At 43.4% G+C, this 57,671-nt stretch carries 46 protein-coding genes, 3 pseudogenes and 1 riboswitch (1 of these 50 running past the window's edge); of the genes and pseudogenes, 20 read left to right on the plus strand and 29 right to left on the minus strand.

The genetic code is table 11. The annotated features are described in order from the left end of the window. The 3 genes from G4V62_RS07235 to G4V62_RS07245 form a co-directional block, all read left to right on the plus strand. Positions 1-284 (plus strand): zinc ribbon domain-containing protein (locus tag G4V62_RS07235; protein WP_165200728.1); only part of this gene is annotated, 284 nt, incomplete at its 5' end. Between the two features lie 156 nt (positions 285-440). Beyond that, positions 441-1,364, plus strand: coding sequence for a manganese-dependent inorganic pyrophosphatase (locus G4V62_RS07240; protein WP_165200730.1), 924 nt, complete (start codon positions 441-443; stop codon positions 1,362-1,364). A gap of 120 nt (positions 1,365-1,484) precedes the next feature. Next, on the plus strand, positions 1,485-2,480 hold the full coding sequence (locus tag G4V62_RS07245; RefSeq protein ID WP_165200732.1) for a hydroxyacid dehydrogenase: 996 nt from the start codon (positions 1,485-1,487) through the stop codon (positions 2,478-2,480). Between the two features lie 85 nt (positions 2,481-2,565). Here G4V62_RS07245 and G4V62_RS07250 read toward each other — a convergent pair whose 3' ends face one another. Next, the gene (locus tag G4V62_RS07250; protein WP_165200734.1) at positions 2,566-5,205 is read right to left on the minus strand and encodes a glycosyl hydrolase family 28-related protein; all 2,640 of its coding nucleotides are present in this window, start codon (positions 5,203-5,205) and stop codon (positions 2,566-2,568) included. Positions 5,206-5,366: 161 nt separating this feature from the next. Next, the gene (locus tag G4V62_RS07255) at positions 5,367-6,437 is read right to left on the minus strand and encodes a LacI family DNA-binding transcriptional regulator (protein WP_165200736.1); all 1,071 of its coding nucleotides are present in this window, start codon (positions 6,435-6,437) and stop codon (positions 5,367-5,369) included. Positions 6,438-6,695: 258 nt separating this feature from the next. Here G4V62_RS07255 and G4V62_RS07260 point away from each other — a divergent pair, with 258 nt between their 5' ends. The 4 genes from G4V62_RS07260 to G4V62_RS07275 all read left to right on the plus strand — a co-directional run bounded on the left by G4V62_RS07260 (position 6,696) and on the right by G4V62_RS07275 (position 12,377). Further along, entirely contained in the window at positions 6,696-7,979 is a 1,284-nt protein-coding gene (locus G4V62_RS07260; protein ID WP_165200738.1) for an ABC transporter substrate-binding protein, read from the plus strand. Between the two features lie 66 nt (positions 7,980-8,045). Beyond that, complete coding sequence (locus G4V62_RS07265; protein ID WP_165200740.1) at positions 8,046-8,930, plus strand: carbohydrate ABC transporter permease; 885 nt, start codon at positions 8,046-8,048, stop codon at positions 8,928-8,930. Further along, positions 8,927-9,745 carry a carbohydrate ABC transporter permease gene (locus tag G4V62_RS07270; protein WP_165200742.1) on the plus strand — a complete coding sequence of 273 codons (819 nt, stop codon included), beginning with the start codon at positions 8,927-8,929 and terminating at the stop codon, positions 9,743-9,745. Before G4V62_RS07265 ends, G4V62_RS07270 begins: the two co-directional genes overlap by 4 nt. Before the next feature lie 28 nt (positions 9,746-9,773). Beyond that, on the plus strand, positions 9,774-12,377 hold the full coding sequence (locus tag G4V62_RS07275; protein WP_165200744.1) for a glycoside hydrolase family 2 protein: 2,604 nt from the start codon (positions 9,774-9,776) through the stop codon (positions 12,375-12,377). 122 nt (positions 12,378-12,499) lie between these two features. Here G4V62_RS07275 and G4V62_RS07280 read toward each other — a convergent pair whose 3' ends face one another. After that, complete coding sequence (locus tag G4V62_RS07280; RefSeq protein ID WP_165200746.1) at positions 12,500-13,051, minus strand: helix-turn-helix domain-containing protein; 552 nt, start codon at positions 13,049-13,051, stop codon at positions 12,500-12,502. An 83-nt stretch (positions 13,052-13,134) separates the two neighbouring features. On the opposite strand from G4V62_RS07280, the gene G4V62_RS07285 reads away from it, so the two are divergent. Continuing rightward, positions 13,135-13,866 (plus strand): AzlC family ABC transporter permease, encoded by a 732-nt coding sequence (locus tag G4V62_RS07285; RefSeq protein ID WP_165200748.1) that lies wholly within the window; start codon positions 13,135-13,137, stop codon positions 13,864-13,866. 34 nt (positions 13,867-13,900) lie between these two features. Continuing rightward, positions 13,901-14,188: a branched-chain amino acid transport AzlD family protein gene (locus G4V62_RS07290; protein WP_312855450.1), complete on the plus strand. Its 288-nt coding sequence runs from the start codon at positions 13,901-13,903 to the stop codon at positions 14,186-14,188. 37 nt (positions 14,189-14,225) lie between these two features. On the opposite strand, the gene G4V62_RS07295 is transcribed toward G4V62_RS07290, so the two are convergent. After that, positions 14,226-15,689 carry a SulP family inorganic anion transporter gene (locus G4V62_RS07295; RefSeq protein ID WP_165200750.1) on the minus strand — a complete coding sequence of 488 codons (1,464 nt, stop codon included), beginning with the start codon at positions 15,687-15,689 and terminating at the stop codon, positions 14,226-14,228. A 217-nt stretch (positions 15,690-15,906) separates the two neighbouring features. On the opposite strand from G4V62_RS07295, the gene G4V62_RS07300 reads away from it, so the two are divergent. The 6 genes from G4V62_RS07300 (at position 15,907) to G4V62_RS07325 (ending at position 24,292) form a co-directional block, all read left to right on the plus strand. Then, complete coding sequence (locus G4V62_RS07300; RefSeq protein WP_165200752.1) at positions 15,907-16,449, plus strand: recombinase family protein; 543 nt, start codon at positions 15,907-15,909, stop codon at positions 16,447-16,449. A 92-nt stretch (positions 16,450-16,541) separates the two neighbouring features. After that, complete coding sequence (locus tag G4V62_RS07305; RefSeq protein WP_165200754.1) at positions 16,542-17,915, plus strand: erythromycin esterase family protein; 1,374 nt, start codon at positions 16,542-16,544, stop codon at positions 17,913-17,915. 1,235 nt (positions 17,916-19,150) lie between these two features. Beyond that, entirely contained in the window at positions 19,151-20,158 is a 1,008-nt protein-coding gene (locus G4V62_RS07310; protein ID WP_165200756.1) for an ABC transporter substrate-binding protein, read from the plus strand. A 32-nt stretch (positions 20,159-20,190) separates the two neighbouring features. After that, positions 20,191-21,744: a sugar ABC transporter ATP-binding protein gene (locus tag G4V62_RS07315; protein WP_312855451.1), complete on the plus strand. Its 1,554-nt coding sequence runs from the start codon at positions 20,191-20,193 to the stop codon at positions 21,742-21,744. Then, a complete protein-coding gene (locus G4V62_RS07320; RefSeq protein ID WP_165200758.1) occupies positions 21,741-22,769 on the plus strand; it encodes an ABC transporter permease in 1,029 nt (342 codons plus the stop codon). The genes G4V62_RS07315 and G4V62_RS07320 overlap by 4 nt, the downstream gene beginning before the upstream one ends. Before the next feature lie 197 nt (positions 22,770-22,966). After that, the gene (locus G4V62_RS07325; protein WP_165200760.1) at positions 22,967-24,292 is read left to right on the plus strand and encodes an MATE family efflux transporter; all 1,326 of its coding nucleotides are present in this window, start codon (positions 22,967-22,969) and stop codon (positions 24,290-24,292) included. A gap of 18 nt (positions 24,293-24,310) precedes the next feature. Here the strand turns inward: G4V62_RS07325 and G4V62_RS07330 are convergent, their stop codons facing one another. The 9 genes and pseudogenes from G4V62_RS07330 to G4V62_RS07370 all read right to left on the minus strand — a co-directional run bounded on the left by G4V62_RS07330 (position 24,311) and on the right by G4V62_RS07370 (position 34,371). Beyond that, positions 24,311-25,189 carry an alpha/beta fold hydrolase gene (locus tag G4V62_RS07330; RefSeq protein ID WP_165200762.1) on the minus strand — a complete coding sequence of 293 codons (879 nt, stop codon included), beginning with the start codon at positions 25,187-25,189 and terminating at the stop codon, positions 24,311-24,313. A 17-nt stretch (positions 25,190-25,206) separates the two neighbouring features. Further along, positions 25,207-26,528, minus strand: a pseudogene (locus G4V62_RS07335) (TrkH family potassium uptake protein). Between the two features lie 136 nt (positions 26,529-26,664). Further along, a riboswitch (cyclic di-AMP (ydaO/yuaA leader) is annotated at positions 26,665-26,816 on the minus strand. Positions 26,817-26,906: 90 nt separating this feature from the next. Beyond that, a complete protein-coding gene (locus G4V62_RS07340) occupies positions 26,907-27,530 on the minus strand; it encodes a DNA-3-methyladenine glycosylase (RefSeq protein ID WP_165200766.1) in 624 nt (207 codons plus the stop codon). A gap of 17 nt (positions 27,531-27,547) precedes the next feature. Beyond that, a complete protein-coding gene (locus G4V62_RS07345; protein ID WP_165200768.1) occupies positions 27,548-28,456 on the minus strand; it encodes a 5'-3' exonuclease in 909 nt (302 codons plus the stop codon). 68 nt (positions 28,457-28,524) lie between these two features. After that, positions 28,525-29,694: an MFS transporter gene (locus tag G4V62_RS07350; protein WP_165200770.1), complete on the minus strand. Its 1,170-nt coding sequence runs from the start codon at positions 29,692-29,694 to the stop codon at positions 28,525-28,527. A 317-nt stretch (positions 29,695-30,011) separates the two neighbouring features. Continuing rightward, the gene (locus G4V62_RS07355) at positions 30,012-31,220 is read right to left on the minus strand and encodes a quaternary amine ABC transporter ATP-binding protein (protein ID WP_165200772.1); all 1,209 of its coding nucleotides are present in this window, start codon (positions 31,218-31,220) and stop codon (positions 30,012-30,014) included. After that, positions 31,217-32,077, minus strand: coding sequence for an ABC transporter permease (locus G4V62_RS07360; protein WP_165200774.1), 861 nt, complete (start codon positions 32,075-32,077; stop codon positions 31,217-31,219). Before G4V62_RS07360 ends, G4V62_RS07355 begins: the two co-directional genes overlap by 4 nt. Positions 32,078-32,175: 98 nt before the next feature. Then, positions 32,176-33,177, minus strand: a complete 1,002-nt coding sequence (locus G4V62_RS07365) for an ABC transporter substrate-binding protein (RefSeq protein ID WP_165200776.1) — start codon at positions 33,175-33,177, stop codon at positions 32,176-32,178. A gap of 432 nt (positions 33,178-33,609) precedes the next feature. Next, a complete protein-coding gene (locus tag G4V62_RS07370; RefSeq protein WP_165200778.1) occupies positions 33,610-34,371 on the minus strand; it encodes an aminoglycoside adenylyltransferase domain-containing protein in 762 nt (253 codons plus the stop codon). 45 nt (positions 34,372-34,416) lie between these two features. On the opposite strand from G4V62_RS07370, the gene G4V62_RS07375 reads away from it, so the two are divergent. The 4 genes and pseudogenes from G4V62_RS07375 to G4V62_RS07390 form a co-directional block, all read left to right on the plus strand. After that, positions 34,417-34,887, plus strand: a complete 471-nt coding sequence (locus G4V62_RS07375; RefSeq protein ID WP_246218312.1) for a DinB family protein — start codon at positions 34,417-34,419, stop codon at positions 34,885-34,887. Between the two features lie 248 nt (positions 34,888-35,135). Next, positions 35,136-36,155 (plus strand): LLM class flavin-dependent oxidoreductase, encoded by a 1,020-nt coding sequence (locus tag G4V62_RS07380; RefSeq protein WP_165200780.1) that lies wholly within the window; start codon positions 35,136-35,138, stop codon positions 36,153-36,155. Between the two features lie 350 nt (positions 36,156-36,505). Further along, complete coding sequence (locus G4V62_RS07385; RefSeq protein ID WP_165200782.1) at positions 36,506-37,507, plus strand: acrylyl-CoA reductase family protein; 1,002 nt, start codon at positions 36,506-36,508, stop codon at positions 37,505-37,507. 161 nt (positions 37,508-37,668) lie between these two features. Then, positions 37,669-37,800: pseudogene (locus G4V62_RS07390) on the plus strand (zinc ribbon domain-containing protein); the annotation flags it as partial. A gap of 83 nt (positions 37,801-37,883) precedes the next feature. Here the strand turns inward: G4V62_RS07390 and G4V62_RS07395 are convergent. The 6 genes from G4V62_RS07395 to G4V62_RS07420 form a co-directional block, all read right to left on the minus strand. Then, positions 37,884-38,753 carry a metal ABC transporter permease gene (locus tag G4V62_RS07395; protein WP_165200784.1) on the minus strand — a complete coding sequence of 290 codons (870 nt, stop codon included), beginning with the start codon at positions 38,751-38,753 and terminating at the stop codon, positions 37,884-37,886. Continuing rightward, positions 38,750-39,655, minus strand: coding sequence for a metal ABC transporter permease (locus G4V62_RS07400; protein WP_165200786.1), 906 nt, complete (start codon positions 39,653-39,655; stop codon positions 38,750-38,752). The genes G4V62_RS07395 and G4V62_RS07400 overlap by 4 nt, the downstream gene beginning before the upstream one ends. Beyond that, the gene (locus tag G4V62_RS07405) at positions 39,633-40,388 is read right to left on the minus strand and encodes a metal ABC transporter ATP-binding protein (RefSeq protein ID WP_165200788.1); all 756 of its coding nucleotides are present in this window, start codon (positions 40,386-40,388) and stop codon (positions 39,633-39,635) included. The genes G4V62_RS07400 and G4V62_RS07405 overlap by 23 nt, the downstream gene beginning before the upstream one ends. A gap of 1 nt (position 40,389) precedes the next feature. Next, complete coding sequence (locus tag G4V62_RS07410; RefSeq protein WP_165200790.1) at positions 40,390-41,340, minus strand: metal ABC transporter solute-binding protein, Zn/Mn family; 951 nt, start codon at positions 41,338-41,340, stop codon at positions 40,390-40,392. 504 nt (positions 41,341-41,844) lie between these two features. Further along, on the minus strand, positions 41,845-42,150 hold the full coding sequence (locus tag G4V62_RS07415) for a hypothetical protein (protein ID WP_165200792.1): 306 nt from the start codon (positions 42,148-42,150) through the stop codon (positions 41,845-41,847). A gap of 317 nt (positions 42,151-42,467) precedes the next feature. Then, positions 42,468-42,704, minus strand: a complete 237-nt coding sequence (locus G4V62_RS07420) for a hypothetical protein (protein ID WP_165200794.1) — start codon at positions 42,702-42,704, stop codon at positions 42,468-42,470. Positions 42,705-42,986: 282 nt separating this feature from the next. Here G4V62_RS07420 and G4V62_RS07425 point away from each other — a divergent pair, with 282 nt between their 5' ends. Beyond that, on the plus strand, positions 42,987-43,742 hold the full coding sequence (locus G4V62_RS07425; protein WP_376768294.1) for an NAD-dependent deacylase: 756 nt from the start codon (positions 42,987-42,989) through the stop codon (positions 43,740-43,742). Here the strand turns inward: G4V62_RS07425 and G4V62_RS07430 are convergent. The 10 genes and pseudogenes from G4V62_RS07430 to G4V62_RS07480 form a co-directional block, all read right to left on the minus strand. Then, the gene (locus G4V62_RS07430; protein ID WP_165200796.1) at positions 43,727-44,230 is read right to left on the minus strand and encodes a sigma-70 family RNA polymerase sigma factor; all 504 of its coding nucleotides are present in this window, start codon (positions 44,228-44,230) and stop codon (positions 43,727-43,729) included. The genes G4V62_RS07425 and G4V62_RS07430 overlap by 16 nt on opposite strands. A gap of 384 nt (positions 44,231-44,614) precedes the next feature. Then, entirely contained in the window at positions 44,615-45,697 is a 1,083-nt protein-coding gene (locus tag G4V62_RS07435) for an acyl-CoA dehydrogenase family protein (RefSeq protein ID WP_165200798.1), read from the minus strand. A gap of 134 nt (positions 45,698-45,831) precedes the next feature. After that, positions 45,832-48,269 (minus strand): annotated as a pseudogene (locus G4V62_RS07440) (glycoside hydrolase family 38 N-terminal domain-containing protein). 45 nt (positions 48,270-48,314) lie between these two features. After that, on the minus strand, positions 48,315-50,435 hold the full coding sequence (locus tag G4V62_RS07450; protein WP_376768295.1) for a DUF5054 domain-containing protein: 2,121 nt from the start codon (positions 50,433-50,435) through the stop codon (positions 48,315-48,317). A 183-nt stretch (positions 50,436-50,618) separates the two neighbouring features. After that, positions 50,619-51,671 (minus strand): 2,3-butanediol dehydrogenase, encoded by a 1,053-nt coding sequence (locus tag G4V62_RS07455; protein ID WP_165200806.1) that lies wholly within the window; start codon positions 51,669-51,671, stop codon positions 50,619-50,621. 310 nt (positions 51,672-51,981) lie between these two features. Next, positions 51,982-52,713: an ABC transporter ATP-binding protein gene (locus G4V62_RS07460; RefSeq protein ID WP_165200808.1), complete on the minus strand. Its 732-nt coding sequence runs from the start codon at positions 52,711-52,713 to the stop codon at positions 51,982-51,984. Continuing rightward, the gene (locus G4V62_RS07465) at positions 52,710-53,819 is read right to left on the minus strand and encodes a hypothetical protein (RefSeq protein WP_165200810.1); all 1,110 of its coding nucleotides are present in this window, start codon (positions 53,817-53,819) and stop codon (positions 52,710-52,712) included. The genes G4V62_RS07460 and G4V62_RS07465 overlap by 4 nt, the downstream gene beginning before the upstream one ends. Next, on the minus strand, positions 53,816-55,018 hold the full coding sequence (locus tag G4V62_RS07470; protein WP_165200812.1) for an ABC transporter permease: 1,203 nt from the start codon (positions 55,016-55,018) through the stop codon (positions 53,816-53,818). Before G4V62_RS07470 ends, G4V62_RS07465 begins: the two co-directional genes overlap by 4 nt. Positions 55,019-55,036: 18 nt before the next feature. Next, complete coding sequence (locus tag G4V62_RS07475; protein WP_165200814.1) at positions 55,037-56,725, minus strand: DUF6583 family protein; 1,689 nt, start codon at positions 56,723-56,725, stop codon at positions 55,037-55,039. Positions 56,726-56,940: 215 nt separating this feature from the next. Beyond that, on the minus strand, positions 56,941-57,671 hold the 3' portion of the coding sequence (locus G4V62_RS07480; protein WP_165200816.1) for a helix-turn-helix domain-containing protein. The gene runs 94 nt beyond the window's last position; the window shows 731 of its 825 coding nt (coding positions 95-825); its start codon lies off the right edge, out of view; the stop codon is at positions 56,941-56,943.

Raw genomic sequence — 57,671 nt, forward strand, 5'->3', positions numbered from 1 at the left:
TAGCTAAAGCCATCAGTGAAGCATCATGGTCACAATTCAGAGCAATGTTAGAGTATAAATGCAAATGGTATGGCAAACAATTAGTTGTTGTTGGAAAAATATTTGCAAGTTCTCAACTGTGTTCTTGTTGTGGCTATAAAAACAAAGACGTTAAGAATCTCAACCTTCGTGAGTGGAATTGCCCCTCTTGTGGTACGCATCACAATCGAGATATGAACGCAGGACAAAATCTTAAAAACGAAGCGATAAGGCTTCTAACCGTAGGAACTACGGGGATAGCTTAATCAATAACTGGCGGTTACGCTGGTGTTCTTAGGAATCTCCCACTTCAAACAGCTCGTAAAAGAGTGTTAAGTGGGGGTGGTTCAATGGTACACTTTTGACAGCACAGCTAATCTAAAAGATTGGTTTTTAGTTTACATATGAAGGAGCGATTATCAATGAAAACGTTAGTATTTGGACACAAAAATCCTGATACCGATACGATTACATCTGCGATTGTGTATGCATCATTAAAACAGGCACTTGGTATGAATGCTGAAGCGGTTCGGCTTGGTGAGATCAATGGTGAAACAGAATACGCCTTAAATTTTTTTGCCGTAGAGCCGCCGCGCCTTGTGGAAACTGTCGCGAACGAAACAGATCAAGTCATTCTCGTCGATCATAATGAACCCCAGCAAAGTGCGGTTGATTTAGACAATGTAACCGTAACGGAAGTAATCGACCACCATCGTATTGCTGGTTTTGAAACTGCCGGGCCTTTATATTATCGTGCTGAGCCCGTCGGCTGTACAGCGACTATTTTGTTAAAGTTGTTTAAAGAGCATGGCATTGAAGTATCGCAAACCAATGCAGGGTTAATGCTGTCGGCGATTATTTCAGATTCTTTGTTATTCAAGTCACCAACGTGTACAGAAGAAGACAAGGCAGCAGCAGCTGAATTAGCAGACATTGCTGGTGTATCTACAGAAGAATATGGGCTGGCCATGTTAAAGGCGGGCGCTTCAACAAAAGGCAAAACAGCACAAGAATTGATTTCTTTAGATGCGAAAGAGTTTTCTATGGGACTGAAAAATGTAGAGATTGCTCAAGTCAATACTGTAGATGTGCAAGAAGTATTGGAGCGCAAAGAAGAAATTGTCAAAGCGATTGACGAAACGATCGAAGGGAAGCAGCTTGATTTATTTATGCTTATTATCACTGATATTTTAACGAGTGATTCAACGGGGCTCGTGCTTGGAAATGCTCAAGAAGAGGCGGCAGCTGCCTTTAATCAGACGATTTCAGATCAGCTGATTGCTATGCCAGGCGTCGTTTCTCGAAAGAAGCAAGTCGTTCCGGTATTGACCGACGCGCTATCTTAATTTATATCAAATGTATTTTGAGTGTGGACGAAGTCAGTTTTGATTTTGTCTCCACTCATTTATTCATTTTTGAAAGGGTTTTCAAAAACAAGTTAATCATTGAAGCTAGGAGGAAGTCTGATGAAGGGTTTATATGTGATGAACCAAACGTCTTTTCCGAACGTGTATCCACAAGCAGTAAGAGATAAGATTGAAGCAAAGGTGAAAATGATTGCACCACCTTTAAGCGCAGAAGGTTTGCTCAACCGTCCAGAACTTCTCCGAGAAGTCGATGTTCTTTTTTCTGGATGGGGGGCACCGGTACTCGATCGGACCTTGCTCGATGCAGCGCCACAACTAAAGGCCTTTTTTTACGCGGCGGGTTCTGTGAAGCGAATCGTCACAGATGCTGTTTGGGATAGAGGGCTGATCATGAGCTCGGCGTATGCCGCGAATGCTGTCCCGGTGGCTGAATATGCCCTATCGCAAATTCTTTTTTCATTAAAACGAGGCTGGCGCTTTGCGACAATGATCAAAGAAGAGCAGCGTTTTCCGAAAAAGTCGTCTATAGAGATTCCTGGGGCTTATGGGAGCACGGTCGGTATTATTTCACTCAGTACGATCGGTCGCAACGTATGTCGGTTGCTAGAGCCGTTTGACGTCAATATCGTTGTTTATGATCCAACAGTTTCAAAGGATGACGCGTTAGCTTTAGGTGTGGAATTGGTGTCGTTGGCGGAAGTATTTAAACGAGCCGATGTCGTATCCTGTCATGCGCCACTGCTCGAAGCAACGATCGGTTTACTGCAAAGAGAACATTTTTCATCTATGAAGCCTAACGCGACGTTTATTAATACGTCCCGCGGAAAAATTGTGCGGCAGGAGGACATGCTCGAAGTGCTCCATGAACGTCATGATTTAACAGCCGTCTTAGATGTGACCGATCCCGAGCCGCCTGAGCCAGGAGCAGCGATTTTTTCCATGCCAAATGTCATCATCACCCCGCACATCGCCGGAAGTGAAGCGCGTGAATGCGGACGAATGGGTGAGTATATGCTCGATGAACTCAAGAGATTTCAGAATAATGAACCACTTTACTGGCAAGTTACGAAAGAGTCATTTGCGAAGATGGCTTAAAAGCATTTGTGAACCGGTGTACTTCGATTATAGTAAAAGCCGGCTGCTGAGAAACACAACAGCCGGTTTTCACTCCTCTCATTCATTATCTACGAATGTTCATCCAGACGTCAGGATCGCCTTTTAGATTGTTCACACCTAGTCCGCCAATCCCTACATTTGCGTATATGGCACTATCGTCAATATGAGTACCTAATGTAATCTGGTCTGGTGCATGGTGAAAATAAGAGCTATCCATGAGCATTGTCCCTCCATTGTGAACGAAGACACCGGTAAGGTCTTTATATTGCTGAAAAGCGACATAACCACTTCCGTTGATTTCTGTCCCTTCTGTTCCGGCCCAAGTGAGAGTGTTGAAAAATGAAGCGTTTCCGCTAAATTCTTGTGGTGTATAGATATATCGTTTGCCGTTCCCTCCAATAGCAACGAGCTGTGTATTGACAAATTTCATGTCTGTCCCTGAACCATTGAGCTGGAGAGCCTTCTCAGCATTATCCGTTCCCCAGCCATAGCTTTTGATTGAGCTGGACGTCCCGTTGATGATAAGACCATATCCGACGCCGAACGTAAAGTTGTTGAACAGATGAACGTTTGAACTATCATTAATTTCAAGTCCTGTTGCAAAGGTAGAAGGGTTTGTTAGCCACCAGTCGCTTGGAGGGTGATTAGACTCAGTATGACCATCTTGCCAATCTCCAACGGTGTTCATCACATTTTCAATATATCCGTCAGTGTTAGTATCTGAAATTTCAATAAATTTATTCAATCCAAGTCCGCGAACGTAACTAATATAATAATCTCCATCTGTCAATTTTATGCCCGTGTACGAATTTGGTAAAGTTACATCGATGACATAAGCGCCTTCACCGCCACTGGCTATTGTAGGTGGATAACTCTTTATATCATCATAATATTGATTCGGATAAAACACGGATAATCCTCGTACCCCAGCATCATTGCTTAAAGAGATGAAAGGGGATCCTGTTGGATTGTTTTCATTTTCCGAAGCAACCAATATTGATCCTTTGTTTACGCCATAGTGATGGGGACCGTCCCAAGTTCCCCTTAGTTCGACATTGCTTCCTACCGTTAAATGCGCGTCAATTTTATAGCGTCCTGCTGGTACGTAGACAGTACCTCCTCCTGCCGCAGCTGCTTGATTCAGTGCACTTTGGAATGAAGCTGTATCGTCTGTTACGCCGTCTCCGAGCGCACCATAATCTTTGACATTATATAAGTTTGGCTGAGGAGGTTTACGCATTTCTTCTCGTTCAGGTCCGACATTTGTCATGTCAGGGAAGACAACATGTGTTGTTGTATCAATTCTCATATCTCCATTTGAACTTAGGTTAGTGATGGCAGGGGTGTTTCCTGCGAATGTGTTCCCTAAGACAGATGCCGATCGGACAGCATTGCTGAAATACATATCTGGTTTATTGGTCTGAAAAGTGTTACCTGTTGCAACGACACTGCCTTCTGTTGCGCGAAGTGCGTGTTTTGTTGCTGCCCAATCGGTAAACGTATTTTGACTGAAGGTAAACAATCCGTCTGACTCCAACAATACCGGCTGCCCATCTGGCGAACTAAATGTACTTGAGTTAAACGAGACGGTCGATTGAAAATCAGATGTCCCAAGGACGGAAATGCCATCTGTACCATTTGTATTGAGCGTACTACCACTAATGGCAATGCCGTTATCATTCACTTTGTTGAATTGCACGCCTATTTTTCCATTTTCCGTGTGCAGTCCCCAGATTTGTCCATTGAAACTCCCTTCGCTGCTGTTTGTAAAGTTCATTCCTACTTCGTAACCATCCAAGTATATATCATAGATGTACTCCCAATCAGAACGGTAAAGAGTAGCACCTGTCGCGTGTGTTCGGGTATAAGAGCGTATAGAAGTTTCATTAGGAGGTGTTCCTAATGAACTATTTGCCCAATAGGATGGCTTCATAGAAATCGTTTGCAGCCTGCCAATATCATAGATTTCATCAATGGACAGTCCTTGTTTTAAAAAAGTGCCATAGACGTTCTTAATAAAATGTGCTGCACTGCCATTGTCTACTTTGATTCCTTGATAAGCATTGATAAATGTAATATTGAACAAGTTAGGGCCGTAGTATCCGTCTGTTGAAGCATTGGCGATGGTCCAAGGATAGGGGCGAATGTTTTGAATGTTATTTTGTTCCGGGTACCAGATCGTTACATTTCTTAATGTCGCTTCATGCTTAGTCGAGATAAAAGGTGTGCCGTTTGCATCGTCTCTGCCATCGTAAGCCATCAATATCGTACCTTGGCCTAAACCTCCGCTGTCGGGATTATTCCATTCACCCCGCAGAGTAACGCCTTCGGGAATCGTTAAGTTTCCAGTAAATTTGTATTTTCCTGCCGGTGCAAACACGACGCCACCACCTGATGCCCCCATCGTATCTAATGCTTGTTGAAACGCGATCGTATCATCATTGTCATCATTTGCGATCGCTTGAAAATCAGTTACATCTAAACTGGCGATGGGAATGTCGGCTGAATCGAGTGTGGTATTCATCACTTGTGGAGAGGGAATGATCGATGAAGATGCATTGCTAAAATCCAGTTTGAAATTTTTGGCGCTCGTTACGTCTTTCACTACGTTTGCTGAGCTAACATCTGCGGAAAGCATACTTTGTGTCGCTAAAACAAAACAGAGGATGAGCATAGCGTAAACAATCGATATACGCTTAGACAAACAAACACTCCTTTAGTTTAAATTTTATCAGAAAAAACTGATAATATATTTATCATACTGCTCACATGTAATTTGTCAACAAGATAATATAACTTTATGTAATTTTTTTATTAAACATGTTGAAAAGTAATTCATCATAAAAAAAGAGTAAGCAGGCATCATTATTCTTCCTGTTTACTCTTTGCAAGTTGTAAAGTGCTGGCTGGCTTGACTGACTTGCGCTCGATAATTTCGGTTGTGATCATCGTGTGCTCAGGCCGTAATTCGGGGGTTTCAATTCTGCGTAAAAACATTTCCACGGCTCGGATTCCCATTAAGTCTTTACTAGCATCAATGGACGTGAGAGGCGGATGTACCCACTTACACTTTTGTAAATTATCAAAGCCAACGATGGAAATATCATCAGGACAGTGAATGGCTAACTTATCTAGCAACTGCATGACATGAATTGCAATTGGGTCATTCCCGCACACAAGCGCTGTAGGGCGATCGTGCTTTAATAGCGCGTTTTCAAGTTGCAACGGGCAATAAGGAAGCGACTGTTCATCTTGGGCGCCATCGATGTAATGAAAGCCCTCTGCACGATGATTTGCAGAAGAATTAAAGTCTTGAATGGCGATGTTAAAGCCATGAAACCTTTGCGAAAAACTGTGTGCGTAAGTGATGTCACCGACAAAGCCTAATTTTCGATGATTCATGTTGAGTAAGTATTGTGTTGCTTCGTAGCTTCCTGAAAGATTTTCGGCATAGACATGATCGATCTTGAGTTGATTATGATACGTATCAACAAGCACGATCGGAATGCCAGTAGCTTGGACAGCCAGCACATAGCTTAATGGGACGCGACCTAAAATCAGTGCCCCGTCGACTCTGCGATCGGAGACACAACTTGGCATTCCCTCAGATGTGGATTGCGAGGTGTCGATGCCAGAAAGGATCATACTGTATTGTTTTTCACTAAGTTTTTCTTCAATTCCGCTTATGATTTTTCCCCAGTATTCAAAGTCGTTCAGATCTTCTCTTGGTAAAACAACAACGACATTTCCCGTTTTAGATGAGGGGACTGATTTTAAAGAAGAATTGGTACGGTAACCTAAGCGCGCTGCAGTTAACCTAATTAATTCCTTTGTATCTTCACTTACCCCCGTCTGGTTTGCTAAAGCTTTGGAGACAAGTGATTTGGATAATCCGAGTTCATTCGCAATGGTTTGCATTGTAACCTTCTTTTTCATCATGCATGCTCCCTAAAGTTTATTCAACAAATAAAAGTATACCTGTTCATTTAAGTAATTTCAATGAATATATAAACAAAAATACACAAAGAAAACCTTTAATAACAGTTTTAAAGATATATATTCAGTGGTTTATTCTTACCTTTGTTTACTTTTTTTTAGAAACAAATATAATTAAAACATTGACAGATGATCTAGTTTCTATATACTGAAAATATATTGTAAGCGTTTTAAAAAAAGGGGGAAATCCGAGTGGTGATGAGCAAGTTGAAAGGATATTTACTGATGACTGTCTTCGTTTTGTTGCTGGCGGCGTGCTCAGCAAATGAAGGGGGAAGTGAAGGTGCGGCAAGTGAAGGGTCAGATTCAGAAGTTGAAGAGCAGGTTGAACTGAGGATACTAAATTTTCGGGTGGAAGATAAGGCTTATTTTGATGAAGTCAATGCAGCTTTTGAAGAGGAACATCCAAACATTACTCTGAAGTATGATGCGGTTCCAACAGCAGATTTTCCACAATTAAAGACGGCGCGGATGACAACAGGTGATGTTGATCTGATTGCAAGTTCAAATGAATCCGAAATTCTTAATCCAGAGGTGAGAGATCAACTGGCTGATTTAAGCGGAAACGAATTTCTGGATCGGTTTAATGGCGATGCGTTAGAGGCTGGTCAGTTTGATGGCAAACAATTTTTCATCCCGATCAGCGCGACATCCAATGTAACGTTCTACAATAAGAAAATTTTTGCAGAGCACGGGTTAAATGTGCCGGAGACATGGGATGAATTTCTTGAATTAAACGAGGCCCTTGTAGAAAAAGGCGTCGATCCTATCATGTTTGGCGGAAAGGATCAATGGCCAGTGAATATGATCATTGCTCAGTTGGAAGCAAGTCTTATACGTCCATCTGGAGAAAACGCTGATTATTATGAAAAAATGGAGACAGAAGAAGTTAAATATACGGATGATCAATGGGTGGAACTGTTTACAAAGCTGAAGACATTAAGTCAATATTTTCAAAAGAACTATACTGGGTTGGACTATGGTCAAGCACCTGGTCTATTTGCTCAAGGAAGAGCAGCGATGATGATTGATGGGTCTTGGAGTTTAGCACAAATTGAAGATGCAAACCCTGATTTTGAGACGGGAGCATTCTTATTGCCGGGCAGCAATGACCCTACTGACAATCAAACAGCTACAACAAAATATGGATTTGGGTGGATGGTCAACAAAAATTCACCGAACATCGAAGCAGCGATTAAGTATTTGGATTTTTTAACAATGAAAGAAAACTATCAAAAGTATAACGATATGGTCCGTATGCTGCCGACAATTGAAGGCGTCTCCAGTGACTCGCCAATCATTAAGGAAGTCACTGCGACACTTGAGAATCAAATGCCCAACTTTGAGAGTTTGCTAACACCAGGAGCGGATTATAAATTTCAACAGTTTGCCATGCAGATGTTTCTTGACGAATTGACACCCGAAGAAGTTACAGAACGAGTTCAAGAGACGTATATTGATTCCAAGCCAGAATGGAAATAATTTACGAAAAATAATGTCAGTCCTCTCTTAGAGTCTGCTTTGAGTTTTCAGTAAAGGAGATTTGGCATGGTATTTAACAGTCGTTTGTCTCGTCTTTTACCTATCCTCGTTCTTTTGCCGGCAATGGTGCTCTATGTTTTGTTTTTGTTGTTTCCTGCCTTTGGGAATATCTTTTTCTCATTTACCGATTTTACGGGAGATATTCGAAGACCTTTAAACTTTGTTGGTTTAAGAAATTATGAAAGGGCATTCGGTTCAGATTTTGATAATCTGAGCCGAATCATTCAAAATACAATAGTATTTGCCCTCTTAGTGACGATTATTCAAAATATCGTCGCAGTATTTTTAGCGGTATTGGTCAATATGAAACTCGTTATGCGCAACGTATACCGCTCGATTATTTTTATGCCTAATATTCTTGGCGTAATTGTTGTTGGGATTGTGTGGGTATTAATTTTTGACCCCTATTCCGGACCTGTATATAGAGTGTTGGAATCGATAGGCATCGAATCAGCATTGTTAGGTGATCCAAATGCAGCCTTATATTTGGTTGTTTTTGTAACCATTTGGGCAAATGTAGGCTATGGGATGATTATTTACTTGGCAGGTTTGCAAAGTATACCGACAGAATTGTATGAAGCTGGGCGTATTGACGGTGCATCGAGCTGGGGAGCATTTCGGTATATTACTTTACCTTTATTACGTCCTGCAATCACAATTAACATATTGATTTCTATTATTGGGACTTTAGGAATGTATGATATTATTCTCGTTCTGACAAATGGCGGTCCTGGGATTGCAACGACAACGATCGGTCTTTATATTTTGCAAAGCTTGTCTCAATACTCACAGGGCTATACTGCGGCACTGTCCATTATTCACTTTGCGATCGTCCTTGTCGTCGTTCTAATTACTCAACATTATTTGCGGCGTAAGGAGGCAGAACTGTGAGGGACATTGGAAAGCGAACGGCAGCAAACTTCATTCTCATTTTAGTTAGTTTACTCATGTTTGTTCCTTTGCTGCTCATACTGAATGTCGCGTTGAAGACGAGCGAGGAGTTTCTCAATCAGCCAATTGGCCTTGTCGAAGCTTTTCAGTGGCGTAATTTTACAGACGCTTGGGTGCAAGCTGAGATGAACATTTATTTTATTAATAGCTTCATTTATACATTTTTTGGCGCATTAGGCACGGCTGTCATCTCCACACTAGCCGCTTTTCCAATCGCAAGACAGCATTTTAAAGGTGCGAATTTTGTGTATTTATTATTTTTGGCTGCTTTGTTTTTGCCGGGGGGACTCGTGCCGTTGTTATTTATCATGAATGTACTCAATTTTATGGATACCTATCATGGGTTTATCTTGCTCAAAATAGCTATGGGGCTTCCGGTTTCTATATTTATTTTAACGGGTTTTGTAAAGGGTCTGCCCAAAGAATTAGATGAAGCAGCCACGATGGATGGCTGTGGCTATCTTAAATACATTATGTTGATTGTATTTCCGCTTATTAAGCCGGCATTTTTTACGGTTACGATGCTGGCCGCTATTGGAATTTGGAATGATTTCATTAATCCGTATCTCTTTATCACTGAAAAGGAGATGCGCCCGTTGACGGCCGGGTTGTATATGTTTTTTGGACAATATAGTACGAACTGGCCTGTGCTTGCAGCCGGCATTATTGTCGTTGCTGGTCCGCTGATTCTCATCTACTTATTTCTCCAAAGATATATTATCAGTGGAATTACGAGTGGGGCTGTGAAGGGTTAAAGTGAAGTGTTTGGATGGGGGTTTAACAATGGAAATCAGTTTAAAGGAATATGATTGGCGATTCATGGGGTTTTATCCGTGGGTACCGATTTTAAGCAATAGTTTGGAAACAGGATTAGCATTAAAAGGTGTGACGGACTGGGTACCTGCGACCGTACCTGGCGGTGTCCATTATGATTTATACCGTGCAGGGATCATTAGCCATCCTCACATTGACGTCAATAGTTTGACCTGCGAATGGGTTGAAAATCGCTGGTGGCTCTATGAAACACAACTTCCTTGCCCGGAAATTCAAGAAGAAACGGTTGAGCTCGTTTGCAAAGGATTGGATTACCGCGCGAGAATATATATCAACGATGAATTGTTAGGCATTCATGAAGGGATGTTTCATCCTGCGGTGTTTGATATTACTGCAATGGTGAGATCCGCTGATTCATTGAAGGTGCATATCTTATTTGAACATGCACCTGATGAAATGGGGCAGATCGGAAAAACGTCGCTGACACATACACAGAAGAGCCGTTTTAACTATAAATGGGATTTTTCTGCTCGTTTAGTGAATATCGGGATTTGGGACGACATTACGCTAATAATAAACAAAGGCGCTCGCATTGATGAGCTTTCTGTGACAAGCGATGTCCAACAAGAACAAGGGGTCATTCGGGTTTCAGCTGTTTTAAAAGATCTGATCATAGGAGCAAATCCATTTTCTACGATGAAGTGGGTCGTTAAGGTGACTGATCCGGAGGGACATCTCGTCAAGACAGAAGAGCAAAGCATCGTGTCTGATCAGTTAAGATCTGATTTTGAAATATATATAGACGAACCGCTTTTATGGTTTCCGAACGGGCATGGTAGCCAGCCGCTATATTTAGTTGAACTGCAGCTGATTGACCAAAACGGGTTCATCTATGACGAACAAACACGGTCGATCGGGATACGGAGCCTTGACTTTGTGAGCAATGTAGATAGTCCTGAAGATGCTTTACCTTATACTGTTGTGATCAATGGGAAGAAGGTTTACATCAAAGGGGTGAATATGACACCGTTAGATTTACTTTACGGAAATGTGACCAATGAGCAATATGAATGGTTGATCTATTTAATGAAAAAAGCCAATATGAACATGGTACGGGTTTGGGGCGGCGGCATTATTGAAAAAACCGTCTTTTACGACCTGTGCGATCGTCACGGAATAATGATTTGGCAAGAATTTATTCAATCGAGCTCGGGTGTCGACTCGGTTCCAGCTAAGAGCTCTGGGTTTTTGAGAGCATTAGAAGAGTCAGCGGTAGCTGCTGTAAAAGAACGACGTAACCATGTTGCACTCACGGTGTGGAGTGGGGGAAATGAATTAACCGATGAGGAGGGTCGTCCGGCTTCCTGCGAGGATGACAATATTGCTTTACTTAAGCGTTTGGTTGAACAGCATGATCCTTCTCGTTTATTCCTCCCAACGTCGGCTTCAGGGCCTGTCGAATTTGTAACGCTGGAAAAAGGTGTTTCGCATGATGTACACGGAAATTGGAAGTACCTGGGTAGTCGAGAACACTACGAGTTATATGGAAATGTTGATCATTTGTTTCACAGCGAGTTTGGTGTCGATGGGATGAGTGCGTTCAAAAGTATAAAGAAATACTTATCGGCAGGTCGACTCACTCCTCGATCAATGAATGACGATCTCGTATGGCGGCATCACGGAGAGTGGTGGGATACGTTTGAACGCGACGAGAACTTGTTTGGAAAAATGTCTGCAATGAATACTTTTATTCAGGCGAGTCAATGGATTCAAGCGGAAGGCTTGCGCTATATTGTGGAAGCTAATCGCAGGCGGCAATTTAACAATAGCGGGAGTATCATTTGGCAGTTAAACGAGCCATTTCCAAATGTATCCAGCACATCGCTCATCGACTATTACGGTGAGACGAAGATGAGTTACTACTGGGTAAGAAAAGCATTTGCGCCATTGCACGTCTCAATGGACTACCAAAAGCTTGACTATAAGATCGGCGAACCTTTTAGCGGTAAGGTGTATGTTCATAGTGATTGTTGGAATGATGACGTACAGGTGAAGGCTGAGGTGCTTGACAGCTTTGGTAAGGGATATGCTGAACATACTTTTACAGGGAAAATGGAGACGGAGCAGTCTATATGCATGGGGGAGTTCGCTTTTTCAGTTGCCGATTATCCGAACGACCTTTTTTTCATCCGAATCAAAGCAACAACACCTAGTGGTACAATTGGAGAGAATGTATACGTCTTTTCGACGAAGGAGCAGCAGATATACAGCTCAGCTCTCCAGCTTCAAGAAGGGAAGCTGGAGGTGACGTCGTTAACAGAATGGGAAGTTGCGCCGACACATCTTGCATCGGGCAGTGATCACATGTTTGAGCGCATATATTTGGTGCAAAATACTGGTAAAGAGGTTTTGCTTCACATTTATCCAGAAGAAACGACAAATGACTTTTGGATAGAAGCGGATTGGGGCTTTGAGTCACTGTTTCCAGGTGAAGGACGTCAGGTGAGCATTTTGTGTAGACGTAAAAGTGGAGGAGGCTTTCTTGCTGAGGATAGGGCGAACAAAGAAGTTGAACAGCCTTCTATCCACTTCACTTACTTAAATCAAGATTAGCAAATGTTTTTGATTACTTTCTTTAAAATGAAATAAAAAGTCAGATGACTCGGCAGAAAAACAGGATTCGAAGCAAACGAAGACGATTTGCTCACAATCCTGTTTTTCATTTTGTCGGCCCTTCAATCTTGATAATATAGCAACACAAAAAAGCGGACGAGTTCGTTAGACGTATTCATATATCTATGCCTCGTATTGGCCGGAAAGCGGATCATATCATTATCGGTAAAAGTCATTTGTTCACCTTGGAGCTCTAATGTGAGCTGGCCCTGTTGAACTAAGAGGTGTTCTTCACCTAAATGTTTTTCAGACTGATGCTCGTAGCCGGGATAAAGCTTCACAGCGTACATTTCAAACTTTTTTTCTGGGTGGTAGGGAAAGACCGAGTAGACGAAGTACCCGTCGTCGTCATCTACAATAGGCTTAAGTTGATCGATATTTATTTTTTCGATGATCGGACCGTCTGCTTCTTTTAAGAAAGTAGAAAAGGAGACTTGCAGCCCATTAGCAATTTTCCAAAGGGTTGTGACAGTTGGGTTGGATTTCCCGTGTTCAATTTGGGCTAACATCGCTTTGCTTACGCCTGTAAGCTCGGCGACTTTATCTAAGCTTAATCCCCGTTTCTTCCGGATATGTGCAAGATTATGCGCGATAACCTCTTGAATAAACTCCATATTCAATCTCCTTGACATGATGTTTTGTTTAATATAACATACGTTTATATAATATAACGAACGAACGGTGGGTGAGGACATGTATGAACGAGTTAGCAAAAAGTATAGATTATGATGGACACGAAGATGCTCCGTCGTTCTTACAAGGGGTTAAAGATTGTGTCCCGACTTTAATCGGATATATTAGTCTAGGAATCGCGACTGGGATTGTCGGGGTAGCATCGGGTGTCAGTGTTTTAGAAATTGGTTTGTTTTCAGCGCTCGTTTACGCAGGTGCAGCTCAATTCATTATTTTTGCATTACTCGTTTCACAAAGCCCCGTGTCAGCAATTATTTTTACGACGTTTATCGTCAACTCAAGAAATTTCTTATTAAGCATGACGTTAGCACCATATTTTACAAAATATTCTTTTTGGAAAAATATTGGTATTGGCGCGTTAGTGACAGACGAATCTTTCGGAGTTGCGATCACAAAAATCACTAAGAATGAAAAGATGAGCGCACAGTGGATGAACGGCTTAAATGTAACGGCTTATTTTTTTTGGATTTTATCAAGTGTTGCTGGTGCTTTACTTGGAAACTGGATTGCTAATCCAGAAGTTCTAGGACTTGACTTTGCTTTAACGGCCATGTTTTTAGCCTTGGTGGCTGCCCAATTGGAACACATTCAGAAAACAAAGCTGAAGCTTTATTTATCACTCATTTTGTATGAAGTCATTGCGATGCTCTTTTTTAGTCTGTTTATGCCTTCATATCTGGCGGTTATTTTATCGACAGTCATTGTGGCGACGATTGGAGTGGTGAAAGACCGATGAATGTAGATTATACAACCCTTATCATCCTTTTTGGGTGTGCCATTGTCACATTGATTCCAAGGATACTGCCTTTTATTTTTGTCAAAAAAGTGACCCTTCCGAGCTCGTCATGAAATGGTTAACATTTATCCCTATTTGTATTTTTACTGCCCTTGTCGTTGATAGTATCATTATTCAAGACGCATCTCAATTTGCAATTGACTGGCTCGTTGTCATCGCGATTGTGCCAACGCTTGCCATCGCTTTATGGACAAAGAGTTTGGCCATTACAGTTGTGGTCGGTGTTTTTTGTATGGCGACAACGCGGTTTATATTTCTCTAATGATATAAAAAAGCAAGGCGGTTAAGCCTTGCTTTTTTCATTGTCCAACCGCCTTTTTTTCTGTTTGATGGTGTCTTCCTAATCGGTCAACCAGCCGTTGGCTATCATCATTTAAACCAGTCAAAGTAACATCAGTGCCTCGACCGTTTAACTTTTCAACGATTTTATCGATGGAAGCGACAGCCGAGTCGTCCCATATATGGGTTTCGGTAAAGTTGAGCTCGACGTAGCGTGGCGTTTCAAGTTTTAAAACCGCTTCTTCAAAGCTTTCAACGGAGGCAAAAAACAGTTGCCCCTTTACTGTGTAACGCGCCGAGTCTTTGGAAACCATCGTTTCTTTAATCTTCACTTTTGATATTTTGGCAACGAAGAAGATGGCACTTAAGATAATTCCGGCGAAGACACCTTTAGATAGATCATGTGTTGCAACGACGGTCGCTACCGTGACGACCATGACAATCGTATCTGTGAGGGGAACCTTTGGGAGCATGCGTAGAGACGACCAGTCGAACGTGCCGATACATACCATAACCATTACACCGGCTAAGGCAGCCATCGGTATTTGGACAACCCACGGTCCGAGCGCGATGATGAGAAACATTAAGAATACGCCGGCAACAAAGGCTGACAATCTGCCACGGCCTCCGGATTTTACATTGATAACCGACTGACCGATCATGGCACACCCGGCCATCCCCCCAAAGCAGCCACTAACAATATTACTAATTCCTTGACCGCGGCTTTCTTTATTCTTATTACTCGTCGTATCTGTCATGTCATCGACAATTGAAGCTGTCAACAATGACTCAAGAAGACCAACGATGGCAAGGGCAATGGCGGTTGGCAAAATAATCGCCAATGTTTCAAAGTTAAATGGGACGTCTGGCAAGAAAAAGCTCGGCAAGCTTTGCGTAATTGTCCCTAAATCACCGACTGTACGGAGGTCAAAAGAAGTCGATATCGCCAGAACGGTCATTGCAATAATCGCAACAAGCGGCGCTGGTACAACTTTTGTGATCAGTGGAAATAAATAGATAATCGCTAACGTAACACCGACGACGACGTACGTCATCGTGGAAATGCCAAAGATATGCGGCACTTGTGCTATAAAGATGAGAATAGCTAAGGCATTAACAAATCCGATCATGACTGAGCGAGGGATAAATTTCATAAAGCGGGCAATTTTAAAGACGCCTAACAAGTATTGAATGACACCCGTCAAAATCGTCGCCGCGAGCATATATTGAATGCCATGTTCGCGAACGAGCGAAGCGAGGACAAGCGCCATCGCCCCCGTAGCCGCAGAGATCATCGCAGGGCGCCCGCCGGTAAAGGAAATCACAACGGCGATACAAAATGATGCATATAGACCCATCATCGGATCAACACCAGCGATAATTGAAAAAGCGATTGCTTCAGGGATCAAAGCTAAGGCGACAACGATGCCAGACAGAATGTCGCCTTTGACGTTACCAAACCATTCATTTTTTAGTTGATTCATTAGAACATACACCTCATTTTAAAAACTAATGGCTGGAAAAAGCAGCGATTGCCAGTTCTTCCAACCACTTCTTTCTTGCAAAGAAGTAAAGGACCGTTTAGAACAGTCTTCACTTTACCAAAGGTTACGGGATAAGTCTATCTTTTTTTGTTTCAAAACCACCCTTTTCGGAACTTTGATTTCTGGTACACTAGCTAAAGTAGGAGTGTGAAACGATATGAAAGTAGGATACATTCGGAACCTCGAAGGGGAAGAGGAGCAGTACAGACGTTTGCTTGAATTTGGCTGTGAGCACATTTGGCACGATAAGCAAGGATTTCTTGAAGAGCAAGTAGAGCTGGAAAAGTTATTGGAGCGTTTGACCGCAGGTGATGTCCTCGTCATAACGAAGCTTTACGTACTTGCGGAGTCAACACGTCAGCTTATCCAAATTGCGGCGGAATGTATGAAAAAAGAGGTGATGCTCGTATCATTAGACGATCAGATTGATACGAGGAAAACCGATGATTTTTATATTTTTTTACAGAAGCTTGATGAATTTAAACATGATGTGTTAAGTGCGAAGACAAAAGAAGGGATGAAAGGCGCAAAGACACGCGGTCAGCAAGGCGGTCGCCCGCGAAAGCCTGACGAAAAAGTAAAGCAAGCGATGGCGATGTATGATTCACGGCAGTTTAACCTGCAGGAGATTACACTTGCCACGGGCATTAGTAAAACGACACTGTATCGTTACTTAGAGGATCGCCGTCGCGACCAATAAACGACATTTAAACACAATTTAAACAATTTCACCCCTCTTTTTAAAATGTATCCGATAAGATGAGAGGAAGTTAAATGGAGGGAGAGTCATTAGTGAAGCGACGAGTAAAGCATTTAATTACTGGGTTTGCAGTCATCAGTCTTCTCGTTTCGGGGACACCAGCTTACGCAAACGATGTGACTGCTGAGCGGAGTGATCGTTGGTCTATGGGGATGGAAGAGTATGGTCACGCCATTTCAAGTGTGCATGTGAGTGAACATGATACGTTTGAGGATTTAGCTTTTCTAAAGCCTGTATTGGAAGGAAAGCGTATTGTGATGCTCGGTGAAACATCTCATGGTGCAAAAGAATTTAACGGCATCAAAGGTCGAATCGTGCGCTATTTACATGAAGAATTAGGCTACAATGTGCTCGCCTTTGAGTCGCCGCTTGGTCAGGCTACAGCTGCTCAAGCAAGTGCGCCAGATGCTTCAGCGAAGGACACGCTCTCAGAAGGTATTTTTCCTGTGTGGCATGCTGAAGAAACGCTGAAGCTATTTCACTATATGGATGAGACAGAAGAAACGGAAAAGCCTTTAATGTTGACAGGCATTGACGTTCAGGCAGACGCCGCCTTTGGTCCATGGTTAAGCGGTTGGGTAAAAACGCTCGATGGAGATATGGCAGACACCATTCAGTCTACGGAAGAAGAGTTCGTCAAACTGTACCATCAACAACAGGATGAAAGTTTAGCTGTCCAAGAAGCAGCCGCCTTGATTCGCAAGTATGAAGCGATCCAAACGTTTATAGAAACACATCAGAAGGATTTGGAAGCTGCTTTTTCTGCACCTGTTGCCGCAAGTGTTGAAAGAGTGCTTCACAACAGACTGTCGTTTTTAAACGATGGAGTGTCCGCACAAGTCCATATGAATCAGCTGTTCAACGGAGCAAGTACAGAACCAGCAGAAAGCTGGGACGAAGATGCATCGTATCGTCGTGATCTCGGCATGGCAGATAATTTAGCCTGGCTGGCAAATGACGTGTATCCTGACGAAAAGATCATCGTTTGGGGTCATAATTATCATACCCGTAAGCAAAACTCTACGATGCATGAGGCCATTCAGGTTGTCCCGAATAAAAGCGGATATATCCCTACGTTAGGAGAGCTCGTACCAGAAAAGCTAAAGGGACAAACCTATAGTATCGGTCTGTTTGCACATCATGGCACGACGCTAGCGAACACAGGCGAAGAAATGGAAATGGCTGAACAATATAACCCATACAGTATTGAAGAAATCATGACACCTAACGGCAAGCAGTCAACGTTTGTGGATGTGACGAAGGCTACTGACCCAAGTAATACGTGGATGGTCATGCCGGTCAACGGATCGTATTGGGGCATGTTCCAGGAAACCTTTTTACCATACGAACAATATGACGGCCTCCTTATGATTGATCGAGTAACGCCTGCGACAATTGTAAAATAGAGCAACTGTTAAAGCCTATGTACAAATAAGTGCATAGGCTTTAGCTTGTTGACAAACTTTCAATTTTATCTCCTAAAAGGATATTTAAAGTCGGAAACAATTAAAGAAATTTTTCTTTCTAGAGCATATGACGACAGCATTAATACTATTTATTTGTCCACGCTCTGTTATAATTTCTTATAAAAATAACGCGCAAAAGCAATCATTTGCAGCAGAATCATTATACAATAACCGCGAAGACGCGCACCTTAAGTCGAATGCCGGTAAGGTTATGAAGGCAGGTATTCACATCGATAAAATCAAGAACCGCAGGAACGACGGGGATCGCTTGGTCAATAAGAGAAACCACAGATTTTGGTATATGCCACTGAATATCAAGTATGCTCTATTCCAACGAATCTCGTGACTTCAGTCATGAGAAGTTCAAAGCTTTTTAATATCTCATTTCTTAATAAGGAAGGAATTATTGTGAAATCATTACTCATCAAAAACTTTTAATCGCATTGTCGGTTTCTACAGTTGGAACAATTGTTTTAGCCATCTTTTATCCTCTTCAAGGAATCGCGGATAGGTATCTTGACAAATTTATAGTCATTGGAATATATGTTTTCCCAATTAATTTCACTTATGGCTTGCTCACTTCTTTCATTTCGTCATGGATATCCAAAAGCAATCTCTTCATCTCTTTATTGCTCCACTTATTATTTGGAGTTTGTTTCATGGTTGGTTTAATTATGTATGATAATTCTTTTGTTTTTGCGTCACCTTTTACCTTTCTCTTTCTTTTATTTGCTCTTACATTTTGGTTAGGCGATCTTATTTTCAAAAAAATTGGTATCAGCTAATGATCCCTTCTAGTACAGCTTTTTTGAGAACCCGTCAAAAGACGCGGCTCCGGAGAACCAAGATGAACCATCCACTATGGCGAGGTATTTAATACGAAGGGTTGCTAATGATTGTTCAAATCACACCTTTTGATTGTAAAGTAATCGGTGAACATCATGAGTCTATGTACGAATACATACATAGGCTTTTTTATGATGGCTTAAACGATCACGAAACGCACTAATGTATTGCATAGTGGCTTATTTTTTTAATCATATTCATCACATTTGCCCATATGCTATCAGTGGATGTTCTAATGTCTTTCACCTAGGTATTTCGATGCTGGTCATCCGGTTCACTGGCAACATCGATATTCAGGAACAGCGTAATCAATAGAAAAGGGGGATTTGATGAAGAAGGCGGGCTTCGTCGTCATGTGGGTAGCTTTCTTGATGGTGGTCGGACTAGCTGCATGTGGCGGTGGTCAATCACAAACGCAACCGCCGGCCAATGAGCCAACTGAAGGGGGAAATCAAACCCAAGGAGATTCAGAGACTGAGAAACATAAAGTAGGCATTTTAGCTCCTGCAGTGACGCATGGATGGGTCGCTGCTGTGGCATACCATGCTGATGAGCGTGCGCAAGAACTGTCTGATGAAATAGATTACCAAATCCAAACGAGCAGCAATGCGGAGGAGATGACTTCGCAGCTCGATGATCTAATGACATGGGGCGCTGAAGCGATTGTCGCTTTTCCACAATGGGAAGGCATGGAGATACCGATTCAGCGGGCCATTGACGAAGGGATTGAAGTCGTCAACTTTGATATTGCAATCGATGTAGACGGTGTTTACCGTGTTGCTGGAGACAACAAAGATATGGGCATTCAAGGCGCTCATTATATTGTAGACAAAATTGGCACGTCCGGAGAAGTTGTCGTGCTTGAGAATCCTTCCGCAGGGTCTGTGTCGGAGCTAAGAATCGAAGGATTTGAAGAAACAGTTGCCGAGATTGCTCCTGAGCTTAACGTACACAAGTATGCTTCTGAATTCACACGTGAAGCAGGTTTAAAAGATTTTGCCGATATTCTCACGAGTCGAGAGCAGATTGATGCTGTATTTTCAATAGATGATGAAACGTCAATAGGGGTTCTACAAGCGATTAAAGAAGCAGGGAGAGAAAATATCCAAGTCGTGACGGGCGGTGGGGGAATGCAGGAATATTTTAACATGATGCCAGAAAACGATGATATTTGGATTCAATCGGCATTGTATAGCCCGGCGATGGTGAAGGATGCGATCGATGTCGCTGTGCAAGTGTTAAACGGAGAGGACGTTGAAAAGCAGACAATTATCCCTACAACGGTCGTCGATCGCGAAAATTATGAAGACTTTCTCGATGATCAGTCCCCTTATTAAAATGCTTGTCTGATAAGAGGGGGATCGTCGTTTTGATCCCCTTTCATTACGTCATTTATGGAAGTGATTCGATGATCGTTGAAATGAAAAATATGAAGAAAGCGTTTGGGCAAAATATCGTCTTAGATGATGTTTCAATAACGGTGCAAGCGGGGCAAATTGTTGCCTTGCTCGGTGAAAATGGGGCAGGCAAATCAACATTAATGAATATTCTCGGTGGAGTTCATACCGCTGATGAAGGAACCATCAAGTTGGACGGCAAAGAGGTGCGTTTTGCCACACCGGCTGAGTCACAGGAGGCAGGCATCGCTTTTATTCATCAAGAGTTAAACTTAATCAATGACCTTCCAATTTATGAAAATATGTTTTTAGGCAGGGAGCTAAAAACGAAACATGGCTTTTTAGCGTTAGAAGAAATGATTAAAGAAACGGAAGATATGTTTAGACGTATGCAGGTTGATTTAGATCCAAGAATGATGGTGCGCGATTTGGATCAATCGTATAAGCAAATCATCGAAATTTGTCGTGCGATGTTGAGCGAGGCAGCGGTCATTATTATGGATGAACCGACGACGTCTTTGACGGATCAAGAAATCGAGCGCGTATTTCAGATGATGGACTTGTTAAAAGCACATGAGGTCGGGATGATCTTTATTTCTCATAAACTCAAGGAAGTCATGGAAATCTGTGATCATTATGTTGTGCTTCGAGATGGACAACTCGTCGCGAAAGGGCAAGTTTCGGATGTGACTAGTGTGGATTTGGCGCATGCGATGGTCGGTTACGATGTGAGAACGGAGCGGCTCACTAGAAATCAAGCCATTGGTGATGAGGTTTTACGTTTAGAAGGTTTGACTGCTGACCGTGTGTTTCGTGACGTTCATTTTTCGCTCAATGCGGGGGAAATTGTTGGCGTCACAGGGTTGTTAGGCGACGGTCGCAGCGAGCTTTTTCAAGCCGTCTTCGGTGCTTATCCCGTGACATCGGGAAAAGTGTATATCAATGGAAAAGAACGTACCATTAAGAGCACTCGCCAAGCAATGGATGAGGGCATCGCCTATTTACCACGAAATCGTAAGGAAAACGCCATTTTAAAAGATATGAATATTCTTGAAAATGCATCCATACCTACATGGACGCGTTTTTCAACTTACGGCGTGATTCATCAGAAAGCACATGTTAAAACATTTTCTAGCCTGCGTACGTCATTACGAATAAAAATGAATGCTCTCACGGATAGAATCACGAGTCTCTCCGGCGGCAATCAGCAAAAAGTCATGCTTGCGAAATGGCTAGCCACAAATCCGCAGCTGCTTATATTAGATAATCCTACACAAGGGGTCGATGTCGGGGGAAAGGAAGATATTTACGACATCATTCTCAAACTAGCCGAGGAGCAAATGGCGATCATCGTTCTTTCGAGCGAAGCGCAAGAAATCATCCGCCTATGCGATCGAGCTGTCGTCATGTATCAAGGCACTATCCAAGGAGAAGTCAGCAGGGAAGAGATGAATGAGCAAAACATGATGCATTTAGCAACGGGAGGCGCTTTTCACATCCAAAAAGAGGAGGAAACGGACGCATGACTCACATTCATCCCATCAAATGGTTTAAACGAAAATGGACGAATGAGCCTTTATTTAGCACGTTTGTTGCGTTAGTGATCATGGTCATCCTCCAAACGTTTGTGCTCGGATTTAATTATGATTCGTTTGGGGAATGGTTTCATGCTTGGACCAATAACTGGATTAATATATTGCGCAATAATGCAGGAATTGGGATCATTGCTTTAGGAATGACTTTTATCATTATGACAGAAGGTATTGACCTAGCTGTCGGGTCAACACTCGTAGCTGTCGGTGCTTTTACGATGATGCTAATCGATACTGGAACGAAAGGTTTATTAGGGGCCATCGGCCTATCGGGGATGCCTGCTTTTGTATTGGCCATTGTTTTAGCATTGCTATTCGGTGCTTTTTTAGGTGCGGTGAATGGTGGGACGGTCACGAAAGGAATGGTGCCGCCATTTATTGCGACATTAGGTGCGATGATGGTGTATCGTAGTGTGACACAGCATTTTATGCAAGGATATAATCCATCGGTGCCCATTGAATTTACGCAAATCGCTAATTTTACATTTGGCGATTATATGGTCATGCCAATTTTATACTGGCTGGTCGTCGCGTTTATATTATACTATGTGTCCAAACGAACGATCTTTGGCAGACAGATCATTGCTGTGGGCTCTAACCAACGCGCCGCTCGTTTATCAGGTATCAATGTAAACAGAGTGAAAGTGTACGTTTACTCTTTGATGGGGCTTCTCGTCGCGATCGCGGCGATTATTCAAGTATCAAGAATTGGTTCAATGGATTTCTCTAACGCAGGTCGAGGGATGGAAATGGACGCCATTGCTGCGGCGGTTGTCGGTGGAACGAGCATGAGCGGTGGACGAGGGTTTATTTTAGGTACGGTGTACGGGATGCTGATCATTGCTGTCATGAATAATTTATTAAACTTGTTTGGTGTCCCACCTTTTTTAAGAGAGGCTTTCAAAGGGTTTATTGTCGTTGCTGCTGTGTTGCTGCAAAAGAAGCAACAGGATTATTAGAAAAAATTGTGAACATAGAGTATGAACGGTAAAGGATCTTTAAACGAACACGACCTCTGTTTAAAGTCCTTTTTACTTTTCTATAGCAAGTATATTATATAATGAAAAGAAAATTCAGACTATAAATATTATATTTTTCATCTTACAATAAAGCTCCTTGAAGGAAAATAAGGTCACATTTTTTAAGGAGTGTACGTATGGAGAAATCCTCCACGAAAAGAACACTGTTCATATTGGCATGGCCGATTTTAATCGAGCTGTTGATGCTTCGCCTCATGGGAGTCTTCGACACGCTTATGCTTAGTCAATTTTCGGATCAGGCCGCAGCAGCTGTCGGTTTTTCCAACCAAGTGTTAATGACAGCTGGGGTCTTTTTATCAGTCATTTCCATGGGGACCATCATTGTCGTTTCACAGTATCTAGGCGCCAATGATGTAAAAGGTGCCCATGAAGTCGCGCGTGTTGCTTTAACGAGCAATATGCTTGTCGGACTCGTTGTAGGTGTTGGACTCGTTGTGTTCACTCCGTCAATTGTAGATTGGCTTCACCTTCCCGAAGAGCTTCAAAAAGAAGGTGTTCAGTATATTGCAATCGTCGGTGGAGGATTTTTTCTACAAGGGTTAATGGTTACGTTTTCGGCGTTATTTAAGTCTCATGGACTCACGAAAATGACGATGTATATGATGCTCGGTGTCAATGTTTTAAACTTAATCGGCAACGCCATTGTTCTTTTTGGTCTCTTCGGTGTTCCCGTCTTTGGGGTTGCTGGTGTTGCGTGGGTCACAGTTGTTAGCCGCGGCGTTGGTGTGCTCGTGTTTATTGTTCTTCTTTATCATAAGCTACACTTGAAAAGACCGCTGTTTACATTACAATTACGTTCAAAATATATGAAATCACTCTTTAGAATTGGAGCGCCTTCGTCTGTGGATGCAGTAGCATGGAATGGACATATGCTCGTTATTACTGTATTGATGGCGATGCTCGGGACGGTTGCACTAACGTCAAATGTGTATGCCAACAATTTAAAAATGCTGATTACGATGTTTGCCGGAGCGATTGGTCAAGGAACGCTGCTATTGATTGCGAGGGATGTAGGCGCCGCTCAATTGGAGGTAGCGTTCCGTCGCACGAAGGTGATTTTAAACATCGCTCTGGTGCTTGTGTTCACGACTGCTGTATTGATGGCACTGTTTTCTCGGCCCTTACTTACGGTTTTCTCGAGCAATCTTGAAATCATTCGTACAGGAAGTCAGCTGTTAATGGTAGCAATTATTCTGGAGCTCGGCCGTTCCTTTAACCTCGTTTATAATAATGCGCTTAAGGCGGCGAAAGATGTAGATTATCCGATGGTCGTGAATATTCTTGGCATGTGGTGCATCAGCGTTCCTTTTGCCTTTATTTTCGGGATGCAATGGGGCTTGGGTGTCGTCGGCATCTGGCTTGCCTTCACAGTAGATGAATGGATACGCGGCTTACTATTGCGGCGCCGCTGGATGACAAAGCATGCACCGGCAAATAAATAAGCTGTGTGTCGAGATCTTTTACGTGTTCCGCTTACGGATCGGATACTGTTGTAGAAATGCCAATGCATATTGATCTGTTTGCTCAGACCCTTTCCCGAGCCAAAGCAGATGGCCCCACGTATGAACAGGCTGACAAGTGGCTTTAGGGATGTGTTCGCCTGCGTATGTCGAGTGTGCAGGGCTGACCGCACCATCATGAGGACTGTACAAAAGGAGTGTTGGGCACTGCACACGCTTCAAATCTTTAGTCGTCACTTCCTTCGTTTGTTTGAGGTCAATCATAAACCCGTGAAAAGACCTTTGCCGGTCAATCATTTCCTTCATCTTAAATAAGTCATCGGGCAGCGTTTGTCTTTTTACCTCCACCCTTGATAAGGTTGTAAAAGAGGTGGCCATCATTGGAAACATCAATTTTGGGAACCATTGAAAAAACCGCGCATTTAGCGACCATACCCATTTCTCAATCGGTGAACGAAACATCCCTTGAGCGATATAAAAAAGCAAATGCTTTCTCGTAAGCCATTCGCCTGTAACGGCACTTTCAAGCAGTAAGCTTTGTGTGAGCGTTGGGTAATTTGCAGCAAAGAGAATGGCGCTTGGTCCACCTGCTGAAATGCCAAGGATATGAACTTGATCGATATGTAACTGGATCAGGAGGCGACGATACAAAGAAATCGTTTCTGCCAAACTGTTGCTAGCAGGCTTGCTTGAACCGCGGTAGCCCATGCGAGAAGGCGTGATGATTTGGTAGCCTTGTTCTACGAGAGCCTCATACCCGAATGTCTCTAAACAGTTGGAATGACCGCCGTGAAAGGCTAAAATCGGCTCACCTGCGCCGACGATACTGTATTCAATGGTGTGATTGTCTACTGTCGTTGTAAACACTTGATGCTGCATAAAGATGACCTCCTTATTTAACCAGCGAGAATGCTTTCTTTCGGATAACGAATTGGTGCGTTATCTTTTTTGCAAAAGAAAAAGCTAACGTGAGCGGACCGATTTTGCCGAGAAACATAATAAACACGATGATCAGCTTGCCGACAACTGATAAATCCGCTGTCATCCCCATCGATATCCCAACCGTCCCGAAGGCTGAAACGACCTCAAATAAAATATGCAAAAGACTTTTTCGTTCTGTCATTGTTAATACGAGGGTAGCAGCAAAGATAAATAGAACACTAATGGTTGCTATGGCAAGTGATTTTAACAACAGTGGTGGAGGAATGGTTTTGCGAAATACGACGATGTCACTGCGTCCTTTCAAGAATGTACTAGCAGCCAGAATAATGATGACAAATGTCGTTAACTTGATCCCTCCACCTGTTGAGGCACTACCAGCGCCAACAAACATGAAGAGAAGCATGAGCCAAAGCGTTGTATGCTCCAGTTGACCGATTTCAATTGTATTAAATCCAGCTGTACGTGTCGTCACGCCTTGAAAATAGGAAGCCCAGAGCTTATCTGTCAGACTGAGTGGTCCGAGGGTACTTTGGTTATTCCATTCAAAAAGTAAGACGAGCAAAAAAGCGATCACATTTATTCCTAGCGTTCCAATGAGCATGAGTTTTGTGTGAAGAGATAACAATTTAAATGATTTCGACTGAAATAAATCGGATAATACGGTAAAACCGATTCCACCAATGATAAACGAGAAAGAAATGACCGTGTTGATCAGTGGGTCACCGACATAACGTGATAGGCTGTCTGACCAGATCGAAAACCCAGCGTTGTTAAAGGCAGAGATGGAATGGAAAATGCTGACGTAAATCCCTTTCATCCAGCCGAATTCAGGAACAAAACGAAATGCAAGAGCCACCATAGCAGCACTTTCAATCGTCACAGAAAAGAAGAATAGCTTTTTGACAAGTCGTACGAGTCCAGAGAAAGTGGATTGGTTAAGCGCCTGTTGAATCATCAGGCGTTCTGAGATGCCGATTCTTTTTCCAAGCATTAAAAAGATAAGCACAGCTACGGACATGATGCCAAGACCACCGATTTGTATTAAGAAAAGAATGACGATTTGGCCGAAAAGTGTAAATGCACTCCCTGTATCAACGGTGATCAGACCAGTGACAGTCACCGCTGAGGTCGCAGTAAAAAGCGCATCTACCCAAGAAAGGGATTCGGTCGTTGCTAAAGGCGTTTTTAGCAACAGCATTCCTGCACCAATCAAGACGGCAAACGAAAGAACAAGAACTTGTGGTGGTGACAATGATTTAAGCCGGTTTAATTTCACGGTGCTCCTTCTTTCTGCTCAGACTTCATGCTAAAAATATGCAAGCCTCTTAATAAGAGAAAACGTAAAAAAGCTGCGAGAAAGAATCCCACGGCTTGCCGTTAGTTAAAAAAAACCTGCTTTTTAGGCACGCTGAGCTTCTTCTCTTGAAACGCTGACGAGGTTAGCTGTCGGATTCGGGTGTTAAGAGTCACCCTACCATGCGTGCATGGATTCACCCCGAGCGACACAGCTGTGCCGCGAAAGTGGGTCCCCCGCATCCTGAAAGGATTTAAGCGGTTAATAGAAGGTTGTTATGGTTGATGAAATGATTGTACGCCTAGAAGAAAAAGCTGTCAATATAAACTTTTAAGAATAGGCTTGGTTCGTGCAGTGCAATCAGTCTTGCAGATGTTTCTTTAAAACATACGGGTTGCCTTCTTCATAAAAACGCCATGGATAATGAACGGCGTCGCCGCTATTCTCAATGCCGATACGCTTTGAAGTTCGTACAGCTCCTCCTCGTCCATCGGAGATATAGAGGGGAGGCGTGGTTAAATCAAGGTGATTATGGGCGTCACGCGAAATGGCAAGTGCTTGCGTCAGCTTGCCAGGACCGTTGGTTAACTGAATACGTTTAGCCTTGGATAGTTCTTCCCAACTTTTTTGGAAGCGCAGCTTTGCCATCTCATCTATTCCCATCAACGGTTCGACACTTCGTAGGAGAACGCCCTCAGGATAGCCCTCACCACGCGTCACACAGTTCATACAATGGTGCAATCCATAGCTAATGTATACATACGCATGGCCGGCTGGACCGTACATCGCTTCATTCCGGGGCGTGCGCCGGTTATTATACGTGTGAGAAGCTTTGTCTTCAGGTCCTTTGTATGCTTCCACTTCAACGATTCGTCCAATCAGCCGTTTGCCACTAGGAGCTTCATGGACGAGCTGTTTTCCAATCAGCTCTTCAGCAACTTCGAGCGTAGGCCGTTCATAAAATGAGCGTGGAAGTGGTTCCATGAAAAAATTCCTCCTCGTTAAGAAAACAATGTCTGGCGTAAATGATTTGGAAAAGATGCTTTAATTCCATAGGCTCCTGTCATATCTAAAAAGAACAGCTCGTCCATATGCAAAAAGAAATCGTCTAGTACTTTCTCTTGCAACGTTGGAATGTCGCAATCGATCGTTGCTAATGACTTCGTGATCAAAACGTCGTCATAGCCCGCCACAAGCTTTTTTTGATGTCGCTTTAATGTCGGATCCAGCTCATCAATCTCCGCATAAAGGTTTTCCACCGTGCCATACCTCTGGATGAGAGGTAACGCTGATTTAGGACCGATGCCACGGCATCCAGGCAAGTTGTCACTTTTATCACCGAGAAGGGCTTTAATATCAGTCCAGTGCTCAGGGGTAATCCCAAACTCAGTTGAAAATGCTTCAATGTCATAGACAAGCTCTTGTTTTTTCTGCGCAATGATTTGTGAACACGTCGGACTCAACAATTGAAAAAGGTCTTTGTCGTTACTATAGATGAAACAATGGCCGCGCGCGTCGTCTGTCCAGCTTTTGGAAATGGTACCTATGACATCATCTGCTTCATAAGGTGGTTCGGTCAGCTGCTCAATGCCTAAGGAAGTAAGAATGGCTTGCGTCGTTTCATATTGCTCTATTAAAGGAGCTGGCAGTTCGTCACGAGATGCTTTATAAAAAGCATGTGTTTGTCTTCGTTGTGTTTCTTCACGCTTGACGTCCCAGGCGACAGCGACGTGAGAGCATTGGTAGCGGTCGATGAGATTCATCATTTTTTGGACGAACACGCGCACGCCATTGATGAGAAGTCCTTGCTCATTACGTGGCAGGGATGATTCGTTTTTGCCATACGCAGTGGCAAAATAGCCACGGCTAAGTAAGTTGAATCCGTCAATTAATAAAAGGGTATCTTTCATAGGCAGGCCTGCTTCGTGGGGAGCACGTTGCAGTTTCACCTCTCTTCTCATAAATTGTTTTCATTGTATCATGTTTTCAAAGCTGCTTGACTGGATTTACCTAACGAAAGAAGGAAGACTAGGAGCAGAAGCATCATTGCTGCAATGGCCGCCAGCAACAAAAATGCCCAGCCCGCACTAAAAGTATCCATTAATACCCCAGTCGCTTTAGGGAGAAGCGCACCACCAAGGCCACCAGCGGCAATTAAGAGACTTGTCGTTCTTTCAGTAAAACCGGGCAGGCGTGTATTCATTAATACGAGCGCAACGGCAAAAGTTCCTGCCCACACAAGCCCACTTAAACCAATCAGTAAAAAGCTAAACGCCGACGATTCACTTATGTTTAAGAGGGCGAGCAGGATTGTGCCGGAAATCACACAAACGAGTAAAAAGCGTCCATAGCCAACATGCTCGGCAATGCGACCTGCATATATACGACCGATGACCATCGTTCCCCAGAATACACTAATTGTCATCGCAGCGGTGGCTTCATTCATACCGATGCGACCGATCATGATGGAAGGCAAATAATTGGATAGACTCATTTCCAGGCCAACGTATCCGGCAAAAAAGAGCATTCCAGTCATCAGTAAAGGCCAAGCCTGCTTAGGATAACGAACAGCTTCTTTTGTGTCTGCGGCTGAGGAATTTTTTTCCTCGGGTACTTGTTTAAAAAACAGCCAGCTTACTGTTGTGGCACCGGCCATCACTGCCATCACAGGGAAGCTGATTTGCCAATACCCAATGGCAATGAGCCAGCTTGCAATAAAGGGGACGACGAGCGCACCGATTCCAAAAAAGGTTTCTATTTTTGACATCGCATCTGCTTTCTTCTCTGCGATCGCGTCAATCACCATTGCACCAATGACGGCTTCTGTTACACCAAAACCGAACCCAGTGACTGGTGCGACAGTTAACATCCAGCCCCAAGGCAACAAAAAGCTGTATGCCGTTTCTGCAAAAGTTAAAGCAGCAAACGAGATGAGGATCGTTTGCTTTTTTCCGAGTTTTTTAGACAGCCAAGGGGAGAAGAGGACACCAAACAAAAACCCTAAAAATTGGTTCATAATAAATTGCCCACCATCTTGATAGGCAAGTCCATAATGCTGCAACATTGATTCTAAAACGGCTCCGGAAACAATATGAGCCATACCGATGACGAGGTAAGATACGCTCGCCAAAAAGATTAGTTTCTTCAATTCGTCACCTCAAAAAAGATCTGTAGTGTCATAAGATGAATGCTATTTTAGGAGATATAACATCGATCGCTTATCAGCCTGCTAGGGAAAAATGGCCGAATGTAGGGTGAAACTGCATAGAGCTCACCCGTAGAACGCCAATTTATGCCGGGAAGCGATCCTGCCGAAGCAGAAGTTTGTAACAGGCTGAAACCAAATCGTCTCTATCGTATCACAAAGGAGTGCGCTATTGGTGATTTCCTATGGATAAGATGGACCCCGGGTATTGGATCACACAATGTATAAAAAAACCTTGAGCATAATGCTCAAGGTTTAAGTTATCCGTGGTATTCTTCGCTTTCATTAATATCATCTGATACTAAGCCAGAAAGAACATGGACACGAAGGATAAAACCGACGAGTTTCTCATTTTCATTGACGACCGCTAGAGGGAACATCGATTCCAAAGCTTTTGGAATTAAATCGTTAATATACTCGTCTGATTGAACAACTGTAATGTCGTGGCGTAGAACGTCTTCCAGCGATTTTTTCTCTTTAATGCCTTTAATCGCATCATCTATCGTAACGATTCCTTTGACATGACGACCACGGTCAACGACAAAGACACTGGAAATGCCGTTTTCCTTCATTTCTTTAACAGCAACATTGAGACCTGACTTTAAGGAAACGAGGGCATTTGGCTTAATCATAACGTGCTCGGCTTGGAACACTTTCGAGCGGTCAATGTCTTTAATAAACTCGGAGATGTAGTCATTCGCTGGCGCTTCGATAATTTCTTCTGGCGTGCCAACCTGCTCGACACGGCCGTTTTTCATGACAGCGACGCGATCGCCAATTTTAAATGCTTCATTGACATCATGAGTAATAAAGATAATTGTTTTTTGCAGGCGTTCCTGAATATCTAATAGTTCAAGCTGCATTTCGCGGCGAATGAGTGGGTCGAGGGCACTAAAAGGCTCATCCATGAGTAAAATGTCTGGGTCGTTTGCTAAAGCACGAGCTAAGCCAACCCGTTGCTGCATGCCGCCTGATAATTCGTCTGGATACTTATCTTCATAACCTTTCAACCCGACGGTCTCAATATTTTTCAAAGCAATCTCCCGTCGTTCTTCTTTAGACACATTACGTATTTCAAGACCGTACTCTACATTAGCAAGAATGGTCCGATGGCTAAACAAGCCAAAATGCTGAAACACCATTGCCACCTTTTCTTGCCTCATTTTTTTAAGCGCTGTGCTCTGGTATTGAACGATGTTTTCACCGTCAATATAAATCGAGCCGTCAGTTGGTCTGTTCAGCAAATTAAAGCAACGGATGAGGGTCGATTTTCCGCTCCCGGACAAGCCCATAATGACAAACACTTCGCCTTTATTGACTTCGAAGGAAGCGTCATACACACCGACCGTATGATTCGTCTTTTTTAAAATGTCTTCTTTGGACATGCCTTGTTGAATCATTGGGATGACTGATTTTGGCTTAGGTCCAAAAATTTTCGACACGTGGTCTACCTTAATCTGTGCGGTCACCCGTTTTCACTCCTATGCTTTTGAAATTTCTCTGCGACACCGTTCGTAATTCGATCAATAATAATGGCTAAAAAGACGATGCTGATTCCTGCTTCAAAGCCTAAAGCGATATCAATCTGGTTAATTGCGACTAACACTTGTTCTCCTAGTCCTGATGCGCCAACCATCGAAGCGATGACGACCATGGCAAGTGCCATCATTGTCGTCTGGTTCACACCAGCCATAATTGTCGGCAATGCCTGCGGAAGCTGAACTTTTTTTAGCATTTGCCATTTTGAGGAGCCAAAAGACAAGGCGGATTCAATGACTTCATTGTCTACACCACGAATGGCAAGCTCTGTTAAACGAATGACGGGTGGCAGGGCATAAATTAAAGTTGCAAAAATGGCCGACACATTGCCGAGTCCAAAGAAAAAGATCGCAGGAATGAGATATACAAAGCTCGGCATTGTTTGCATCGCATCTAAGAGCGGACGCATGATGGTGGAGAAGCCTTGGCTAAACGCCATCCACACGCCAAGTGGAATTCCGAGAATTAAACAGATAAGGACTGCTGTGACAATAATTGAAATCGTAATCATCATATCTTCCCAAAGACCGAAAGAACCGATAATGAAAATAAAGACACCATATAAAATTCCAGCAACCAGAGATTTAAAATACCAACCAAGTAAAACGATTAAAATGACAAATAGCCACCAAGGCAACCACATCAGCATATCTGTAATGCCATTAATCGTTCTGGAAGAGATAAAAAAGATAAAATCAAAAAATCCTTCTAATGTCGTGTCTAAAAAGCTAACGAATCGGTCTACGTATTCACCTACATTGATACGTATATCAGGAAAAGCTCCCATATTGGCTGACTGCAAATGGCAGTCGATTCACCCCTCTTTTCATCAATTCACACTGAAAAGCAGCTCACCTACCAATGTGGCAAGCTGCTTTTTTGGTTTTACTGTAGTGCTTCTTTCACTTTAGTGGCGACTTCTTCAGAGACCCATCCAGTCCAAAGGTCTTCATGCTCCTTCATCCACCATAAGGCTGCTTCGTCGGTAGATGCATCATTTTCGTTCATATACTGTAAAGCTTCCTCTGTCAGCGCACTGCTTGTTTCATAATTTTCAAGGAATTCAATGATATCAGGCGCTTGTTCTGGAACGTCTTTGTGAACAGCGACGACAACATCGTTGGGCGGGAATTCGGTCGCTTTTGTTTCATTCCAAATATCTTCATCATAGGCTGGCTCTTCTAATAATGTAAGATCGTATTTCGCTGTAATCGCTGTCGGTGACCAGTAGTAGCCAACCCAGCCATCACCAGCTTCATACGCATCGACTAAATCAGCGACAATGGCGGCATCTGAGCCTGGGCTAAAGTTATTCAGCGTTTCTTCCAAGCCATAAGCCTCGAATTTATCGTTAATGGCTTCAGATGCAGCCCAACCACTTGGACCGTTGATAATGCGTCCGCGTCCAGGATCTTCAGGATCTTCAAACACTTCAGGGTAGTTCTTTAAATCTTCGACTGTTTTCAAGTCTGGTGCCAATGGCTCAATCCCACGCTCTGGATCTCCTTCAATCACATAGGTTGGCACGAAAAGTCCTTGCTCATTGTCGTTAAAATTCGTCGCTAATGTTTCAATTTCCCCTGCTTCAGTAGCTTCTTCATAGACTTCTTTTACATTGTCAGTCCAAAGCTCCATGTACACTTGAATATCCCCATCACGAAGCCCTTGGATCGTTGCTGGCGTTGAGCCGGTCGTGACATCGGTCTCATATCCATAGCCTTCCTCGAGAACCGTTTGGGCGATTTTGTTGTGGATTTTAATACTGTCCCAACCAGCATCGCCGAAGACGACTGTTCCGATCTCGTTTCCACCACTTGATCCGGATCCACCGCAAGCAGAAAGAATGATTAACATCATTGTAAACATGACAACAGACAATTTTCTCATCAAATGACCCCTTATTTATATAGTATTGGTAATATATAGAACATTAACTTAAATGCTAATGTTGAAAAAATAAAAACAGTCATACACCTTAAAAAACGTATATAAGTCTGCGCAAAACGAGCAAATCAAATGAAGATTAAAATAGTTGTTTTTAAGGAGGGATAAATCTGTTGTGGAAGAAGGAGAATGATTTATGCAATTTACAAGCATATTTCATTTTACAGAATATAATGGCTTGACTCAAATCGAGTAATTTACGATAAATCACCATTTAATAACGTCAGCCATCGTACCTATCAATTATATTCACTTCATAGACTATTCGTATCGAATGCAAACGTATCCTCGGAATTAGCGTTTGTGGATATGTTTAGCCGAACGTATTGAAGCCTAGCCAAATGATCAAAGGAAACAACGGGTTCATGTGGTTGTTTATTCACAAGCACGTTGGTTTTGTCGAATGCATTGCAGTATCCAGCTAGCAAATTGTTGCAATTGCAAACCTGGGACAGGTACGTGATGCTGTGAGCTTTCATACCCCTTTAGACAAGCTTTGATTATCGAAGCATAAGTCGGTGGAAGATGTAGGAGTGCCCATTCACCACCTTCTTTTTTGGAAGCGACTGTTTTGTTTTTTGAAAACTGTAATGCACGACATAAGTTCAAAACATAGTAGACCGGATCGGTATGAATGTTGTCGTGTGCATCTTCGACATCATAAAGGATGGCCTTCATCGCGTCTGAAAAATGAACCTCGGGAATGACTTCATGGATTGGCGCGCCAAACCAACGTATTCCGCGGTCACGTGTTACTAAAAAATGAGCAGTAAGATCAGGATCGTACCCGCCTGAATTTACGACATGCGCTTTCCCCGTCGTGGTAGAATAATGATAATCAAAGGGAGCTGGGTGAGAAAAAGGGACAAGATCTTTGATGACGACGACACTTAACTCTAAGCCTCCAGCCGCAGGGACGTGGTCCGCTAAGGTGTTTAGTTCAGGCGTGAGAGATGTCCGGACAAGTGATGTCATTGCTTTCGAAGCTGCAATCAGAACATCGACGTCGCTTCGGTTTTCGTTAAACCCGTTCATTGCGAGAGAACCGTGGACGTAAAGGCCGACAAGGGACTGACCAAGGTGTTTTTGAAACAGGGCTGTTAGCTCATTTAAAAATAGGGTGCTTTTCTCATTCAACTACAATCTCTCCAATCAAACCGTTTTCTCACAGGGGGCAATTCTATGATAAAAATGATCAACGAGACGATGCATCAGCTTGATGTTGTCGTCGAAACGATCCTAAAGCTTATGGAAAAATTAGATGAAACTCATGCAGAGACACGACCGACCTCAGGCAAGTTTTCTATCGGCGAGCTTTGTGCTCATCTCTCTCTTATACCAGAAGCAGATTGGCGGATAGCAAATGAAGCATCGGAGGAGGAGATGGCTTTATTTTATGAAAAAGCATCGCCTCAGACAATAAAAGAAGCTCACCATACTTTGCAATGTAGCTTTGAATATCTAAAAAAAGACATTGCTTCATTATTAGTGGAGGAATGGGCGCAAGAAACAACGTCTTTTTGGGGAGTGACGTATACTAAGTTTTCCTGGTTGCTTGAAATTCTTACCCATCTTCACCATCATCGCGGTCAGCTTCATGCATTGATGGTGCATGTCCTTGCTATCGATCCTGAGATTCCGATGTTTGAATGAAGTGCAAAGCATATTTCTATATTGGGCAATGAGAGAAATTAATGGAGCAATGGCAGCAACGCTCCTTTTTTTACTAAACAACTAAAGTCATTCAACGATACAAAGCAGAACTTTTGACCGTGAACGATCAGCCTCGCTATGATGATCATATCTACGATGCCAGATCAAGTTATTTCAACGCGTAGGGTAGACGATATGTTTTGTCAAGTAAAGCCCTTATTTTATATAAAAGAAAGGTTGAATGGACAGTGTCAGGAGAAGACCTTCGTTTAAAAAATACGCCTATTTCTTTGCTCGATTTAGTGCCAATTGTTGAAGGAGGCACAGTAGCACAAGCTTTTGAGGAGGCACAACGCTTAGCTGAGCATGCCGAAGAATGGGGATATCACCGTTATTGGGTGGCAGAGCATCATAATATGCCAGGCATTGCTTCAGCAGCGACGTCGCTTATGATTCAACATGTGGCCCAAGCTACGCGGACGATGCGTGTTGGCTCAGGAGGGATTATGCTTCCTAATCATTCATCACTTGTGATTGCCGAGCAATTTGGTACGTTAGCAACGCTGTTTCCTGGCCGTATTGACTTAGGGCTTGGACGAGCCCCTGGGACAGATCGTCTGACTGCCCATGCACTTCGGCGCAATCTTGGACAGACGGGTCAGGAATTTCCCCAACAGCTTGAAGAGCTGCGGCAATACTTTGATCCGGCTCATGGTGATGGTATTCCAAAAGTAAGGGCCATCCCAGGTGAAGGCTTGTCGATCCCTATTTGGCTGTTAGGTTCCTCTGGTTTCAGTGCAAAGCTGGCTGGAGAGCTTGGTTTACCGTTTGCTTTTGCGAGCCATTTTTCACCTGAAAATACGTTGCCTGCGCTGCGGCTGTATCGAGATCATTTTCAGCCTTCTGCTCAATTAGCAGAGCCTTATGCAATGGTTGCTGTCAATGTGATTGCAGCAGAAACAAACGACAAGGCACGGTTTTTGGCAACATCGATGGAACAGCAGTTTTTGAATTTGATGAGGGATGTACGTAAGCCGCTCCCTGCACCGGTCGAAAATATGAATGTACGATGGACAGATACCGAGCGCGCTTTAGTGGAGCAACGTCTAGACAGTTCGATTGTCGGTGATCGAAAGACCGTTTCTTCAGAGATCGAAGCATTTTTACTCGAAACAGAAGCTGATGAGCTGATGATTCATACACAAATTTACAATGCTGCTGATCGCTTAGCATCTTATCGAATTGTTGCTGACATAAAAAATGAATGATTGGTTTATGGTGAAGCACCTCGCTTTTTTTGAGGTGTTTTTTTACGGTGATACGCGAACAAATGGATATATGCTACGATGAACGTACCTTGGGTTGCATTGAGGGAGTGTTGCAACAAAGCAGCACCTATATTTTGGTATCCAAGTGTAACGGGTCAAGCACTTATGATTACAAAAAGGCTCGAGCCGCCGTTGATTTAACACGATTTACGTCATGCTATGATAAGGTTCATGGAAAATAGTAAAGGTATATTCGTATGTTTCAATGGATCATTAGGTTGGGAATATATACGTAAATCGTGAGAACGCTTATGTTGAATTGAAAAATGTAAAAGGGAGGAGGTAGAGCGATGAAATCATCGTTTACTGCCTACGTCGTTGAACAAAGTGAAAGTGAGATCACTGCGTCATTTAAACAAATGACGGACAAAGATCTTCCCAAAGGAGACGTCACCATTGATGTCGCTTATTCCAGCGTAAACTATAAGGACGGTTTAGCTGTCTCAGGTGAAGGTCGTATCATTCGTGACTATCCAATGGTTCCAGGGATTGATTTGAGTGGTACGGTCATTTCATCAGAGGACCCAAGATTTTATAAAGGGCAGGAGGTCATTGCGACAAGCTATGGGCTTGGTGTGTCTCATTTTGGCGGATATAGTGAATATGCACGAGTGCCTGCAGAGTGGGTTGTACCTCTTCCACAAGAAATGAGCCTTTTAGACGCCATGAGTTATGGAACAGCGGGCTTAACAGCCGGATTGTCTGTACACGCATTAGAGGCGCATGGAATTTGTCCGGATGACGGTGAAGTGCTTGTTACTGGAGCGACGGGCGGTGTTGGAAGTATGGCTGTGGCGATGTTGAGTAAGCGTGGGTATCAGGTTGTGGCTAGCACAGGGAAAGAGGCTGCCAGTGATTTTCTAACGTCTCTAGGTGCTGATCGAGTCATTTCTAGAGAAGCACTCCAGGATGGGGACAATCGCCCACTGCAGAAGCAAAAATGGGCAGCCGCCGTTGATCCTGTTGGTGGTGCAAGCTTGGCACGTATATTAGCAAGCGTAAAGTATCAAGGTGCTGTTGCTGTGAGCGGATTGACCGGTGGCGGTGACGTGCCCACGACGGTGTTTCCATTCATTTTACGAGGTGTGTCACTTTTTGGGATTGATTCGGTTGAATGTCCAATGCCGAAGCGGTCGTTAGTGTGGAAACGTCTTGCCACAGACTTGTCAGTGTCTGCTCATTTTAATGACACCATTCAAGTGATTCCACTAGACGATATTCCCCAAGCATTGGAAGCCATTTTGCAAGGGAAGGCAAAAGGCCGCTGGGTCGTTGATTGCAAAAAAGCATAAATAAAAACACAGGCGTTCTAAGGAAAAAACGAGGACGCCTGTGTTTTATCGTTTCTGACAGAAGACTCCCACATAAAGGAATGTTATGACGTTGTCCAATGAGTAAGTGGGAGATACATGCCGGTTAGGCGTAATTCAAAAAGCTGTTTCTTTTTTGTGCTATGGAGAACCTCAACCTTCGTGAGTGGGATTGCCCCTCTTGTGGCACGCATCATAATCGAGATATTAACGCAGGACAAAATCTTAAAAACGAAGCGATAAGGCTTCTAACCGTAGGAACTACGGGGATAGCCTCATCAATAACTGGCGGTTACGCTCGTGTTCTTAGGAATCTCCCACTTCAAACAGCTCGTAAAGAACGTGAAGTGGGGGTAGTTCAAGAATAGGCCTTTACACGCCATTTGGATACGAGGCCATGGCGCGGAGATACGAAAAAGCTAATTAAAAATAAAAGACCAGTCGTAAATGCCATCGATGCCGAGATCGAAGTGTCAAGCCAGAGCGCTACAGCATATCCGAGCAGTGAAGCGACGACGCCCAGGATCCCGCTTAACCAAAGCATGACGTGAAGCTTATCGGTCCATAAATACGCTGTCGCGGCTGGGGTAATGAGCATCGCAACGACAAGAATGGCTCCCACAGCATCAAATGACGCCACAGTGACAAGTGACAACAGCCCCATAAACGCATAATGCATGACAAGGACTGGAATGCCGAGGCTTGCAGCTAAAGCTGGATCAAACGATGTGATTTTCCATTCTTTGTAAAATAGCGTAATGGCAGCAATGACAACGATGAGAATGACAAATAGCATTAAAGTAGCTGAAGGAACTTCGCCGATCATAGGCACGTTCCATCGATGAAAGGGAACGAAAGTAATCTCGCCCATCAAGGCGTGGCGAATGTCAAGATGAGCGTTTCCGATGGACGTAGAAATAAGAATGACGCCGATGGCAAAGAGCGTTGTAAAGACGATACCAATCGATGCTTCCTGTTGCACGCCTCTCGTTTGAAACCATTGGACTAAAAATGCAGTCAACCAGCCTGCGAGTAAGGCACCGATGAGCATGTGAATCCCAACTAACTCTCCGGTGACCATAAAGGCGAGTACGATCCCCAGTAACACTGTATGGCTAATCGCATCAGCCATCATGGCTGTTTTACGCAAAATCAAAAACACTCCGACCAATCCACAGGAAAGACCAACAAGTCCGGCCGTTATGAGCATCCACGCAGTGTAACTCATTGCTGTCTCACCTCTTTAACTGCTGTAGAAACACGTATTTTTTGCCTGCGATGTTGAAGGTGTTGGATAAGCAAGCCTTTCTCCGCACCAAAAACCATTGAAACAATAAAGAGAACGGCGGCAATGAGAACCATAAACGGTCCTGTAGGCCAGCCCGCACCTAAGGAACTGACGTACGTACCAGCAATCCCTGAGAAGCCTCCAAAAAGAGCGGATAAAAACATCATCTTACTAAAAGAATGTGTCCAATATCGTGCACTTGTAGATGGAATGATCAGAAGTGCGGCAATCAGAATGACGCCAACGGCTTGAATGCCGACAACAATCGTAAGCACGAGGAGGAGTGTATAAAATGAGCTCATGACTCGAGAAGATAAGCCTAGCCCACGAGCAAAGCCAGGGTCGAATAAATAGAGTTTCCACTCTTTAAAAGGAACGACCATGGCGAGGACAATCACTGTAGCTAAAACGGTCGTCACGATGACATCGTTTCGTACCATTGAAGCTGCTTGCCCGAAGATAAAACTATCTAAACCACTTTGTGAGCCAGCTGCTACGCGGTTTGTAATGGTGAGCAGCATTAGACCAAGCCCGAAAAAGCTGCTGAGCACAATCCCCATCGATGTATCAGACGTTAAACGACTATTCGCCTGAATGCCTTGGATGACGAAAGCACCTAGGAGTGCCGTAATTGCCGCGCCAAGAATAAGAATAGGCAGGTTTTTTTCACCTGTCAGTAAAAATGCAATGACGACACCGGGCAAAGCTGCGTGGGCGAGTGCATCACTCATTAAGCTTTGCTTCTTCCAGTAGCTTAATGTTCCGACCATGCCAGCGGCCACCCCTAAGGCTAAGGCGCTAAACAGCACCCATTCAAAGTTACTGGCCGACGAAAAGAACATGATCCCCACCTTCTTTCAACGTTTTCAATGTGCCACCATATGTTTTGGCAAGGTTCTCAGGTGTAAATGCTTCTTCAGTTGATCCATGTGCCATCACAGTTTTGTTTAACAAAAGCACATGATCAAAATAATCTTCGACGGTTTGCAGGTCGTGGTGAACGACTAACACCGTTTTCCCTTGTTCCTTTAAGTTATTTAACGTATGCATGATCGCCTTTTCAGTAGAGGCATCTACACCAGCTAAAGGTTCATCCATGAAATAGAGGTCAGCTTGTTGAACAAGTGCCCGTGCTAGAAACACCCGTTGCTGCTGCCCGCCTGACAATTGACTGATCTGGCGCTCTGCATAGCTTTTCATGCCCATCAGATCGAGCGCATTCATTGCCTCTTCCCGGTGACGTCGATTCGGTCTTCTTAGCCACCCGACGCGACCGTATAAGCCCATTGTAACTACATCTAAGGCGTTGGTTGGAAAGTCCCAATCGACAGAACCCCGCTGTGGCACATAACCGACACGCTTTTTCTGTTTCGTAAATGAAGAACCAAATATTTGTACCTTTCCTTTTAAGCTTGGATGCAATTGGAGAATCGTTTTAATGAGTGTCGACTTCCCAGCGCCATTGGGTCCAACAATGGCTGTCAATGATCCTTCAGTCACCTCAAAGGAGACGTCGTGAAGCGCGATATTTTTTTGGTATGAAACTGTTAGATCGCTGACTTGTAAGATGCTCATCTTAAGATTCCTCCTCTTCGGTTAGGGCAGACGCAATCGTTTCGACATTGTGACGATACATTCCGAGATACGTTCCTTTTGCAGTGCCTGCTTCACCCATTGCATCTGAGAATAATTCTCCGCCAAGCTGCACTTCTAAACCTTTTGACTTCGCACCTTCTATGACAGAGTTAATGTTTTTCTCGCTGACACTCGTTTCTATGAACACCGCGGGAACCTTTGCTTCAACGATCGTGTCAACCGTATCTTCAATATCTGATATGCCAATTTCATCCTCTGTACTTAACCCTTGTAAGCCAATTACGTCAATGTCAAAGGCGCGCCCAAAGTAATTAAAAGCATCATGGGCTGTAACGAGGTATCGTTTCTCCTCGGGGATTTTCGTGAGTAACTCTTGCGACTCATTCTTTAGTTCATCCAAAGATTCAAAGTAGGCGACTTTGTTTTGTTCAAACGTTTCCGCATGCTCGGGGGCATACTCCTTTAATTCATCTACCGCTGATTCTAAGGCGATTTTCCAAAGGTCAATATCAAACCAAACGTGAGGATCTGGTGCACCGGCTGCTTCTGGATCATCTAGCAGCTGGTCTTTTGGAATAGACTCCGAAACAGCAACGACCGGAATAGAAGCACCAATTTGCTCAAAAACTTCATTCATTTGTCCTTCGAGGTTTAACCCACCATAAAAGACAATATCGGCTTTGCTTAATGTAGCAATGTCACTTTGCGTTGCCTGAAATGTATGAGGATCAACTCCAGGTCCCATAATACTTTTGACTGAGACGAGATCGCCACCGATGTCTTGTAGCGGCTCCCCAATTTGGGCAATTGTCGTCACAATCGAAATGGGCTGGTCTCCAGAAGTTTCTCCGCTCGTTTCTGAAGCCGCACCTCCGCAGGCGGCTAAAAAAAGTAGTAAAGCTGGTATGAATAATTTAAACCATCGAAGCATTTTATAAATCTCCCCTCAAATATTGTCTAAACCACTAAAGTTTCCTTAGGGAAACATTATAACATAAAGGAAACTAAGTCAATTGTTTTTTTGCCTATGGGCAAAAAATAGGCGCTCAATAAAAAGTCGTAAAAAAACAGCCATTGTTGGCCGTTTCTAAAATTTCCTCCGCGCTCTGCCATACTCATCTACAAATGATCTCTACTTAGGTTTCCGTTTGATTTTAAATCGAAGCGATAAAGAAGCCTTAAAATATCGTAACACTTTGTTCACGTCTCTTTTTTCTAATGTGCTGTCTATAGTGAATCCACATCATGGATTATAGACAAAGAACACATCTCTAAATAGGTAGCAAGCATTTTGATCAGAAAGCGTTAAAACATCTGTACAAGTGAATGGGGTGATGTAGCAAAGATGGATAGTTCGACCACAGGGGATTTTAGCGATACGATTGAAGTCGCACGTATTCTAGGCGCGTTGAAAAAAGCCTGAGAAGGTCGATTCTCAGGCTCGAAGTTTTTGAATGTTAACGGCGACAACATGTTTGATGTCGATATCGTGTATTCTATTTTCATCACTAAGAACAAAGAGACGATTCTTTTTTTGATCGACAATACGTCCGGTGAGCATATAGTATTGTTCGTGCCGACAGTAGACGATGGCTAAGACACTGTGAAATTCAAGTGCTTCAAGCATAACTTCATGAATAGAGGGTTTGAATGCGCTTTCTTGAGAAGTCGAAGGATTGAGTTCTAAGAAATTTTTTTTGGCTAAACGGGGGTGATACATCCATTGTCGAGTTTTACGCATCGGTTACCAAGCCTCATTTCCCCGCGATTTGCGGACCAGAGAGGTCCATCGTATTCGTTGATCAGTGTACTAGAGCTAAAATGGGTCCAATGTAAAGGTGAGCATTTTTGTAGAAGGGTAAATAGAAGGCTGGTTATCCACAGTGAGTCGCTTGAAGAATGGAAGCGCATGAGATGAAGTCTTCAACCGTGGATACGATGCCCATTGTTCATCGTTGAAGCGGTGTTGGACAATGATTCCTCTCTTTCTTTTCCATTATAACGAAAAAATGGACGTGCCTCAAGAAAAGTACCGGAATCTTTCATTTATTCACTCATTCACCAATGCCAAGGTCCAGAAGGGATTCCTTGTTCAGAAGAAGGAGATGGAGAGACGGTGCTTCCAAGTTTTTGATTATAAGGAAACGGGAGGTGGGAGCCTTGATGTCCGGGCAGTCCTCCTTCTCTAAACAATTGCTCTTCCTCGCAAGGGAAAACGTTTTTGTTTTTTTCTGTCAAAAGCACCTTATCTTTCTGTTCACATGTAGAGTAGTACTTTGATTTCATAAATTTCATTGCCGAATCGCTCCTTTCCTGTTTTGAGACTAGTTTGTACATATAGACTATGCGGATCGGCTGGTACTCGAGCCTGGATTAGCATGAAATGGGCGGAGGTTTAGCCGTCAGCTGCGATAAAATCATATGGTAAAGAAGATGAAATATCGAGTATTTATTGTGAAGTATGGTGTATCCTTCTAATATAAGGTGTTTGTTTCAATTTCTTAGAATAAGTAGGTGAAGAGTTCTGCGGAACGTGATACAATCTCTTGAGGAATGAAGCATAAGGGAGTGCAAAGGTTGGAACAACAACGGACAAACTTAATGGAGAAGATAGCTCAATGGCTGTTGGATGCAAAGTATCCGATCGTGTTAACTGGCGCAGGGATGTCTACAGAAAGTGGCTTACCTGATTTTCGTTCATCTCATGGGCGATGGGCAACTTCTGTTGACCCATCGGAGTTATCAAGTATCCGTACATTTATACATCGTCGTTCAGACTTTGAAGCATTTTACAAAAAGCGGACGAAAGAGGTATTAAATACATCTCCTCATAAAGGGCATGAAATTCTTGCCCAATGGCAAACTAGAGGTTTGATCAAAGGTTTAATTACACAGAATGTAGATGGTTTTCATCAACGTGCAGGCTCTGCGCCTGTCGCTACGCTTCATGGAAACTTATTAAATATGTCTTGCTATGACTGTCATGAGCCCGCTACGGTTGAAGCATTTTTACAGGATGAGCCAATCTGCCATTGTGGTGGTTCGATTAGACCGGATATTGTGTTGTTTGGCGAAATGCTTCCTGAAAAAGAGCTCAAGCAGGCAGAGGAATGGACGAATCATACAGACCTTATGCTTGTGCTTGGCACATCTCTTCAAGTGTCACCGGCAAGCACTCTGCCAATCATAGCGAAGGAGAACGGCGCCAGATTAATCATTGTGAATGAAGAACCGACGCCGCTCGATGATATGGCAGACGTAGTCGTCAACGACATACGAATCAAAACATGGTTAGAAGGTGTTGATACAGCACTGACTCAGCACGTGTTATAACATTTTAGTAGCTTTTTTCGGGCGCGCTGGCGCCACTTTTTGACTTGTTCAACGGTCGCTCCTTCTCGCTTGGCGATCTCTTTTGTGGAGCGGCCGTACCAAATGGCTTGTATTGCCCAACAACGTTCTTTTGCTGTCAGCGCGACAAGACTTTGCTCAAATTCTTCCTTTTCAAGAAAGCGTACGTTATATTGCGCCAAGGTGGCATTTCTGTTTATTAACTTTTCAGTTAATTCAGTGTGCTTTGAGCGTCGTCTTATCTCGTCAATCATACGTGAAATGACAACGGTTTTGGCGTATGCTCCAATCGACCCAGCCTCAGGGTCGTGTTTTTGCCACACTTCCCAAAGAGCAATCCGACCAATTTGATAAAATTCGTCAAAGTCGTAGTGCACATGAAGTTGATTCATTGAGCTGAGGATTAACGGCGAGTAGTCATGCAAAAATACGTCAAATGATGGATAAGGTTGATTGATCAGTAGACTCATTCCAAAAAGGCATGGCCATACCGAGTATTCCGCGGTATATCCAGTATATGGGTGTTGAGTCGATTTGTCTTGAACTTAAGAAATAAAGGTTGGCGTTCTTAGGCATCCGCCACTTCAATCAGACTGTAAGATGGAGAAATGGTCGTATTTAATGAATTTTGCGATGTTGGCCATTGGCTGGATCCCCAGCTCATATTTAGCTAAGGTTTCGGGGCGGCGTTGAGGTTTCTTTAATGAAAGTTTGCGCGCCATGAATTGTGGTCGTACGGGGAGGAGAGGCAAGAGAAAAGACGAGGAAGGGTGAGTGGGTTCGTCAGCCCCTTCCGTAAAGTGCATTGTATCATATTCTTACTATCGTTCTCCTCGGATTGATAGAGCACTTGCCTAATCTATGAAAAGTTTGAGTTCGTCTTCTGTTTGTGGCGTAAGAAATGCATGTTGGGCAGCAGTATGTAAATCGCGCCAGATTTGATTAATTGTCGTGTCTTCTTTCACAGCTTGCATACCGATGACTCTGAAAAAAGTGTTTGCACTAGCTAAAATGGTAGTGACGACTTTTTTAGAACATAAGGAAAAGGACTGCTGTTCTTTGGCCGACAAAGGTTCTCCGCGAGTATGTTTATTCCAAGCATCGTTGAGCTGTTGATAAAATAATGACTCCGCCTCAAAGAATTGCTGGCTTTCTCGCTTCTTTAAATCTTCAACGAATGCCAATCGCTCCGTGTTCCACGAAGATGTTTTCTCCTGAAGAATGTTGTCCACCTCTTGGAAAAAATGTTTTCCAATACCTAAAACGATCGACGTAAATGATGCTTCTGAAAACATAAGAAATGGAAAATCGTATATTTTATCTCCGACATCGAATTGCTTTTTAAAGATAGAAAAAGTCCGCTCTTCCGGTACGAATTGGTCTTTGACGCGAATGGTGTGACTGCTCGTCGCTTTTAAGCCAATGGCGTTCCAATCTTCGATGACGTCAACTTGCTCGCGTTCAAAAATAAAAGAAAGAAATGTTGGCTGTGCTTGACTAGGTTCTACTTTACATGTGGCTGTAAAAATAGAAGCATATTGTGCGCCACTACAGTAGAGCCATTCCCCATTGACGATGTACCCGTCGTCTACTTTTTGTGCTGTACCAGCAGGGAAACCACTTCCTGCGATGACGGCTTCTTTCGGGGTATAGTAAGTCTTTGCGGCTTCTTCTGTAAAGTTTGGGGCAAACATGCCCCCGCCCGAGCCGATTGTAACTAGCCAGCCAAACGAGCCATTAATGCTTGAGGCGATTTGAAACGTACGAATGGCTTCTGGCAACGATCGCATAGCGCCGCCTAGCGTTTCAGGAACGATTAATTTAAATAGCTTTCTCTCTTGCATAAATGACAGTACGGCGTCATTGACTGTTTTTGTCTGCTCACTGTCTGCCATGTTTGAACGGATCCAAGAGATGTCTTTATTTGTAAATGTCAATGTTATCCATCCTTTTGTGTTTGTTTTTAGTATAGCATGTCTTAAGAGGTTGATATAGAGTGTGCAAAAGTAAAGTGACTACCGCACAAAAAAACAGCGGCAGCCTGATAAAACGGCCGGCGCTTTTTTTGCCATTATTTTATTCTCCAAGCAAGTAGTCCATGATTTAAGTTGCGGCAGGTTTTAAACGCTTGTTCAGGTGCTGCGTATTGTTCACCCCAAGTGATTAAATAGCGGAATTCGTAAAAACCGCCGAGCGTTGGAGCGAAGTTTGTTTCCCAATAGTTGCTCATCGTCCAAGCATATAAGTGGGCTGGTTCATCGTTAAGCCGTGGATGATCGTTTAATAACCGAGTCTCATACGCTAACGAACCGATTTGAATTAATGGTGTGTCTGGCATGGCGATTACGATGCCTTCATTCCCGGTCGTATAATAAACCCCTTCATCGACACAATAGTAATCAGCAAGTGAGCCCGGCAATTGATCGAAGCGAGGGCGGAGGAGGGCTTCTCCTTTATCAATCCACAGCTGTTTCTGCTTGTCTTTTAAGTCACTGCCAAAAGGCAAGGAAACATACAGGTTTTCGGGATCCCATACACTGTCTTTATGCAAACGTACAGCAACATCGACACGCGGGCGGTCTGCATATAATGTAAGGAGTAAGCTGTAATGACTGCAGCCAGCGACTTCATAAATGAGCTGAACCTTGCCGAATAATTGTCCTGATTCGATCACTTTTGCCTCGACGAGTGTTCCTTCAGAGATCATTGCATCAGGGCCTTTACGGTTTCGCCCCATTTTTCGGCGAACATCCATCTGATTCGTACCCTCTGCTTTTGTTACATCATACACGGGTGTAAATGCGTTATGGTTACGGTCGGCGCGCAGCATGTTCTGTGTTGTTTTTTTATTTAGCCATTCTGTAATGCCATCACCCTTTTTCCAGGCAATTCGTACATATGGTGTTTCGGCATAGGTCGGTGTGATGAGAACATCCTCTGTTTCAAGAGGCATCATATCCATCATCCGATCTGACCCGACGTAGTCCTTTTGGAAGGCTGTTGTTGGTTGTAAAGAGTTCGTCGGAAGAATGCGAACGGTCCGCGTTTCGTTCGGTTGAAGAGCCATTGGTATTCGTACGATGACCCCTCGTGGCGCTACGGTCATTTGCGCTGGATAGACTGATTCGTCCTGCTCATCGACGACATGAAAGCCATCTTTGATCAATTGCAGGTGCCATCCCTCCATAATAAGGTGGGCATGATCAGATTGGTGATTGTCGTATGGGTTATGAACTTTGAAACGCATTGGCCGATCCGGGGAAAGCAAAGCATCCCCTTTTGCTTCTAAGATATCGTATAAAGCCGTATGTGCGAGTTTGCTCGCATTCGCAGCATAGGCTTCTTTACGAACGCCAAGTTCTTGAACGAACGGATTCCAAGGCTCACTGACCGAGGAATGATATCCCCACGTATGTTCAGCGAATAAGGCCAGCTCGTATTCCATATCTTCAATGCGCTTTTGTGAAACGATATGACGGTAAGGATCCATCTTTTTCACTTTTTCGTAGACACGCTGAGCTTCTCGATACACTTGGACATGCTTTGGTGTCGAAATGGCGCCATCAGTCCACCAATCAGGCCAATCACCACGATAGACTGGAATGGCATCTGGGTAAGCTTCGTCATATTCACGTAGTGCGTTGAAGAAATCCTCTAGCGTTGCAGGCACGATCGTGATCTCGTCTCCATTTTTCTCGTTCCAGGCATTGATAAATTCCATCATTCGTGGGTTTGGCGAGCCATTATCCGTTGGAAGACCAGACGCCATAACCGGTACAAATGGAAATTCAAAACCGTCGGCCGCGAGACGAGCAAAATAACGCTTCATCCGAATTTCAGCCATATCAAATGTGACACCATTTCTAGTATCTAGTTCATCCTTAATTGTATAAGAACCGCCCAATCCAGGAATGAGCCCGAGGTCATTTCCAAACATGTAGTGTTCACCATTCCAAGTCAAAATGCGATCGCCATGCGGCGTTTCCCACCAGAATGGCGTTTGTTTTTCCACAATGGATACATGGAATGATGTGTGTGTATGCAGGTCATGATGTTTTTTATGCCGGCACTGGCCAATACTTGACTATATCCCCAGCCGAAACCAGTGATATCAGCAGTCATAGCACAGCGAACCGGGGCATTCACGCTTTCACCATAATCAGTAATACGCTTCGTCATCGCTTCTAATAGTTCTTTTCCTATTAACTCGCCAAAGTTTAAGTAGGTGCCGGAAAGACCGATATCACCTCGTTGAATGGCTTCTTTAAGCTGCTGTTTTTCTTGCGCTGATGCTTTCTTTAAAAAGGATTCAACGGGCCAGAACGTTTCACAGACCCATTTATACCCTGTCCATTCAGGGCGGCGACCGGACTGAATGTCATCAACAACTTGAAGTGCTTGGCGAATATAATCGACGTGGTATTGCTCGATCTTTTCCTGCCTTTCGGTATAACCTACATCGGTGTGAGAATGCTGAATGACAAATATTTTTTTAGGTGTTGTGGTCAAGTTGGTTCTCGCTCCTTTTCTTATGTGAAGGCTTTACCTTATTGATTAAGAAGTGAACCTCAGCTTAAAGCGAGAGAGCGCATCTCCTTCGTACCATGCCGGGAAGTTCGTTCCCCAAACGTTATTATGCAAATTGACATGTATCCCGCCAGTTAGCGACGCAAAAGAATGGTCGAATTGGAGTAGCCTTCTTTCGCCAGGACAGACGATGGCCGTGTCTAGCATCTCAATGGCAACTTCGCCATCCGCGCCTCGGTAATCCACCCCTTGATTGACGGCGTGCATATTGCGGTTTCCGCCTTTAACGACTTCGAGAGGAGAGACAGCTTGTCCGAGTTTATCAAGCTTCCAAAGGTTACAATTGTCTACGACAGGGTTAAACGTGAGCCAAGAAGCTTCCGGCAAGCGGTGGGCATCTTTACCAAACCATTTACATGTCATCTCAACGGTTGTCGTAGCCGCTGGAAATGTGTATTCAATCTCAACTTCTCGAGGTGCCCCCATCTGTCCATAAGCCTTTTCTGGAAACGAGACTTTGGCTACGACGATATCGTTCTCCGCAGTCGATGAGTGAGTCAGAGACACGAGCTTCGGTGTGAAGGATTGGCGCTCCACCCAATCGTTCGTTAAGTCCATTCCCGGCTTACCAAAATCACCGACGACCCAAAAATGAGTTTGCCCCCAATGCCTATGGTATTCACGGTACCAACGGTCATAATCCTCCTGTGCATAAGTATCATATATAAATTGACCAAGCCGGTTTTTGTCGCTAGCCCAGTTCTTTCCGTTTTTATCTTGTAAACCAATGATTGAACCGTCTTCGGCAAAGGTAACTTGGAAGAGACCTAAAGTATACGTTTGCTGACTGACAAGGTCTTTCGCATGCTCTATCTTCGCTTTTTTCGGTTGCAAGGCTTCGAGGGCAGCCTCTGCTTCTTGCTTTCGGTCACCTTGAAGAGCATTGACGGCTTTTGTTAAGTGATCTCGTTGGTCTTGCCACGACTTTTCCATGATCTGAAAGGAACGTGATTCAAGCTTTGCTTGTGCTTCCTCACCAAACATCTCGTTGATTTCTGCCCGTGAGTTTTCTTCGAGAAAACGATAAATCATTGGGTTTGCGCTGACATCGGTCTTGCCACGTCTGCGAGCTGCTTGGAAATCATCTTTGTCGTAATGTGCATAATCGGCTAAGTATCTCTTAATATCCACACCCCAAGTGTGCTCCGGGATCATCATAAGTTCATCGCAAAAGGCAACATATTCTTCATCTGAAGGGGAGAGGGATCCTTCCTGAAGCCATTTTGATTTTAAGCGTAGCAAAGCACGGTACGCTGCCAGCTTATAAGGATCTGTTGATGTACCATGAATCCACGTGTCTCCGATTTCTTCCTCGACGACAGGCAATGAATCTTTTATTGCCCAAACTTTTTCTGCATATTGATCCATCGTCGATGCTGCAATGTCTGCATTTGGATAAGCTTTGCGTAGACGATTAAATTCATCTTCAATCTGCTTTACCGAAGAAGGGCCGTGGTTGTCATGTGTATGGGCAAAGTATAGTACGTCCTCAAGACCTTCGACTTGTAAAGAGTCACCGTAATCATTGCTATATTGAACGACGATTTCAGAACCGTCCTGATTTCTCCATAAGAATAATTCTGGGACGTGAGGGACGTGACTAGAGGGGTTGACACCGATATGTAGATATTTAATGCCAGCCTTAGCCAAATGGGTAACCATTGACCGCGTATGTCCTGGTACGTCAGTCATTTTGGCAGCAATGGTTTGTCTGCCAAAGCGTTGATCTAATGTTTTAGATATATTTAAGCTATAGTCTAACAGCTCGGGGTCTAACAGCTCTGTATGGAATGTAAATGGAAGCGCATGCCAGGCTAAATGACCTTTTTCAATGGCTTGTACAATGGCTGCTTTTTCGTCTTCTTTCCCGTGCTTCAAGGCATAGTCGATCAGCCATGAACCGGTTGACCAAATAAATGCATCGCTATGCGAGTGTTCTGCAAAGTGTTCAGCTGCCTCAATGGCTTTCGGGAAAAAGTCTGTCATATAACGCTGAATGACATTTTGCTCAAGGTCAGTATAGCCAATATCAAGATGTGTTTTAAAAACGACATGAATTCGCTTAGGATCGTGTGTCAAGCTTCTCACCTCTATAGTTTTTGTTTCTTAAACTTTAAACGAATCTTCGTGCAATTGCTACTATGTTTATTGCAAATAGAATTAGAAACATATTTAACATTTCAGAAAGTTTTTCTGCGAGATATAGGAGGGGACCAGAAGAAAAAACAGCATGAGGCACTGATCCCCATGCTGTTCATTAAATACAAAGACTTACTCAGGTTTTACTAAGATTTTTACTTGACTCTTATCAGCGACAAGCTGCTCAAAGCCTTCTTCAACAACTTGATCCAATTCAATCTTTTTCGTAATCAGTTTCTCGCCACTGAAATATCCTTGTTTCATGAGTTCCATGACAGCAGGATAGACGTTACGGTAGCCGATCACGCCTTTTACAGTACGTTCTTTAATAACGATGTCATTTGGCTGTAGTGGCGCATCGGATTCCCAAATACTTACAATGACAGCTTCGCCGCCTGTATGTGTGCTATTAATCGTCTGTTTTAATACGGCTGGGATGCCTGTCACTTCGAAAGCAACGTCTACGCCGTCATTCGTTAAACGGTGGATTTCTTCAACCGGATCAACTTCAGATGGATCGATGACATGTGCGCCAAGTTCTTCAGCCAGAGCTTTACGAGAGTCCGAAAGCTCGACAGCAAAGATTTTTGAAGCGCCTCCAGCTTTTAAGGCTTCAATGACGAGCAAACCGATTGGACCCGCGCCGAAAACGACTGCTGTGTCACCAGCCTTTAAGGAGCTTACGCGAACAGAATGAAGCGCGACGGCTGCAGGTTCAACGAGCGCGCCTTGCTCATAAGATAATTCATCAGGAAGTTTGTGAACCATGTGATCACCAACGACTGTGAATTCTGAGAAACCACCGCCGCCACCTGATAAACCGTGAAAGCCGAGATACGGGCTTAAGTTATACTTTTCTTCTTTATATTCACCATCTGCATAAGGGGCTAATAATGGTTCAATTGCGACTCTGTCTCCAACGTTGACTCTTGTAACATCTTCCCCGACTGCGACAACTTCCCCAGCGAATTCGTGCCCCATAATGACAGGAGCGATATCTTTACTGATTGGATGAGGCTCTTTCGTAGGAATAAAAATAGGTCCTGCTAAATATTCGTGTAAATCACTACCGCAAATGCCACACCATTTGACTTTGACTTTCACATCACGGCTTGATACGACGTTTGGTTCGTTAACCTCTTCAACTCTTAAGTCTTTTGCTGCATGCCATACAGCTGCTTTCATTTACATTACCTCCTAAGAGATCATTAAGTGAGTTTTTTTCCTACATCTCTATTGTAACACTTTTATAGTAGAAAAGTATTATTTGCGTAATTGAATAACGATTATTTTTGATAAAACAAGCACTTTTACACAAAGATTTTTTAAATGTATGTTGAGAGTTTGGAGAAATTTGAAAAGTGTGTATATACAGAGAAGGGAATACCGTTTTTTGTTATTGTAGAAAAATTTCACGGGGATTCACTTGTTTAAACAGTGAATCCCCGTAAAGTGTGAGCAAGCTAACGAGACTTGAACAAAGAGGACCTTAGTATCAATGAGAACCTTCCATGAGCGCTAAAATCGCATCCTCCTGTTTGTTGATCTCGTTGTTATATTGCTTAGCTTCTTTAAAAGCTTCCTCTAACGTGCCACAAAAAGTGATACGTCCATTTGTTAGAATGGCAAAGCGATCACAGACCGTCAAAATTTCGTGCATATCGTGCGTTGTGTAAATCACAGTGAGTCCTTCCATCGCTTTCTCGCGCAACAAACGATTGATCTCATTCTTTGACGGCAGATCGATGCCGACCGTTGGCTCATCTAGTAAAACCACGGCAGGATGGTGGAGAAAAGCGATAGCCATATTCAATTTTCGTTTCATTCCACCTGATAATGTTCGAACTTTTTTTGTGAGCAGGTGATTAAGCCCGAATTCGGACGCTATTTGGGATACTTGCTCTTTTTTTAACAATGAGCCGGAGAGCCTTTGCCAAATTTTCAGGTTTTCTAGTACGCTCAAGTTTTGCCAAACGGCGATATCTTGAGGGACAAAGCCTAAACGGCTTCGCGCCTTTTTAGGGTCAATAGAAAGATCGATGCCATCAATCAATATGTGTCCATGATCTAATGGTTTTAACGTAGCAAGGGCGGAGAGTAGTGTTGACTTTCCAGCTCCATTTGGTCCAAGAAGACCAAACATTTCTCCTTGTTGAACGGTAAAAGAAACGTCTTGAATGATCGATTTGTGCTGAATGCTACACGATACGTGTTGAACGTCAATCACGTCAATCGCCTCGCTTTCCAATGAATTGCTGTGCTCAAACCTACAATGACGACAATCCAAACAGCGATCGGCAACAATTCTTTGTTAAAAATGCCTGCAAATGCTTGGATATATTCAGGAGAAGAACTTGGCAGCAGGACACCACTCGCCCAGATAAAGCCTATTGCAGTTCCAAAGGAAGCGAGCCAATAGCTCCCTTTAAAAGAACAGCAAAGACCGAGAAGTATGACAAATAAAAAGAGACTCGTAACGTAGATCAGGCAGGAGACAATTGTCCATAACAGCGAGATAGACTCTTGTTGAAAGTAGATGAGCAGCCCACCAATCACAGCATTACCTAAATGAAGCAACATCCAAAAGCTCCCTTTTTGCCGTAAGTAGTACGCGGCTCCTTTCATCGTCGTATTCATTCGCTGTAACAGTGTACGCTCCGAAAGTACCCAAGCTAGGGAAGCTGTAGAAATCATCCATGTGAACAATGTCCAAAACCCTTTGTATGGAGTGAAAAGGCTGATTTCCGTCGCTGAAGCATCTTCACCATACACCGTTTGAAAATCGATGGTCATTAAAGGGCCCGGCTCCCACTGGTCTTCCACATCATCATACGCTGCCTGCCAAAGTCGCGCTTCGTCCGTCACCTGATCAGAAAGGAGTTCGACAACTTGATTGGCTGTTTGGTGGCTAAAAATGAGACGCGCCAATTCTCCGCCAATCACTTCTCGAAGAATGCCGTCAGCAAATGTTGCTGGTGTCTCGACGAGTGTCAAAATCCCATCCGTATCCCCAGTATAAATTCGATGCGACAGGTCTTTTGGTAAAATGATTCCAGCATCTCCGGTTTGTGCAGCTAAAAGGTCTTCCATAGCGTCGTCTTGAGCAAGCATAGATACATCAATGAGCTCATTTTTCTGTATTCGCTCCTGCAAGAGAAGTGCTAATTCATCATCGTCTTCAGACATGTCCTGCCAAAGCAATGGAATCGCTGTCTCAGTTTCAGCAGCTGTCAAAAAAGGCGCTGTCCATAGTGTAAGCAAAAGCGGGAGGATAAGAATAGAAAGAGCCATTGGCCATGAGCGCTTGCTAAATGCCGTGATGAACGTTTTCATTCTCGTCCTCCTAACGATAATTGCCTACGCCCTGTGACTACGGTCAGGATTGCATAAGAGATCGAAAGTGTAAGCCCCCAAGACAAAATGCTTACCGATAAAAATGTTTCGTCGTTTTGGCTGGCGTGCATAAACGAAAGGATATGGGATGTGACCAGTCCTTGAGAAACCCACTCCAACCAATCTGGTAAAAAAGAAACGGGCAACAGAAACCCTGAAGCAATGAGGGAAATGATGACCCACCCGGTACCGACAGACACGTAAAGTGAATCTGAAAAGAGCAATTTTAAACATGCAAACCATAACGTTAATACAACTGGTCCCAAAAGAGCCGCTCCTAGAGAAAGTGGAAGGTGAGCTACTTGAGTTACGAATCCCCATAAAATGAATCCAGCAATCACATTGAACAAGAGAGCCACGAACAGTCGACAAAGTGTCTCCATCCAAAAGGGCGTATTCATGAGCCGTAAGCGCAGAGATAAACCAGAGGAGTGTGTTTTTTGTAATAAAAAAAACGTACCAAAAGCCCAGCTTAACCAGACAAGGGCGATGACCGAAAAGCTGTAATATGTCTTTGGTTCGGATAAGTACAGTGGATCGTATGATTCTTTTTGGAACCATTGTCCGCGGTTAATCACTGCTGCCCCATAGCTAAACACATTTTGCTGAAACACTTGCTGAATCTGCTCTCGAGGGGCTCCATACTCAGTTAAAAATGAATGAGTTGTATTAATGGCACTTTGTGCGGCAGAAATGTATGATGTCGCCGATTCCATAATGTAACGAATAACTGCTACTTCGAGTGGGTAATCTGCATGACCGGTCACTTCCACTGGCGTGTTCATTCCTCGCGACACATCGTTACCAAAACCTACTGGTAAACGAATGACAGCTGCTACTTCTTCAGAAGCAAGCATATTTGCTGCTTTTGCTTGATCTACTTTAGTGATGTTCACGATGTCATCTAACGCTTCATTTGCAAATAATTGTTTAATCGCCAAGCGTGTTTCTAATGAATCATCCTCATCTACTAATGCTGTCTTGACCTGAAAGTCATGATCAGAAGCGAAAAAGCTTGCGGCAAACAAAAGCACTCCCACAAAAAAGAAGGGTGGCACCAGAGCTAGTGCCACCCAAGCTAATGGATGAGAGCGCAACGTAGACAATTCCAACCAACTAAGTGAAAGGAGTCGTCTCATGTTGCAAGTCACCCCTTTTTAAAATGCACTCATTCCACCCATGAATTGTTCTAGGAACAAGCCTGCATTTGTTTGCATTTCAATCATGATCTGTTGAAACTCTTCATCAGACAGTTCAGCAACGTTTGTTCCTTGGGTTGGATCTGGCAGCCCGATGTCTTCGGTAAATTCGGTGTTAATGTCCATTAGGAGACCGAGCGTCATGCCAGGCATGATGAAATCAGCGTTAAAGTTCAAGTCTATTTTTTCGTTGACAGTGCCTGCTTTTTTATCAAAGTTGAACGTGTGATCAAGACTTAATGTAACCGGATCACCTGTCGTTGGATCATTGAATGTCAGTGTATACGTGTTAGGCGCATCATCAGCTTCAGGGTACGATCCATCCAATTGTGCGGACATATCACCAGTAGCAGCGTCTTTTAATGTAATGGTTGTTGTTTCTTCATAACCATTTTCAGTAGCTGCGCCTTCTGTTTCAAGCTTTAAACCATTCTCATCATTAACGGTCATATCAACAAGGTGATATGTTGCGTCTTTACCAGTTTCGATGTTTTGCGTATGAAGTACCATCGACTCTGTGTCATCAGAGAGTTCAATGTGACGATCAACGATGTTCTCGTCATTTACTTTAATCGTGTATGTGAGACCAGGCGCTGCTGGAGACTCCTCTAAGTCAGTAATCATCTCATCAATAGATGTTTCCCAGTCATTCAGTACTTCTTCAGTTGGGATCATCATACCAGCCATTTCTGGGTCAAAACCTTCTAGTTGACCTTGCTGAATGATCACTTCATTAGCATGTTCCATTTGGCGCTCGATCATAGCTTTCACTTTTTCATCGTCTCTCATTTTCTCGAGGTAGCCGACGAACAACGGTTTTACTTCTTCAGGCGTAAGATTTAACGTAACTTCCTTCACATCCATGGATGTACCAGCATGCTCGAATTTCACGTTTTCTTTCATTGTAAATTGCTCTTCTTTCAACTGCTCGTAAAAATAATCTTTACCGTAGCTCTTAAGGATATGATCCCATTCTTCATCAGTTGGTAAAAATTCTCTGTAGTCGGTCATCAAATAGCTAGCTACATTTAATTGTTCTGGTCCGCTGTATGTTGGATCAAGCTTCGTCATAAATTCTCCGAATTGATCATTCGGTACGTACAAATACTCTTCGTAAAAGTCAGGCACGCTGATACCTATAATATCAGCAGTCTGTGTAAATTCACCACTGAATAGAGGAGAATCACCCATAAGAACTTCTAAATTACCATATAGCTCTTCCGCTTCATAATTCTGTCCCATGTTGATTTGTAATGATGCAGAATCGAGCATGGCTTTTGCCATCTGCACGTCAGGACTGTTTGCCATTTCACCGCTCGCTTCAACTGATCCAGAAATACCCATCGACATTTTCAAAGGTTCAGTGGACGATTTTTGTGAATATTTCACATAATCTCCAAAGCGCTCATTAAAGTCTTCTTTGAAATCCTCAAGCGCTTTACTTTCTGCTGTGAAAAATGCATTTTTCGGACTGTCACTACTTTGCATAGCTAACGTCAGCCCGACCGTTCCTAAAATCACGACGATTAATGCAACAGCGATCATCCATATTTTTGGTTTCTTAGAAGTACGCTGTGCACCGGGCTCTGTCGTAGCAGCGACTTCTTGCTGGATGATGCGTTCATCGGTTTTTTTACGTGATGTCAACTCAGTCACTCTCCTTGAAAGTTTTTACATATCTTTTTTAAGCACACTTTTCTTATCATACCTGAGGCAACCTCATCCGGCTAGATTTTTTAAAAAAACAGGGCTTTTTTCACAGGTTGCTATTTTTTTATTAAAGCAGGGTGAAAGAAAAATGCACGTTGTACTAGTTATACGGTACGAATGCGGAAAAGGTTTCATCGCCAATAAAAAACTTTTTATGAACGATGTTTCCTGAAGTGGCTTGGGGAGCAGTGATAATACTTGGAGAACTGAGTTGAAAATTGGCTTTGTGATGTGAATCCGACAGCATCGGAAATTTCCGCAATCGATTGTTCTGTGAACAGCAGGAGCTTAGCAGCCTGCTCCAAGCGAATGTGCTGCAGCTTCTCCATACAGGACATACCGACCTGTTCTTTAAACAAATGCCCTAAACGAGAAGGGGATAAACGCACTTTTTTTCCAAGACTTTCCAATGAATGTTTTTTGGCATAGGAGGAAGCAAATATTTCCAAAACTTCTTGGATCCGGCTGTCCAGCACTTTCTCTGAATCTTGTGTTTTGGCTTCTCCTAAAAGCAGTAAAATGTCAACGAGCGCATTTTGAGATAGTTCTTCATTAAAACGTTTTGTCAGCAGTTGCCGTTTAAACAACCGAAAAAACGCTGCTTCGACTTGTGATAGGAGTCTTTCATCCTGAATATGTGACAACTCAATGGCTTGGTTTGAAAAGATATGATAGAACCACGGCCGCCACGATTCTCTTTGCGAAAAATGACACCATAAAAAAGACCATGTCTTCCCTTGGGCTGTTTGATAAGCATGGCGAAAGCCAGGAGGAATCAAGATCGCCTGCGCTCTCGAAACGCTCTTCCACATGCCATCGATTTCAATTTCTCCTTCTCCCTCTAATGAAACGATCAGAAGCCAGTTTTTGGCACCGCTCGGTC

This window comes from Litoribacterium kuwaitense (assembly GCF_011058155.1).
Taxonomy (GTDB): domain Bacteria; phylum Bacillota; class Bacilli; order Bacillales; family DSM-28697; genus Litoribacterium; species Litoribacterium kuwaitense.

Excerpts from the sequence above, each read along its gene's own strand:
- G4V62_RS07245 (WP_165200732.1), top strand. The coding sequence starts at position 1,485 with ATGAAGGGTTTATATGTGATGAACCAAACGTCTTTTCCGAACGTGTAT.
- G4V62_RS07300 (WP_165200752.1), top strand. The coding sequence starts at position 15,907 with ATGAAAGTAGGATACATTCGGAACCTCGAAGGGGAAGAGGAGCAGTAC.
- G4V62_RS07420 (WP_165200794.1), bottom strand. The coding sequence starts at position 42,704 with ATGAAATTTATGAAATCAAAGTACTACTCTACATGTGAACAGAAAGAT.
- G4V62_RS07395 (WP_165200784.1), bottom strand. The coding sequence starts at position 38,753 with ATGAGTTACACTGCGTGGATGCTCATAACGGCCGGACTTGTTGGTCTT.
- G4V62_RS07260 (WP_165200738.1), top strand. The coding sequence starts at position 6,696 with ATGAGCAAGTTGAAAGGATATTTACTGATGACTGTCTTCGTTTTGTTG.
- G4V62_RS07375 (WP_246218312.1), top strand. The coding sequence starts at position 34,417 with ATGATAAAAATGATCAACGAGACGATGCATCAGCTTGATGTTGTCGTC.
- G4V62_RS07345 (WP_165200768.1), bottom strand. The coding sequence starts at position 28,456 with ATGAAAGATACCCTTTTATTAATTGACGGATTCAACTTACTTAGCCGT.
- G4V62_RS07430 (WP_165200796.1), bottom strand. The coding sequence starts at position 44,230 with ATGAGTCTACTGATCAATCAACCTTATCCATCATTTGACGTATTTTTG.
- G4V62_RS07365 (WP_165200776.1), bottom strand. The coding sequence starts at position 33,177 with ATGAGAAAATTGTCTGTTGTCATGTTTACAATGATGTTAATCATTCTT.
- G4V62_RS07255 (WP_165200736.1), bottom strand. The coding sequence starts at position 6,437 with ATGAAAAAGAAGGTTACAATGCAAACCATTGCGAATGAACTCGGATTA.
- G4V62_RS07265 (WP_165200740.1), top strand. The coding sequence starts at position 8,046 with ATGGTATTTAACAGTCGTTTGTCTCGTCTTTTACCTATCCTCGTTCTT.
- G4V62_RS07310 (WP_165200756.1), top strand. The coding sequence starts at position 19,151 with ATGAAGAAGGCGGGCTTCGTCGTCATGTGGGTAGCTTTCTTGATGGTG.
- G4V62_RS07360 (WP_165200774.1), bottom strand. The coding sequence starts at position 32,077 with ATGGGAGCTTTTCCTGATATACGTATCAATGTAGGTGAATACGTAGAC.
- G4V62_RS07280 (WP_165200746.1), bottom strand. The coding sequence starts at position 13,051 with ATGGAGTTTATTCAAGAGGTTATCGCGCATAATCTTGCACATATCCGG.
- G4V62_RS07295 (WP_165200750.1), bottom strand. The coding sequence starts at position 15,689 with ATGAATCAACTAAAAAATGAATGGTTTGGTAACGTCAAAGGCGACATT.
- G4V62_RS07385 (WP_165200782.1), top strand. The coding sequence starts at position 36,506 with ATGAAATCATCGTTTACTGCCTACGTCGTTGAACAAAGTGAAAGTGAG.
- G4V62_RS07275 (WP_165200744.1), top strand. The coding sequence starts at position 9,774 with ATGGAAATCAGTTTAAAGGAATATGATTGGCGATTCATGGGGTTTTAT.
- G4V62_RS07400 (WP_165200786.1), bottom strand. The coding sequence starts at position 39,655 with ATGTTCTTTTCGTCGGCCAGTAACTTTGAATGGGTGCTGTTTAGCGCC.
- G4V62_RS07465 (WP_165200810.1), bottom strand. The coding sequence starts at position 53,819 with ATGAAAACGTTCATCACGGCATTTAGCAAGCGCTCATGGCCAATGGCT.
- G4V62_RS07410 (WP_165200790.1), bottom strand. The coding sequence starts at position 41,340 with ATGCTTCGATGGTTTAAATTATTCATACCAGCTTTACTACTTTTTTTA.
- G4V62_RS07470 (WP_165200812.1), bottom strand. The coding sequence starts at position 55,018 with ATGAGACGACTCCTTTCACTTAGTTGGTTGGAATTGTCTACGTTGCGC.
- G4V62_RS07325 (WP_165200760.1), top strand. The coding sequence starts at position 22,967 with ATGGAGAAATCCTCCACGAAAAGAACACTGTTCATATTGGCATGGCCG.
- G4V62_RS07340 (WP_165200766.1), bottom strand. The coding sequence starts at position 27,530 with ATGGAACCACTTCCACGCTCATTTTATGAACGGCCTACGCTCGAAGTT.
- G4V62_RS07455 (WP_165200806.1), bottom strand. The coding sequence starts at position 51,671 with ATGAAAGCAGCTGTATGGCATGCAGCAAAAGACTTAAGAGTTGAAGAG.
- G4V62_RS07330 (WP_165200762.1), bottom strand. The coding sequence starts at position 25,189 with ATGCAGCATCAAGTGTTTACAACGACAGTAGACAATCACACCATTGAA.
- G4V62_RS07240 (WP_165200730.1), top strand. The coding sequence starts at position 441 with ATGAAAACGTTAGTATTTGGACACAAAAATCCTGATACCGATACGATT.
- G4V62_RS07285 (WP_165200748.1), top strand. The coding sequence starts at position 13,135 with ATGAACGAGTTAGCAAAAAGTATAGATTATGATGGACACGAAGATGCT.
- G4V62_RS07320 (WP_165200758.1), top strand. The coding sequence starts at position 21,741 with ATGACTCACATTCATCCCATCAAATGGTTTAAACGAAAATGGACGAAT.
- G4V62_RS07405 (WP_165200788.1), bottom strand. The coding sequence starts at position 40,388 with ATGAGCATCTTACAAGTCAGCGATCTAACAGTTTCATACCAAAAAAAT.
- G4V62_RS07415 (WP_165200792.1), bottom strand. The coding sequence starts at position 42,150 with ATGCGTAAAACTCGACAATGGATGTATCACCCCCGTTTAGCCAAAAAA.